Genomic DNA, 50680 nt, shown 5'->3' on the forward strand with positions numbered 1-50680 from the left:
TTCAACAAACGCTTTGATGTTCTCTATGGATGGAGAAAGGTTAATAAGCAACGTTAAAACGTATTCAACAAACGCTTTGATGTTCTCTATGGATGAAAGAACGTTAATAAACAACGTTTTTGTTTGTAGTGAGGACTAAAGTCCTTACTACGAACTTAAATATGCTAGTTGCTTGACATTTTCACCGTCTCTTTAGAGCGGTGAGAATGTCAACTTCTGAAAAATCTGCCATGCTGAAATTACCTTTCCTTGCATGAGTGCAGCAACTCCATTCAAAGCTTGAATCTCTTTGACATTGGGGTTTTTAACCAAACTCGGTTGTAGAGATTTTTCAGCTGCGCTAGGCTGCCAATTATATAGTTGGACAAATGCTAAATATGCCCAAGCATAAGGATTTTCTGAGTCTAGCTGAGTGACTTTTTCTAAAGCTGCTGTTGCACCATTGACTCTTTTTTGCAACACATTTGCTAAAGCCAAAGCATAAGCCGAATCGCGGTTTTGCGAAACATGCTGCAATCGATATTGCAAACTCAATCGCGCCTGTTCCAAATAATCTTGGATGGGATCGTATTGATTGATACGTCCAATTTCCGCAAATAATTGCTCCAATGCTTTTGTACCTTGTGGTAAGGTTGCTGCTAATCTCTGCAATTGTGTAATTAAATCCAGTTCGGGTGCTGTTGCAGGAGCGGCTTGTTGATCGATTTTTAGAGTCACTTTTGGCACAGGTATTGGGTAAGTTTCGCCAGTAATTCGATTGAGGTAAGTAGCCTCTAAAGTATAGTCTCCCGGTGCAATTTCAGCAGGTGGTAACATTGCTGTCCTTTCTGTGACTTGGAACGTACCTTGGGCTTTGTTTGCACCTGCGTATAAATTTCCCATACCAATACCGTGATCATGTGTCCATAATCTTTCTCCTCCTGGAGAAGTTTGGGAAGTGAGGTTTTTCCAAGTAAGTAATACTATTCCATTTTGCAGTTCTTCCCAAGCACCATTCCACTGATAACTTACAGGTACTGGGATTCCTGGCGGTGCTGTTTGTGGTACTGTGACTTGTAACAAAGCAATCTTCGCTTGTGGTTGGTTTGGGGAAATTGCTTTGACTTCTATTGTTGGTGTTTTTTGATGATAAAGATTTATAGTACCGCCATCTGCAACCCAAGATTTCTGAAGTTGGAAATTGCCATCTTGCTCTATAGTTTTAACCATGAGAGCTTGGGCTTTGGGAACTGAGCCTTGTTTGCCAGTTTTGGTAAGGAACCATCCAAGCGATCGCACATCCTGTTTAACAAATTTCTTTTTGGTTCCTACCTGTCGTCCATAAACTTGGGAATTTGCCAGTCTCCCATAGTAATTTAAATTATATTGGTTGATTTTTTTGGTTGATGGCAAGACTCCTAATGTGGAACGTAAATATGGTTCTGTGGTAATAATCTGGGCAATGATCTGGCGATGAGGTAACTCCTGTTTCATATTAGGGTAATGCTGGGCATCAGGACTCAAAGCTAATTTCAGCCAATCACCAACAAAACCACCAATTGGAAACAAATTAAACAGCATTAAAAGCACAGCTAAACCAAAAGTACCCCAACGAATACGCCGTCCCCACAGACTGCGAAAGCGAGTTAATCCGTATGCTAAAAATACTGAGAATACGGGTAAATAAGGTAATACGTATCGTGGGTCTTTATTTGGGTTCAAAGATGAAAGTAAGTAAGCACCTATGAAAAAGATTGCTAGCCATTTAAGTGAGGGTAAAGGGGATGTCTTGCTACGCAGATGATCTGACGCAGGGAATTTTGTGCTATCCCTGTCTTCTACTGAGCGTCCCCAATACAGTAGCAATGCAAATATCGGTATAACTAATAACGGTAAGGAAACATGTTCTGGCAATTGTTGCCAATAATAAGTCCAAGCTTGCAGTGTATTCAGGGGTGCATCACCTTCAGCGATCGCAGAATCTATCGTTGCTCGTTTGCCAGATGTAATAATCAGTAACCAATTGGTACGATACCAGGGACTAAACACTAATACTGACAAACATAAAGCCCCAACTAATTGCACCAACTGTTTCCAACACCGTTGACGAAAAGCCCCAAATGCTATCCATACTATTGGTGTCAGCAGAAAAAATAGCGCTGTCTGCTTCACCATCAGTGCTAAACCCAAGGATAATCCAAAAATTGCTGCCAATAGAAGAGGGTGGGGAGATGGGGAGTGATGTAGAGACGCGCCATGGCGCGTCTGGGAGTGTGGGGAGGTGGGGAGGATAATTTTTGACTTTTGAGGATTGACTTTTGAGGATTGACTTTTGAGGATTGACTCTTCAAATTTGAGTTTCCAAAGGGTGAGACAAAAAAAACTGAGAGTGACGACAGCTGCGAGGGGATAATCGAGGAGAAAATCTAAGCGTAAGATATAAAGAGCAGGTATGACTTGACAAATTGCAGCAGCCCACAAACCTACAACTTCGCTAAATAATATTGCACCTAATCCATAGACTGAGCCTAACAAAATAGCACTGAAAAACAGCATCATCAATGCAGCTTGATCTGGTCCAGTGCCAAAAATATTTTGGACAATAGCCCCAATAATGTAAGTTAAGGGAGGGATTTTAGACGATAGCATCCAAAAATTTTGCCACCACTGGCTATCCCACCATTGGGGATGCTGCAATGCTTGCCAATAAATCAAAGTACCAGTTAAATAATCTGCTTGATCCCAAGCTGGAACAGAATTGTCTAAACCAAACCAGATGCGATCGCACGCTGCACCCAATAGCCAAATAATACCGAGTATCAGTAAGTATTTAAACTGTTTGCGCTGATATTTTGCATGACTCATGAATCAGGAACATCTCAATGGTTATTTCACCTTGGTGTCTTAGTGTTTCAAAAGTTAATTTATTAAGCACCAAGACACCAAGATACAACACGATGGTTATCGATATAATTTAACCAATCGATTTTTCCATGACCACTCTGTGTAGTGCTGCTTCTTGTTGTTGAAAGAATAACCAAGAAATGGGAAAAAAAGTCATGTAGCGATTAAAAATTTCCAGATCGACTAACTCTAATGCTCGGTGTTGGTTTTCACTCAACCTTTGATACCATGCTCGTAAAGTTGGTTTGTAATCGTGAACTGAGTCATGGGTAATTTTAAAGCCGACTTTCTTAGCAGTTTCAATATGAACAGAGTGCATGACCAAAAGAGAACCTGGGAAAAATAACTGTACCATTACCATCGAAGCGGGATATGGTTCACGTTCAAGGGAAAAGAACTGATGTACTGCGAGTCCTCCAGGAACTAGAGCGTCGTATATTTTTTTGTAAACTTTCTCTATTTCTTCAGGTCTGACATGCTCTAGAGATCCAATTGAGAGAATACGATCATAAGATGCTTGCTGAAAAGGAGCAGTAATAAAGTTAGTTAAACAGACGTTTAAACCTAATTGTGTTTGAGCATAGGCTAATTGCTCTCTGGATAAAGTAAAGCCAGTTAACTCACCAGAGTGTCCTGCATCCTGAAGATATCTCAGCATAGCACCCCAGCCGCATCCTAAATCCAAGATCCTCTCGCTTCCATGCAAGTTCAACAGTCTCATGAGATACGCAGCTTTGTTTGCTTGCGCTTCTTCCAAGGTTTGGCGATCGCTTAAAAAGTCGGCGCAGCTGTAAAATCTGTATTTATGATCGAGAAATAAAGCATAGAAATCATTTGATATATCGTAGTGAGCTGCAATTCCGCTTGAATGCTCACATTTAAGCATAAAATCCAGATATGCTTTTCTTATTGGCTCTGGAGGATAAGCTTTCGCCAACCACTCAATTAAAGATGATTTTGGCTGAGTCCAAAATTTCCAGTTCTCTGTTGCTTCTAAAGGAACTGGCGAATGAATTCTGTAGTTCGCGATCGCATAAAGTAAACCACGAGCAATGAGATCTGAGGTGAACTGAGATAATCTCTGCGACTCAATCATTATTTATTGTGGGTTCACAAACTCCAAATAACCATGACTCAGTTCTTTTACTGCTAACTCATAAAACTGCTGCCCATGTTCTGGTGTTGCTAAGGCTGGATTTGATCCCATCCTACCATCTGGGTAATGTTGACGAAAATCTTTTGCACCATAAATTCTGTGTCCTTTCCCAACTTCTGAACAAAGGGGTGCTTGCTTAATCGCTTCTGGATAAACAAATTGAGTTACAGCTACTTCACTTGGCGTTGCATGGGAACCTTCTTGATCCCCGTATAATTCTTTGGCTAGCTTAAATACCGAACTGCACATAAACCAGTTAGCGACTTGACATTGCACATTTTGAGCATTGGGAATGTGCAAATCTTCTAAATGTGCATAAGTTTCTGAAAAAGCTGCTTTGAGGGTAGCGATATTGCCGCCGTGTCCGTTGATAAAGTAGAACTTGGTAAAACCTGCTTTCGCTAAACAAGTGATGTAATCTCGCACAACTAGAATCATTGTGCTGGGACGCAAACTGATTGTACCGGGAAAAGCTGTATGATGCAGTGCCATGCCAACATTGATTGTAGGTGCAACTATGGCTTGGGTTGCTTCGCCGACACCACGAGCGATCGCTTCTGCACTAATCGCATCTGTACCAATTAATCCTGTCGGTCCATGTTGTTCTGTAGAGCCAATCGGGAGAATAATACCCTGAGATTTTTGTAAGTATGCTTCGACTTCTTGCCAAGTACTCAGATGCAATAACATTTTTGATTGTTGGTTGTGGGTTTTTTGTTATTCTAACCACTAAGGGACTTGCTACTAACCCCTAACCACTAACCATTTGTTGAGTGCTTTGTATGCTCGAATGCTTTCAACAGTAGGATTGAATATCTTCTCCACATTGGTCTACTAAATAACACAAAGCCCGAAAACGCAATCCTACAAATTGGTCATAGAGTGGGTTTAACTTACACATGGGCGGAATATGGGCTACCGTGCGACCGAATAAAATAATATCTCGTTCAAAGGGACACTGGGCGGGGATCAATTTAGCGATAAATTTTGCCAATTTCTGATTTTGAATATCAAATGAATCGAGCCATTGACGTAATGGTTGTAGGAAATCAGATTGAGACTTGCTCAATTGATGTTTAATTTCTGATTGATTTTTTTCTGCATTGTGATTAACAAAAACTGAGAAAACAATATTTTTAGTGCTAGTTCCAAGCATAATAATTACCCTTCCATTTCATGGATGATTTATTGCTTTATCTATTTATATTGACGCTTAATCAGTCGTTAATAACTGTTCAGCTAAATACAAAATAACAAAAAAAACCTTAAGAGTTTTATTTTGCTGTTATTGATTTTTAATCGCGGATATATCTATTACCTATATCGAATGTAATTTAATTACTAACTATCCAACATTATCTAGAGATGTAAGTTTATGGAAAAAGTCTGAATTTTACTCCTTCTTTGGCTAGATTACACTAGGCAGATCCTTTTGCCAATACTGAATTTTAGAGTATTTACTCTCATGCAAAATGTTACTGCGGTTACAAAAGTTTATGACTAACATCCCTAATGGTAGTAATTATATTTATTAATAAGATTAAGTAATTATTAAAAATAAACTAATTTATATAAAATTCTGAACAAATCTTTCTCAGGAAGTGTGTCCACTAAGTAGTGTCTGAAAAAGGTTATGGGCAATCAAAATAGTTTTCCCTGCTGTATCCTGAGTTTTTTATTTACTACCCCCTTCGGGGCGGGTGTAAGGGTGTGGGGTGTAGGGTGTAGGGTGTAGGGGGGAAGAATCTAGTCCCGAAGCCTCTTTTTAAGCCTCGCCCCTTGTGGGCGAAAAAATCTTTGCATTCCGAGGAAGGTTGAAACCCCACACTCTTTGTGGGTGGCTTATTCCCCTACACCCCACACCCTACACCCCACACCCACACCCCACACCCTTACACCCTGTTCATTCCTACACCCCTATACCCGGCTTGGTTATTACAATCTCTGCGCGTCTGGTGCGTCAGAGCCTCAGTTTCAATAAAATGAGAAATGAAATATAAATTCATTTGTTGGCTGCGTAAATATCTAATTCACACAGGATGAATACACAAGGACTAAATGAAGAGAAGAGAAAATTATGACTTCACAAACTTTACAGCAAATAGATCAGGGTAAAGCAGAAGCCTTTGCTCAAGGAATGTTGGGTATTCTCAATAGTGGCGCGATCGCCTTAATGGTTTCCATCGGTCATCGTACTGGACTGTTCGACACCTTAGCAAAGTTACCAGCATCTACACCTGAGCAAATAGCAGACAGTGCTGGATTGAATGAAAGATATGTACGTGAATGGTTAGGATCAATGGTGACAGGTGGTATTGTTGAATATGATCAGCGCGATCGCACTTACTACTTGCCTCCAGAACACAGCTTGTTCTTAACACGCTCTGCTGAGATGAATATTGCAGCAACGGTTCAATTTATTCCAATCTTAGCAATAGTTGAAGACCAGATCATTGAATGTTTTTACAAGGGCGGAGGAGTTCCCTATTCAGCTTATAAGCGCTTCCATCAAGTAATGGCAGAAGAAAGCGATCAAACAGTGGTAGGGGCTTTGCTTGATCATATTCTTCCCCTTGTCCCAGGTTTAATGGAAGCATTGCAAGCAGGAATTGATGTACTAGATGTTGGTTGCGGAAGTGGTCATGCTATGAATATGCTGGCACAAACATTTCCCCAAAGCCGATTTACAGGCTATGACTTTTCCAATGAAGCGATCGCCACAGCTAGAAATGAAGCCCAAAAACTTGATTTAAACAACGTTCAGTTTCAGGTTAAAGACGCCGCAACCATAGACGAAATTGACCGATACGATCTAATTACAACCTTTGATGCTATCCATGATCAGGCAAAACCTGATGTTGTGTTAAGTGCGATCGCTCAAGCATTGCGTCCTGATGGTACATACCTCATGCAGGATATTCGTGCTTCTAGTTATGTTGAGGGCAATCTTGAGCATCCTGCTGGTCCTTTTCTTTATACTATCTCTTGTATGCATTGTATGACAGTTTCCCTAGCCATGAATGGGGCTGGACTCGGTGCTGTTTGGGGTGAAGAAAAAGCCCTAGAAATGTTAGAGGAAGCAGGCTTTAAAAATGTTGAAGTCAAACGCCTCGATCATGATTTACAAAATAACTACTACATCGTCAAAAAAACTAGTTTGTAGCTGTAGTGAGGTATTACAGGAATTATGTGTAAACTATGTGCGCTAAGTTTGCGTTATCAACAACCTAGTTCTGGTAACTCGCAACTACCTAATCTCAAGCAATTTTCTTCTCTGATTGCTAACAAACAACCCACACCTCGACCAAATAAGACATCTGAGAAAGTTAAAAATTAGTACTCGATTTCTCTGATGTTGAGCTTTTACTCCAGTTCTAGACATAAAATATCAACCATACAATAACCCCGCTCAGTTACAAGCGGGGTTTTGTAAAGTTATTTTGCTAAATTTTTAATCTATTTTAGTCTTAAAACAAACTCATCAACGTAATCACACTGGCACTGGTCAACATGACTAATGCTCCCATAACCAAAGACTGATTCAGTTGATTTGGAGTTTTTGAATCGTTCATTTTGTATGATCCCTGATTTTTTAAGGATTCTATTAACGATATCAAAATGAGTATATTTATCCATCAAAACATGGTAAAACTTAAAATAGCGTTACTTATCTTAGTAAAACCAAAGGTGAATACTAACTCCTAAGTCATTAGTCATTATTTAATTATTTGTCATCTTCCAACCCTAAAACCCAGGCAAAATAATTACCTGATATCCGACCAATATACGTGTCTTTTTTATTGTAAAATAATTCTTAAGAAAGCTACGGAACTGTTTGACTAAAAAATAACCATGACCATTTCCACAGTATCTAGGAACCAAATCGCCGATTTAGACTTGGAACAATTGAATCAGAAGTATGAGAACGCTCATCCAAGCGAAATCTTGGCATGGTCTGTTGAGAATGTTCCCACAAAACTGGTACAAACGAGTGCTTTTAATGTTGATGACATGCTGATCACGGATATTCTGTACCGTGAACTCAAGCATCCAGTACCTGTGATATTTCTCGATACCCTGTTTCATTTTCCCGAATCTTTGGAATTGGTCGAAAAAGCCAAACAAGTTTACGATCTGAATCTGAAACTTTACAAAATCCCTGATGTAGATACCCGCGAAGCTTTTACAGCCAAATATGGTGATGAACTCTGGGATAAAGATATTGCTAAATTCCACCACCTCACGAAAATAGAACCTTTGCAACGAGGTCTAGCAGAACTAGATACTGTTGCTTGGATTACCGGACGCCGCCGTGACCAGGCTGCAACCCGTGCTAACATGCCCATATTTGAAATTGACGGCAATGGCCGGATGAAAATTAATCCTCTAGCGAATTGGACACGCGAAAAAACTTGGGGTTACGTCGCAGAACATGGGGTAATTTATAATCCTCTCCATGACAAAGGTTATCCCAGTATTGGCGATGAACCAATCACAACCCCAGTCGCAGACGGTGAAGACGAACGCGCTGGACGCTGGCGTGGTTTTGGGAAGACTGAGTGTGGAATTCATATTTAATTATTTGTCATTTGTCATTAGTTCTTAGTCATTTGTAATTAGAGTATTAAACAAAGGACCCTTACGGGTTCGCCAGTCGCTCATGGGGGAGACCCCCAAGACCGCGCTGGCTCACAAATGACTAATGACCAAGGATAAATATGATTAAAATCCTCCATCTTTCAGATATCCACATGGGAAGCGGTTTCTCCCACGGACGTATTAATCCTGAGACAGGTTTAAATACGCGATTAGAGGATTTTGTCAAGACTCTATCTCATTGTATTGACCAAGCTCTCACGGAACCTGTGGATTTGGTCATTTTTGGTGGTGATGCTTTTCCTGATGCGACACCACCACCTTATGTCCAGGAAGCTTTTGCTGGTCAGTTTCGCCGTCTTGTAGATGCTCACATTCCCACAGTATTGTTAGTGGGGAACCATGACCAACATTCCCAAGGTCAGGGCGGAGCAAGTTTGTGTATTTACCGCACTTTAGGTGTCCCAGGAATTGTAGTAGGTGATACTTTGCGTACTCACCATATCCACACCCGTAATGGTCTTATCCAAGTTATTACCCTACCTTGGTTGACCCGTTCTACGTTGATGACTCGCCAAGAAACTGAAGGTTTATCTTTAAGCGAAGTACATCAACTACTTGTTGAACGTTTGCAAGTTGTTTTAGAAGCAGAAATTCGTCGTCTTGATCCCAATGTACCAACAATTCTTTTGGGTCACTTGATGGCTGATAATGCTAGTTTTGGGGCTGAACGTTTTTTGGCAGTTGGTAAAGGTTTTACAATTCCCTTATCAATGTTGGTGCGACCCTGTTTTGATTATGTAGCTTTAGGACATGTCCATCGTCACCAGAGCTTGAATAAATCCAATAACCCACCAGTGATTTATCCAGGAAGTATTGAACGGGTGGACTTTAGTGAAGAGAAGGAAGAAAAAGGCTATGTAATGGTCGAGTTGGAACGCTTTAGCGCTAAATGGGAATTTAACCCTTTACCTGCGCGGGTTTTCCACACAATTGAGGTGGATGTCTCAAAAGCAGAAGATCCACAAGCCGCTATTATGAAAGCGATCGCCAAGTATAATATTGACGATGCAGTGATCAGACTAATTTACAAACTTCGTTCTGAACAATTGGATATAATTGATAACGCTGCACTCCACAAACTATTAACTCCAGCTCATACCTACACCATTCAACCAGAATTAGTCAGTCAATTAGCTAGACCTCGCGTCCCCGAATTAAGCGCTAGTAATAGTATTGATCCTATAGAAGCACTCAGAACATACCTAAACAACCGCGAAGATTTAAAAGATATAGCAACATCGATGCTGGAAGCAGCTCATAAATTGCTAGCTGTGGATGAAGACTGGGTAGAACCCATTTCTGGAGAGGAAAACAGCAATCAAATTAATCAGGTGACATTAGATAATGCAGACAATACAGAGCATCAGTTACGGTTAATTTAACTAGTTCATCGGTTGTCATAATTAATGCGTCTTTAGGCTTGATTTCGTCGTTGATCTAGGTGCTGTTGATGCAATTGTGGAAAATTTTCTAAGTCCTCTATCGTTTGAGGGGCTGGAAAAATTACAGCATCATCAGATGTGAACCGATCCAAATATATTTGAAAGGCTTCCTCGTCTTCTCTATGTTCAAGGATATATTTACGTAATTCACCACGGGTCATTGACATAAAATCAGGTTTACTCATACATACCTCCATTTCCCGTTTGAGTAATTTCTATTTTTGACTAATCCGTCACCCTTGGGGATACTCAACTACAAACATTTCTCTACACAAAGACCAAAATGTGGTGTTAGTCTGAGGTATTAAAATCTACACACCCTTAGTCTTCTGTGTAACTCTTGATTCTATGTCTAAGTTTGTCTGTGCAACTTTAATCGCAACCGCTCTACTTTTACCGTCAGCCAATAATTACAAACCTGCTTTTGCTGGTACTTGTGCTTCCAAGTGTGGCCCTCGTCCGATTCAATTTTCACCTGGTCAACGCATCCAAGTTAAAGTTATAAATCGTACGCCAAGGGTGTTGATTATACAGAAGCCCTCTAGTACTAATCCCATTCCTTTACAACCAGGACAAGAACTACAGATTAATCAGGGAGATGGTACAGAGCCAAATGTATCTTTATTATTTTGGGATGACACTGGTTTACCATTAAAGGCAAATATTTCAAAGTTAAATTTTGCGACATTGGGAGTAGAACTGCGTCCAAATTGGTATGCTCCTGGCGATCGCGCCATTTATATTCTTGATGATGGACGAGTTGACGTGTTGTGAAGCTGGAGTGTATGAGATATTAGTGATGACTCCTAATTGCAATTGTGCTAGACCAATTCCCAACTACAGCAACAAAAACCCGTCGGCGTTTACCTAATCAACGTTGGCAAATTTACCCGCAGAAAATAGAATTAGCACAGAACCTGGCAAAGGCGACTAATTTACCGTCTTTGCTCAATCAGCTGCTAATTAATCGCGGTATTGAAACCCTTGAAGAAGCACAAGCTTTTTTAAATTCTGAGTCAATAAATCTACCTTCGCCTTTACAAGAATTTCCAGATCTTGCAGTTAGTTTAGAGTTGTTGCAAACTTGTATTACCTGTAAAGAGAAAATAGCCATCTGTGGGGATTATGATGCCGATGGAATGACTAGCACCGCTTTACTATTACGTAGTTTACGCTGGTTAGGTGCCGAGGTAAATTACGCCATTCCTAGTCGGATGCATGAAGGCTATGGCATCAATAAACGAATTGTAGAAGAATTTTACAATGAAGGTGTTAAACTAATTCTAACAGTTGATAATGGGATCTCTGCGTTTGAACCCATTGCTAGAGCCAAAGAACTTAATCTACAAGTAATAGTCACCGATCACCACGACATTCCGCAACAATTACCCCCAGCCAACGCTATTCTCAACCCAAAGTTACTACCAGAATCTTCGATTTATCGTGGTGTAGCTGGTGTGGGTGTTGCCTATATTTTAGCAATTTCTTTAGCTCAACAGCTAGGACAAGCTAATAGTGGCATTATCAGACCAATGCTGGAACTGTTTACCCTGGGAACCATTGCTGATCTCGCTCCCTTAACTGGAGTAAATCGCCGTTGGGTAAAACGTGGTTTGCTGCAATTACCTAAATCGCAACTAGCAGGAATACAAGCGTTGATTCAGGTGTCGGGAGTTGGGGGTCGGGGATTGGGGATTGGGGAAAGGGGACACGGGGGACACGGGGGACAAGGAGGACAAGATAAGGGACAAGGGGAAATTACCAATTCTCAATTCCCGAATCCAAAATCCATAGACGCGATCGCGGCTTCTCCAAGAGTAGTCCAAAATCCAAAATCGCTAAAGCCTGAAGATATTGGGTTTCGGCTTGGACCACGGATTAATGCTATTGGTAGGATTGGTGATCCCCAAATTATGATTGAGTTACTCACTACAGATGATATGGGGATTGCTTTAGAAAAAGCGATGCAGTGTGAGCAAATCAATCAGCATCGTCAACAGATGTGTGAACAAATTGAACAAGAAGCGATCGCAATTGTAGAGACGTCACATGTAACGTCTCTACAGGAAGATCGGGTTTTGGTTGTTGTGCAACCCAACTGGCATCATGGTGTAATTGGTATTGTCGCCTCTCGCTTGGTAGAACGCTATGGTGTTCCTGTGTTCATTGGTACTTACGAAGATGACAAGCAAATTCGCGGTTCTGCACGGGGAATCCCAGAGTTTCATGTTTTTGAAGCTTTAGAATATTGCCAAGACTTACTAGGTAAATTTGGAGGACACAAAGCCGCAGGTGGATTTTCTTTACCTGCTGAAAATTTAGTAGCACTGCGATCGCGTTTGGTGGAATTCGCTAACCAATGTCTAGAAATTCAGCACCTGAAACCACTCCTCAAAATTGATGCTGAAGCTAACCTCAACCAAATTAACCAAGAACTCTATCAACAACTACACGCTTTAGAACCCTGTGGTATCGATAACCCCAATCCAGTATTTTGGACTGCTAACGTGCAAGTCATTGAACAGCAAACCGTTGGTAAAGGTCATATTAAGCTAACAGTTGCCCAAACCATTGACCAACAACAATTTAAAATTAAAGCGATCGCTTGGCGCTGGCGCGATTATTTTCCCCTACCGCAACGAATAGATATTGCTTATAAACTGCGAGAAAATCATTTTAATGGCAACACCAGTATTGAGTTAGAACTAGTCGGTGCAAGAGTTTCTAGTCATTCGTATGCGCCGTTTACTTCTGACACCACTTTATCAAAAGCTGCTTTTGAGTACAATCACCGTCAGTATACCTGTGGGATTTATCAAAATGGTTCTTTACCAGAATTAAGAATTAAAAATCCCAATGGTAAAGTTTTAGCTATTGAACAGGGAAAAACAGTCGGTTTGCTAGGTAATAATCGTCAAGATGCCAAAGAAGTTGACATCTCACAACTACACTATGATGCCATTATTCAAGCAGCACTCAGGGCTTTAGGGACTTGTGACATACTCCCACACTGACTGCAAGCAGTACAGTGTGGGCTTCTCAACCAATCCGGCTATATATACTGCGCGCGGAGGCGTTGAGCTTTGTTTTAAGTCCACGGAATGCCCTAGGATGTAGGGGTATCTACAAGATTCCCCCAGGTGGCTTCTTGAAGCGTAGAAGTGGGGGATCTGGATGTCTCGATTTTCACAAATCAGATAGGATTGCTATACATTGCTATAGTTATATTTAAGATTTATAAGATAAGTTTTATGCCAGATAATTTAATGTACCAGCAAGATCATTTTGTTGTTTTAGAAACAAATCAAGAGGAACAATTTCTGACTGCATCAGAATTATTAGAAAAACTAACAGACGTTCTCCAGCAACTCAATCCTCAAGATTTACCACCAGATCTGCGTTCTTTGGATTCTATTGAACAAAAAGCTAAATATTTGCTTGACACAAGTTGTGAACTAAATGTTGGTCTTGGACAATATTTACAATGGTATGCAGTTCGCTTGGAAAAATGAATTTTACTCAAAAGTCAATGATTAATTGTCAAAATTCTTGACAATTGATCATTGACAATTGACTATTCTTTATCTGCAATCAGCGTTAGTTCAATAATGTCTTCTGCTGGTTGTGTGATTTTTACATCTACTCCAGGACCAAAGTAATTGACCATTTTCTCTTGTTTTTGCTGCCACGCATCAATTGGGATGACTGACGAATCAAATTCTAATATCAAGGTATAATTTCCGTTGATTTCTTCTTCTCGTAAACCAGTGATCGCTGGTAGTTCTTGATCTGAAGAAGTCAAACCTAAGTAGGATAAAGCACGGTCAAAATGAACATCTTGACCGTAGCAATAACGAGTTAGATCTTGGCGAATTTTATTTTGAGTCAGAGTTGCTTGCTGCTGGCGTAACGCCAAAACAGTTGGCGTAGTAGCTTGACTGAAGGGTACGGGTTTGAGTTCATTAGCTTTCAGGGCCAATCCTCCCAACAACAACGGAATCCCGTAAAAAAATCCCACGAGATTGAGAGTCGCATTATCGTTAGCATAGGCGATGAAGCCGATGATGGTTAAGATACCACCGATGGTTAAACCCAGTGTTCCCAAAGAAACTTGGCGTAACATGACTTAATTTTTAATATTTTTTCTTAGCACTAGTTTTATTATCATCTGCGATCGCCAACAGATTAGGGAAAAGGATAGTTAAAAGTATCTGTTTTTTTGAGTTAACTTTGAATTTGAACATATTCCTAAACAGAAGCAAAAAATTATGGATGCACAAACCATTAAAGAACGAATCGCCCAAATTCAAAGCAAGCGCGAGTATCTAATGAGTTTACTGGAGCAACCAAACTTGGGAACTTTAAAAATAGACGTGAATCAAGCTTTGGAAGAAATGGATGAGTTAATCGATGAATATAGACGCACCTTTCCAGATACAGAATTTTAATTAAGCTCGATCCCTTGGACAATAGTCTTACAACAAGGGTATGAAAAATCGACCACCGATGCACACTGATGGTTCATTGGTTTGCTGCTTAGTAAATACCTGTTCCCTGATCCCTTAAAACAAAAACAACGATATCGGTAGTAACCAATTATTCCAGTTCTACCGATTTATTTTCCATTGCTTCCAAGTTTTTCAACTCCCAAATGAGGAATTTCAGTAATTTCAACAATTTTGTCTGTATCCTTTATCCAGCAATCGTACCATTAATGCTCCCTTGCCCTAGTTGCCTAACTAAGGAAACTAGTTCGGTAGTAGGTACATCTTTTTTACAAACAGCGTCTAAACAAGCTCTTGCTTTTCCTTCAACAAGTTTAGAGTCATCCACTGATGAGTAGGCAATAATCTGAGTATTAGGAGCAATAGCTTTAATTTCACTAGACGCACTCCAGCCATCCATAACTGGCATTTGCAAGTCCAGAATAATTACATCAGGCTTGTGCCGCTTAACCATTTCTATGGCTTCTTGACCGTTACTAGCTAAACCTACAACTTGAATATTCTCTTGAGTAGACAATATTAACTGTAAAGTTAAGCGAGTCAGTTCATGGTCATCAACCACTAGAACGCGCAAGGTAGAAGACTCACAAGACAACATTAACATCCAAGGAAACTATAAAGTTAATGCACAACAACCTTTATAGTTTATGAGAATCACTACAAAAACTAACTCTATCCTATGGTTGAATAAATTCAATTTTTTCCAAGATGAGATATGAATATTTATTAATATTAATTTTTACCAACAAAGTTGTGTAACTACTTGTCAGGATAAACATAACTCTTTGTTGAATTCATTAAGTTTGAGGCGATCGCTTGTGTATTTAAAGCCATAGACATGAGAGTTTTTTGCGAACTAGCTTCTGGACAATCTTCACCAGGACGCCTTTGAATGTATCTGCCATCTGCTTGTAACTCCCAGGCTTGGCGATTATCTGCTAACATAATGCCTAAAATTTCCTGCAAATCTTTAGCAATATCTGGATCTAAAATGGGGGTAATTACTTCTACTCTTCGATCCAAGTTCCGGGGCATCCAATCGGCACTGCCAATATAGATTTCCTCTTGACCATTATTATAGAAATAAAAAATCCGGGAGTGTTCTAAAAACCGACCGACAATACTAATAACGCGAATGTTTTGGCTAATGTCTTTGAGTCCAGGACGTAAACAGCAAATACCCCGCACAATTAAGTCGATTTGCACACCGAGGCGGGAAGCTTTGTAAAGTTCAGAGATGATTTGTGGATCAACAAGGGAGTTCATTTTGGCAACAATGCGCCCAGAAAATCCTTTTTGAACATTTTCAATTTCTCTTTGGATCAATCCAGTAAAGCGATCGCGTAAATTTACAGGTGCAACTAACAATTGACGATAAGACTTTTGCCGTGAGTATCCTGTCAAGAAATTGAATACATCTGTCACATCTGCTCCCAACTCTTCTTGACAAGTAAACAATCCCAAGTCTGTATATAAGCGTGCTGTTTTGGGGTTATAATTACCAGTGCCAATATGAACGTAGCGACGGATACGGTCTTGCTCACGCCGCACAACCATGACAATTTTAGAGTGGGTTTTCAAACCTACTAAACCGTAAACTACGTGAACTCCAACGCTTTCTAAACGTTTTGCCCAGTAAATATTATTCTCTTCATCAAACCGCGCTTTCAGTTCTACCAATACAGATACTTGCTTGCCATTTTCCGCAGCAGCAATTAAGGCATTCACGATTGGTGAATCACCAGAGGTACGATAAAGAGTCATCTTAATTGCTAAAACATTCGGATCATGGGCAGCACTGGTAATAAAGCGTACCACTGACGTCGAAAAAGATTGATAGGGATGGTGTATAAGTAAATCTCGTTCTCGAATCACAGCAAAAAAATCTTTGCCTTCTTCTATTTCTAAGGCTTCGGAGGCGAGATTTATTTCCCGAATACGTTGCAGACGAGGAGGTACAACAGACTGCCAAGGAGGATCTTTTAGTTCTACTGGGACACTCAAAGACATAAAATACATTAAGTCGCTTAGTCCCAAAAGACCATCTACGTCATAGACATCACTTTCGGTTAATTCCAAATCTTGCAACAATCGATTGCGGATGAATTCAGGAGTTTGGGATTGAATTTCTAATCGAACAGGATTACCACCGACTCGCCTTTTTCGCAATTCTTGCTCTATAAAAAGTAGCAAATCGTCGGCTTCATCTTCTTCTAGTCCCAAATCAGCATCACGAGTAATGCGGAAGGGATGATATTCTTGAATGTTCATCCCTGGAAATAGGGATTCTAAATTATGAGCGATCGCCTGTTCTAAGGGTACACCAGTCCACAGAGCAGGTTTGCCATGACGTTGAATTCCTAACTCTGACGGTAAAGGTAAAAATCGTGGTAAAACTTTCGGGACTTTAACTCTGGCAAAAAATTCTTCTTCAGTTTCGGGATTTTTAACTACAACTGCTAAATTTAAACTGAGATTAGAAATGTAGGGAAAAGGATGGCTAGGGTCAACAGCTAAGGGAGTGATAACGGGAAATATTTGTTCTTCAAAGTAGTTGTCTAAATATTTACGCTGTTTTTCTGTCAAATCTATATAATCCAAAATATGGATGTCGTGATTTGCTAATACTGGTCGTAGTACTTCCTCAAAATGTTGATGTTGTTGAGCTACTAGAGGACGCAGGGAAAAACTAATATCATCTAACTGTTGTTGTGGTGTGCGACCATCAAAACTTAATTGGCTAACTTTTGCTTCTACTTGTTGCTTTAAAACTGCAACGCGCACCATAAAGAACTCATCTAAGTTGGAACTGAAGATAGCCAAAAACTTGAGACGTTCTAAAAGGGGCGTACGTGAGTCTAGAGCTTCATGCAACACTCTACTGTTGAACTCTATCCAACTTAGTTCACGATTTAAGTAATATTGTGTATCGTTAAAATTAATTTGTTGATTGCTGGTCTTTTTAGATTTTGGCATGATCACCTAACCACAGGCAAGTGTAGCCTATACAAGTAAAATTGAAATCGACTCATCCAGTATCACAACTTGAGAAATTATCCTGACAAGCTTTTACTTTGATGAGCGGATAAGTCAATCTTGACATTTCTTGGGGCTAAAAGCCACAGAGATTATTAGTTAAGTTAATCTACTTAGCTAAAGTCAAACTACAGTGTTATCTATCACGTGACTGGGTTTTTTAGTGGTTGATGAAGTAGACTCCATGATGTACGTACATCAGGGTGAATAAAAACATAACTCTTCTTACACTTCTATACCCCAACACGGTTGGTGTTAAGGCTGTAAATCATTTCATGAAGGCAGAAGGCAGGAGGCAGAAGGCAGAAGGGAACCCACGTCTAAAAACGTGGGATTGAAACAAGGATGCCGTATTTCATCGCGCTACGCATCTCGAAATACATTTTCTTCCTTAGTGGGCTTTATACCCACAACTAAAGTTCTAATTGATACTTCTTGCCTTCTGCCTTCTGCCCTCGACCCTCTGCCTTTCTTTGTAAATTAAGCATTGTTCCCAAGCATGGAAATTGAGTGTAGTGCATCTCAAAGATTTCTCGTTGGTGTGTCCTGATATACAAAGTGGTGACCTGCTTAAAGCAATCGAGACGGCGATTCCAGCAACGACCAGGGGCAAACTAAACTGTTTAGTTTGCCCCTGGTCGCAGCTTCCGTAACACTACCCCTATTTGGATCGACCTGAAAGTAAAACGGTATCAGTGCCCAACTTCTACATTTTCGAGAATGCCGAGTGCGTCAGGGATAAGTACGGCTGTAGAGTAGTAAGCACTCACTAAGTAGGAAATGATCCCCTTGTCATTGATACCCATAAGCCGTACAGACAAACTCGGTTGGTATTCATCAGGGATACCTGTTTTGTGTAGACCTACCACCCCTTGGTCTTCTTGTCCGACACGGAATACCAAAATAGAGCTAGTACCCTCCCTGGTGATCGGAATTTTGTTACAAGGAAAAATCGGATAGTTGCGCCATGCAGGTACAATCTTTCCGTTGACCTCCGTGCTTGGGGAATAAACTCCACGACGGTTACACTCCCGACCAAAAGCAGCGATCGCACGAGGGTGAGCTAAGAAAAAACGAGATTTGCGCCGCCGAGAGAGCAATTCGTCGAGGTCATCTGGAGTCGGTGGACCGGTGCGGGTAAAGATGCGTTGCTTGAGATCGGCATTGTGCAACAACCCGAAATCAGGATTATTAAGCATTTCATATTCTTGCCGTTCCCGCAACGCTTCAATAGTCAGCCGTAATTGTTCCTCCGTCTGGTTCATCGGTTCGTTGTAGAGGTCAGCAACTCGTGTATTCACCCGTAAAATGGTTTGAGCGACGCTTAACTCATACTCCCGTGGACTCACGTCGTAATCAACAAATGTCCTGGGTAACTCAGTTTCCTGACTGTGACCTGCGGTTATGGCGATCGGCGCTTGATTATACTTATCCTTTGGTTTTCTCAAAATAGCTCTAAAGCGATCAATCTGAGTTTGCAACGCTTCAGACTGATTCATTAACTCCCGAAACGCCTGTATTGGCAAAGACAAAACTATGCACCGCGTAACGGCTCTGAGGCTAACATCCCAAGTATCCTGAGACAGAACTATAGCTTGATCGCCAAAATGAGCGCCATCAGATAAGATAAAGACATCCTGTAAAGCTTCCGCCTCATACTTTCCTGCCTTCAACTTATTAACTTTACCATGAGCAATTAATAACACCTGGTCAGCTGGTTGACCTTGCTGTACAATCACCTCACCAGGAGCAAATTCTTGTTGCACAAACCTGTCTGCCAAGGCGTTGAGTACCTCAATATCCTCAAATCCACGCAGTAAAGGTAGTTCGCAAAGTGTTTGGGGAATGACCCGCACCTGGGTTCCTGTATTGATAAAGCTGACTCGTCCATCGCCGACATTATAAGTCAAGCGACGGTTAACCCGATAGGTCCCACCCGTGACTTCTACCCAAGGCAACATCTGTAACAACCACCTGGGGGTAATGCCCTGCATCTGGGGCAGAGTTTTCGTGATTTCGGCTAAATTCCGCGCCCCTTCCGTGCTTAAGCTCATCTGGGATTGCCTGTTTTCTTGGTCTAAATCTGGCCTAATCGAAACACCTGTCATAAAGTTAACGTTCTATGTGACTAAATTTACAAAATAAGGGAACAGGCAACAGGAATTTCTGGTATAAAAAACTTCAGTCGTGGATCGAAAACCCACTTAAAAAAAAGATGTTTTACTCTCCGAGAAGCCGCTACGCGTCTACCAGACGCGCAGCGCTTTGAAAACGGTGTCCTTTTTTTCAATCCCACGGCTTAAGCCGTGGGATTAAGAGTTCCCTGTTCCTTTTTGACGATCAACTCTACTTAAAGACCAATTTCGACATCTTCAAGGATGCCTAGTGCGTCAGGAACGAGGACAGCGAGGGAGTAGTAAACACTAACCAGGTAGGAAATAACGGCCTTTTCGTTAATACTCATGAAGCGCACAGATAAACTAGGCTGATATTCATCTGGAATGGCAGTTTTATGAAGACCAATGACACCCTGGTTGGCAGCTCCCACACGCATTAACATAATGGAGCTAGTACGCTGTGCTGTAACGGGAATCTTATTGCAAGGATAGATGGGAATACCACGCCAAGATGGAATTGCACTATTACCCATAGGGATAGGATCGGGATAGAGTCCAAGGCGGCTGCATTCCCGACCAAAAGCAGCAATAGCGCGGGGATGAGCCAAGAAAAAGCTCGGTTCTTTCCAAACGATGGAGAGCAATTCATCGAGATCATCGGGAGTTGGCGGACCACTGCGCGTAAAGATGCGTTGTTTGAGATCGGCATTATGTAACAGTCCAAAGTCACGATTGTTAATCATTTCGTGTTCTTGGCGTTCCCGTAATTCTTCGATGGTCAGCCGTAATTGTTCCTCCGTCTGATTCATGGGTTCGTTGTAGAGGTCAGCAACCCGTGTATTCATTTGCAGAATGGTTTGAGCGACGCTTAACTCATATTCTCGTGGATTGGTTTCATAATCTGCAAAAGTCCCAGGTAATATTGCCTCTGGCAGGTGGCCTGAGGTAATATCGATGGAGGCTTCTCCATATTGGTTTTGGGGTTGGCGCAATTTTTCCCTGAATCGATCCACTTGCGTTTGTAAGGCCTCAGACTGGTTAACCAGGTTTTGAAAGGCTGCTTGAGGCAATGACAAGATGGTGCAACGGGTAATGGCAACGAGGGTGACATCCCAAGTATCCTGGGATTCGACTAAAGCGTAGTCGCCAAAATGGTCGCCATCGGCTAATACAGCTAAAACAACTTGATCGTCATACTTGCCTGGGCCAATTTTATTTACCTTACCATGAGCAATCAGCAATACTTGCTCGGCGTCTTGACCTGCTTGGATGATCACATCTCCCGGAGCATATTCTCGTTGGACAAATTGACCAGCCAAGGCGTTTAAGACTCCGACATCTTCAAATCCCTGCAACAAGGGTAACTCAGTGAGTTCTTGAGGAATGACCTGTATTTGAGCTCCTGTATTGGTAAAGCTGACCCGTCCATCTCCAACCATATAGGTTAAGCGACGGTTGACCCGATAGCTACCACCCACCGTTTCTATCCAAGGCAGCAGTTTTAACAGCCACCGCGAGCTGATGCCTTGCATCTGGGGTTGGGTTTTGGTGGTCGTTGCTAGCTTACGTGCAGCTTCTGTACTCAAGCTCATTTGCTGCTGTAAACCCTCAATTTCTGAATTGGGTAGATTCGCAAAAGTGGTCATAAAATATCCTTACTGATTAACAACAAAAAACTGATCTGATTAACTGGATTACAAACTCAACCTTCCTGGACTGGATAACAACTCGACCCACGTAGCTGAGGTGTCCAGCCCAGTGGGTTTGCCAAACCCAACACTTGAACTATTACGAAATTGAAATTCGTTATCGGGATCGCCGACCATATACCACCCACCTCAGTACGCTGCACATCTAGTGCCTTGGATTCAGGTCAAAATCGTCGTATAGAATCGACAGTTCAGTTAGACCTGGTAGCGTGCACTCTTGCTGTGCCATTCGCGGCTGCCGCCCATCCACGCGTGCAGACCCGCCAGATACCGCCAAAGCTCCATCGAGGGGACTTTGGACATAATCTGCCGCTGCGCGGTCTCGAATTCGCGCACCAAGTCATTGTGGATCTTCGCAGTGCGATCAGTCCCCTCCTGCAATGAGCAGCCACTTTCGCCGGCGATAATGGCGGGCAGTCCGCCGTCACCGATACCTGGCTGAGTCTCCTTAGCCATCGAGTAAAGGTCATTGAGAATAATGGTTGCAGTACCGGCAATCATGGTGGCTCGGCGGACTGCGGGAATGGAGTAGATCTCGCCCGGCACTTCGTAGCCGCCGATGATATCGATTAGCGTCAGGCACGGTCCGAAGCTGTTGGCTTGGCGAACGGCTAAGTATTCCCACACAGGAGGCAGACCGCCTGTCATCCGCCAGGCCGCCTCCCAATTCATCGGAATAAACATGGTGACGGTGCCGAGGCGGACTCGATCGACCTGCTCAGGCGTACCATACTCGGCAACGCGGTTGATATAGGCAGTGAGGCCGACGCGAACCGGGTCGGACTTCATTGCTGCCTGGAATTGAGCGTCGTACTCCGGGTCAAGAATATAAACTGGGTCGAGCGCCGATTGGGTGAGGGCGAGGCGACGGGCGATAATGGTGGGGTCAGAGCCGGTACGTTCGTCATCGCAGTAATGGTCGTCCACAGCAAACTCAGCAGCCATGCACTGCGCAGCCAGCAGGAGCCGGTCGGGGTCATTCGTGTCGGGATGAATGAGCATGGCGTAGCGGCCGTAGTTACAAGCTCGAACGTAGTCGAGCTGTCCAGCGTAGATCCCAATCTGCTCGACCCAGGCCACCAGCCTTTCGTTGACATCGTTCGCCAGATCCTCGTCAATGCGAATTGGATCTGGGCAGTACAGCGAGGGGATGGTAACCCCTGCTGGAGATTCAAACGGTGGCTGGCAGACGGATGTGTTTGGACCGAGAAAGGTGGTGAGCGTGATCGGCGCGGTTACAGATCCCCCAAAGAGGGGTGTTTGAGGCGGCGTCGGGGGGCAGGTCACGGCATCGGGTGTCGAATCCGCTGCGGCTTGCCCACGATTGCTCTTGAGCGCTTCAACGAGCCGGACGGCTGAAGTGCCTAGTCCCGTAGGATTTATGGTGAATTTATGCACTTGGCTCCTCGCTTGCATAGAAATATGATTCACGCAGCCCAGCTAACAGCCGAAACGGCGATCGCGCACGCTGTAGGCTTGGACGGCTTGCAGGAGATTGGCCCTGGTGAAGTCGGGCCAATGGCAGTCGCAGAAATACAACTCAGAGAGCGCCCCCTGCCACAGCAGAAACCCTGAAGTTCGGTACTCTCCGGATGTACGAATGATCAGATCCGGATCGGGCTGGCCTCCAGTTGACAGGCGCGCGGTCAAAAGTTCCTCCGTGATCTCGGTCTCGCCGGAAGCAACAACATCAGCAATCACGGATTGGATCGCCTCCAGGAGATCCTCTCGTCCGCCGTAGGCGATCGCGAGATTGACCAGCATCCCTGAGACGTCGCGTGTCTTTTCCGCAGCGGCTCGCAACACCGTCGCCAGCCTGTCCGGTAAGAGTTCCAGCGAGCCGATGTGGTTTAGCTTGAAGCGCTTGCCATCGACCAAGCGCCGCACCACATTCTCGTCAATCTCGTACAGAGCTTGCAGCTCCGTACTAGGACGGCTTCTGATATTGTCCGTGGACAGCATCCACAGCGTCACGATTCGGATTCCCAAATCCTCACACCAAGACAAAACCTCGGGAATCTTATCGAAACCGATGCGATGTCCTTCACTGACGTCTGCAAGTTTTTGAGCGCGTGCCCAGCGACGGTTCCCGTCAAGGATGATCGCAACATGACGGGGCACCTCTCCATGATCACTATGCTCCGGAGGTCTGTTTTGGTCAAATATGGAGATCGTAGCGTCCATAGCACCCTCGTATTGTGAATATTCGCCGCATCGCAAATTTAATCAGCGAGTAAGCGAAAGTACGCGCAGACCAAGGCATATAAAATTCTGGCAGTTTAGAGGGTTGCACGATCTGCGCTGGTTGTCTTTTGCATCTGAATCGGTCACTGGTGGTGGTCAAGGAGTATCCTTGCCATCCCGACCACATCTGTGGAGTAGTTTTATCCCATATGAGAGGATATTTTGTCAATAACATGAGTGAAAATCTTGAGTAATTTAGCTATCAAGAATGACATTTTAAACCAAGAGATTTCAGTGTAATCTCTTAGAAAAATTGCTCTATTAGATTTTGTGAATATCTAATCTTTTTTGCCATTAACTCTTGCAATTCCGTGCTTATTTAATAAAAAATAGCCCAGAATATCTTTACACGTATTTTTGGCTTTTGATAAATATCGTACAGCTTCTTGTTGAAATTAAATAGCTGTATTTATTCACTCTACATTTCTTAAAACTTTTGCAATAGAATTCAAAGTGTCTTTGAGGACACGCATTGGTTGAGTGGGGGCGATCGCAGGCGCTCATCCCAAATCCCATAATCATAATCTTCCGATCCCTCTGCCCCGCCCAAAATTCCCATTTCATAAGCCCAAGCTTTAGAATGTACCCGTGCCGCTTCCAGGTTTGGGTTCAGCCGTGCCAGCCAAGGTACATAACAACTGGGCAACTCAAAAGGTTGCTTGCTTAAAGTCATTGTCCATTTAAACTTATCAATTTGACGCTTTTTGTCTTGATTGAAGTCGTATTAATTTGACATTTGCGGTTAATCATTGATGCAGTGAAGTTACTCCTTGTAATCAAAAAACTTACAATTTACTCTTGCAAACATGTCGTAAGGTTGTTTAAGATAATCTGCTTTCTTTGTGAGTACTTAAATAAAATAAGTGGCTTTTTAGTGAACTTTCATTCTCCAATAATCTTAATGAATATATGCTGATTGACTATCAATTGCTGCTTCTAAAGAACTAGGTTCACAAAGAGCAGCAACTCGAACCCACTAGGAAAGTTTGTCATATATCTTCAGCTAAGTATTATTGTTGCTCTATCTCCAAAAATAGCCATAAACAGTTGTCTCTAAGATAATCTCAGCTTTATCAATAAAATGCAATAAGAGTTAAGACTGTAGTTATTATTAACTGAACAGTTAAGACAGTTAAGAGAATAATTAAGTAGATAGTTAAGATAGTTAAGACAGTTAAGAGAATAATTAAGTAGATAGTTAAGATAGTTAAGACAGTTAAGAGAATAATTAAGTAGATAGTTAAGTGAATAATTCAAATATTTAAAAAATAATAAGTAATATATAGCAATCCTAAATGAGATCCAAATAAATCTGTTCCCTGCCTCCACGAGTAGTTTGTAAATCAAATAGGATTGCTATACCCCAATACGGTTCAGTTAAAGCTGAAAGCGTTATTGATGGCGATCGCATTTATTTCTGGATGAAAAGTACCCCGATTTTGATAACCCGCAACTTGGGTTATTAGCAATAACCAGACTAGTTCTATCCTTGTAAGTACCTAAACAGAATTAATTACACATCTTGTTTCTAAGAGTGCCTATTGCCTATTGCCTGTCTCCACGAATGAATTTAATTTTGTGCGACTACTTAATGCGTACTGGTGTGGAAAATCAGGGTGTGATTGGTCTACATCAAACAGGTAAGTAGTCAGACGGAATTAATTACAAAAAATTAGACTTGAAACGCTTACCTAGCCGAGAACTCATCTGTAAGTATTTTTGTCCGGTTACTTATCCCCGACGAATATCAACCCAGCTTGTCCGTTCGATTCATGGATATCAGCGAAAAGGCGATCATTTCCTACCTCGTCACCGCCTACTACTCCGCAGCTGTCCTTGTCCCCGACGCACTTGGTATCCTTGAAGAGGTTGAAATCGGGCGCTGATCCGGTTATTTTTCTCTCTGTTTATTTTTACCTTGGCTTGACCACAAATACAGAACAATGGGCTTCTTCTACTACTTGACTACTAACCGAACCCTGAACAATTCGGTTCATACCAGTTAATCCACGACTACCAATCACAATTAAATCAGCTTTGTAAATATTGGCAAGGCGGATTATTTCTTCTGCTGGATCGCCACTGACTAATTCTATTTCACTAGCAACTGGCAACTGCGTTTGGTAGGATTGTAATAATTTTTCGACTTGTAAAGAAGAAAGAACTTGGGAATCTGAGTGAGGGCGATCAGCAGCTAGTTCCATTTCTGAGTCAGGGGGAGGAAAAACATGGCAAAGGATTACTTTGCTGTCTTTTGGTAGTACTAAATCGTTTAAAGCCTCAATGACTCGCTCTGCAATGCCTGAAGAGTCTAGAGCAACCACAATAGTCTTTAGCACGGCTTGTATCTCCAAAAGCGCAAACTCCTGAAATTAAAATTGATGATTTTCAAGATTATACTAAGGTTAATTTAGGCTTAAAGTTTAAGTTTGATGCCATAATTTGGTTTTTGTCAAAAGTCTGAAGAAAAATTAATAATTTCTGTTTGTTGTTTGTTTGGCAAACAATCAACTATTAACAAATATGATTTATTCTTCTTTTTGAACTCGCCGTCTGACTGAATTAACATGAGAGGGTAAGCCTTCAGCTGCTGCTAATGCATCAATTACACCTGCGACTTTTTCCAAGGCAGTTTGTGAGTACTGGATAATACTTGAATGTTTCAGGAAGGTTTCGACTCCTAGTGGCGAAGCGTAGCGAGCTGATCCAGAGGTAGGTAAGGTATGGTTAGGTCCAGCAATGTAATCTCCTACAGCTTCCGGTGTAGAGTAACCCAAGAAAATAGCACCAGCATGACGAATCCATGTTAGCACTGCCCAAGGATCTTCAACTTCTAGTTCTAGGTGTTCGGGAGCAAATTCGTTAGAAAGTTCAGCTGCTGCTTGTAGGGATTCTACAATTACAATTAAGCCGTAGTGGGCAAGTGCTTTTTCTGTGAGGGTGCGTCGGGGGTGATCTATTAGTTGTCTTTCTACAGCAACTTGCACGTTCTTAGCTAAAGCTGGATCTGTCGTCAACAAGATTGCTGCTGCCATTGGATCATGTTCAGCTTGTGCTAGCATATCTGCTGCAACATGAACAGCATTTGCAGTTTCATCGGCAATAATTAGCACTTCGCTCGGTCCTGCCAAACAATCAATCCCGACTGTTCCATAGACTAGTTTTTTTGCCAAGGTTACATAAATATTACCTGGTCCGGTGATCACATCAACTTTAGGAATTGTTTTTGTGCCATAGGCTAAAGCAGCGATCGCTTGCGCTCCCCCGACGCGATAAATTTCTTGTAACCCAACTTCGTGGGCAGCTATCAAAACTGATGGGTAAATTGTTTTACTTGCTCCTGGTGGAGTTACCATAATTATACGGGGTACTCCCGCTATCTGCGCTGGAATTGCATTCATTAATACCGTACTTGGGTATGCTGTACGACCACCAGGCACGTATATTCCCGCTCTGTCTACAGGTGTATACCGTTTACCGAGAACTACTTCGTCATCTTCAAAGTTTACCCAACTTTTTGGAACTCGTTGGCGGTGAAACGCTTCGATTTGGCGACAGGCCAATCTAATTGCTTCCACCAGTTCTTTCGAGACTTGTTGATAAGCAGCATCTATTTCTGATCCTGTAACTCGTAGTTCTTCTGGTCTGAGAATTTGATGGTCAAATTCTTCTGTGTAATGCAATACAGCTTTATCACCTTGGCGCTTCACCGCTTGCAACACTTCCCGTACTGTTGCTTCTTTATGAAGCACCTGTTCGTCATTGGTGCGATCGCAGATCCGTTGTAATTCTGATCTGACGTCTGCCTGCTGAGTAATGATTCGCAGCATGGAGTAAGGACAATGCCAACTTTAAAATATTCTCACTTGAGAATGAGCTTTGCTTCTTGCCCCACGGGGGAAGGGTAGCTAACACTAACTCTCTTTTCTAGCTTAACCTGGATTTTTTTGATACTTCCAAGCTTTGTAGCATAAAATTCTTTACAAAGGCTACTAAATTATGGTTATTCTGGTTCATTTTCGGCTAGTTGAGCATTACTCAGATATTTTGGCTAGTTGCTCTCAATGGCAAGCAAGCCAATTATTACTTAGCTTATTATTCGTCATATCCCAAACTTAGGAATATGGTTGGTTTTCATATTTAATCGGCTTTTGATTGCATAGGTAGGCTCTGAGTATACTTTTTGCCTATCTTTCTAATTTAGTAGCTAAAACTACTTTATAGACACAAATACCTGGATGTCTATATTTCGAGCTTTAGAGTTTAGCTGTTCACACTTGATTACCTCTATCAATACATACATTTGAAAACACATTAAATTTCAGGCTATTGCAACCACTTGATAACGAGTGGTGAATGAGATAACTAATTTATCGAGTACCTAATTTTAACGTATTTATAGCGGTGAAAACAAAATATAAAGAGGCTTTCATAAATACTGTCTGTCAAGTCAAAATTTATGTTTTCATAAGGATCAGATAAATTTTCAGCAAGTGTTTGCAAATTTCTTGAACCAAAAATTTCTCAAGTACATATACTTAATTTATCTTCCTACAAATTATTATGGGATTTCTGTGACTAATTTAACAAATAGATTTTTATCAATACACATACAGGCTAACAAAAAGTGAGGATGTAGTGAATTTGGCTACATCCCCACCTATATTGCATGACTATGCTAGTTTATTCGTCGTCGTCTTCATCCTCAAAATCATCTTCGTCGTAGTCATCCTCGTCGTCTTCTGTTAGATCGTTGATTTCACCAGGAATCAAATCATCATCATCCAAAATTGACTTTGGTCTGCTACCATAAGTAGCCTCTCCCATGCCTAGAGACGGAGAGTCTAGGTTGTAGGTACGGGCTGTGCGATCGTCCAGCACCATATCTAATGGATCTTCAACTTCATCCAAGACACTATTGCTAAACGAATCAGCATAGTCCTCTACTATACCAGGTTCTTCATAGGCATTAAAGCCTGTACCAGCAGGAATCAATCGTCCGATAATTACGTTCTCTTTCAAACCACGTAACCAGTCAGATTTACCTTCAATCGCAGCTTCGGTTAATACCCGTGTAGTTTCTTGGAAGGATGCAGCAGAAATAAAGCTATCAGTATTCAAAGATGCTTTGGTAATACCCAATAGTACGGGTGTATATTGCGCCCTTGCACCACCAGTAATTGCCATAGCTTCGTTTACCTGCTCGATTTGACGCAGTTCGACCAATTCACCAGGTAGCATTGTGGTGTCACCACCATCATCGACCCGGACTTTTGCAGTCATTTGTCTGACAATGACTTCAATGTGTTTGTCGGCAATATCAATACCTTGAGACTGATATACTAATTGCACTTCATTCACAAGGAAAGTTTGTACTTTCTGCAAAGCATGGCTGGCGCAGGCATAAATTCCATCTTCAGAACCAAGGTTAAAGAAGACTTCTAAGATTTCATGGGGATTAGCGGGCCCATCTGTGAGTGTTTGTCCCGCACTAATAGTTTGCCCATCGGTGACTACTAAGTTTTGTCCTGGCCCGATGGGATAATCTGTGACTACGCCGTTGGGTTCGATGACTTTAACAGCGATCGCTTCATCACCATCGCCATAGATGACCTTGACTTCTCCCGCTCTCTTGGCCAAAATACACGCTTCTTTGGGCTTACGAGCTTCGAGGAGTTCTTCAATTCTGGGTAAACCTTGGATGATGTCTCCTGTCTTGGCGCGTTCAAACACTAGCAATACTAAGTTATCACCACGCTGTACCAAATCCCCATCTTCTATTTGTAAGATCGCACCAGCACTAACGCGATAAGGACGACCAAGGCGAATGGTAACAGAGTAGTTTTGAGTTGTAATAGCTGATTCGTCAGACGTAGTTTCCCCTGTACTTTCTACTTTTTTCACTGCTACAACTTGCCCAGATTCTTCAGCAAAGACTCCTGGGGCGATTTCTGTACCTTCTACGAGCAAGTCACCCGGCTTAAATTTCGGTTGGACAGCAGTACTCATCCTCACCATATCGTGTTGTTTACGCAACACTAAGCAACGACGAACAGCTTCCGTACCTTTTTTGACGCCCCGCACGATACCGCCTTCTTTACACAAAATTTGGGTACGTGCTACTACTGCGCCAGGAGAAATGGTTTGTCCGTCTTCGACCTCAAGGGTTGTATTCGTACTACCTTGAGTAGCATCAGCAGTAATATCTCGACGAACTGTTAAAGATTCCAAAATCACCAACTGCAAACGCTGAATTTCAGAATCATCGGTATCAGCAACCAATTCAATATCTGCTGCTAAGGGGGAGGCTGTATGGTCTTGTTCGTCTTCTTGCTCAATTTCCAACACTAGTTGGGTTCGTAGCAGTTCTACGCCTTCAACACATTTAACACGTTCAGAATCTTTGTAGGGTAAACGTTGTACCGCACGCAACTCAATCGAACGAGCTGTTTGCTGACTTACGGATGTGGTAGATGGCACATCGGGATAGTTTGGTACGGCATACTCAACAACTGAACGAATCAATAAAGCTGGACCTTCTGGTGTTTCCACGTACTGAATGTAGCGTAGTTCGTTAAAGGTTTGCCCCAGTAATTCTTCACCAGGTTGGATAAAAGTATTATCTTTGCTCATGACTGCTTCTGGATCATCGACCATCAGCAGTTCTCCGGGCTTAATCACCACTTCCCGCAGAATGTCATTTTTCTGGGTAACTTCGATGACACCATTGTTTTGACAGAAGATATCTTTAACTACCTCAGTACCAGCTTCAACATACTGACCGTCTTCGACCAACAACAAGGAAATGTCTTTGTTAACTTCGTGGGTTTCTTCGGGAATCCACAATAAGCTTCCTCCCTGTACTACTTCATAACCTTGCTTGGCTTTACCTTTTTTCTGGACTTCTACACCAGCGTATCTGAGCATTCCACCAGTGGTCGTACGATAGCGATCATCAATTAACTCAGCAACTACCTGACCGTTTTGAACTTTGGTACCTGGGGTGGCTCTGAGGTTAAATACTTGGTTGTTGCCAGTACTAACTAAGTAGTTATTTTTACCTTGAGAGCTTTGGACAGTAACTGTAGCTTGATCTAAAACTACAGAGGCTGTAATAATCTCAATTTCTCGTGTAGATTTACCTGGGGTTGCTTCTGGTATACGCACTACACCGCCATGCTGAGTAGTAAGCTTGGTTTCTGCCAAAACACCATTGGTAGTAACAGTATCGTTTTCTTTGACCACCAATTCGGCACCAGGTGGTAAGTTGTAAACTTCCCCTGACAAAATCCAGATTAAACCACCCCGTGCGGCTGTAGTTGTGGTGTTACCTTGACGGTCTGTTTTTTGTTCTGCGACAACATCGGCAAACTTAACCTCTCCTGCTAAGTCAGAAGCTACGTCTTTGACAGCTTTTTCTGTATTAGCACGAGTTGTGCGTCCGCCAAGCGCTACTTCTGCGATTAACTGACCTTGCTTGACTTTTTGTCCATCTACAACGTACAGTGTTGAACCTTGAGTGACGTCAATTTCCTTGGTGGTTGAGTTACCAGCATCCAAAGTTAACGTACCGTTGGCTTCTACATACAAAGCATCTTCACCGTGGCGGGTACGATAGGGTCTTGTCCGCAGGCGGCGAGGGAAACGAACTGTACCATCAATTACAGCACGTTCTTGTTTAGCAACTTCCCCGGTGAACACACCGCCTGTGTGGAAAGTACGCATCGTTAACTGCGTACCTGGTTCACCGATACTTTGGGCAGCAATAATACCAACAGCTTCACCCAAATCCACCATTTTGGCATGGGCTAAACTCCAGCCGTAGCAATGTTGGCAGACCGATCGCGCGGCTTCGCAAGTCAGGGGCGATCGCACAACTACTTCAGTAACGCCTGATTTTTCAATTATTCTTGCTAGGTCATCAGAAATGGGCGTATTTCGGGGTGCAATCATTTCACCTGTAGTTGGGTGTACCACATCTTCGCCCACAACTCGTCCCATCAGGCGAGTTTCCAGCCTAATCATGACTTTACTACCTTCAGTCATGGCTCGGATGGGGATTCCTCTGGTAGTGCCACAATCAAATTCGCGGATAATCACATCCTGGGAAACGTCCACCAGACGCCGGGTGAGATAACCGGAGTCTGCTGTGCGGAGGGCTGTATCTACCAAGCCTTTGCGCGCACCATAAGAAGAAATAATATATTCAGTTACGGTAAGTCCTTCCCGGAAGTTGGTTTTGATTGGCAAGTCGATAATTTCCCCTTGTGGATCTGCCATCAGTCCCCGCATTCCCACCAATTGTCTTACCTGGGAAATATTACCCCTTGCTCCAGAGAATGCCATCATGTACACGGAGTTGAGGGGGTTGGTCTGTTTGAAGTAGGTAACAACTTCGTCTTTGAGGGCTTCGGAAGTTCCGTTCCAGGTATCAATTACTTTTTGAAAACGCTCTACTTCCGTAATTTCCCCACGTTGGTAACGTTCTTCAGTGGCGCGAATTTCTGCTTCTGCGGCTTCAAGGAGCGATCGCTTGGAAGGAGGCACCATCAAGTCTTCTACACTTATTGAAACACCAGCTTTGGTAGCGTAACGGAAGCCTAATTCTTTTAATTTATCCGCCATCACAGCCGTCCGGGCTGTACCATAGTGTGTAAACGACCAAGAAATTAAGTTTCGCAGTTGACCTTTGTCAACGACGCGATTGCGGAAAATCATTTTGTCGTTAGTCATTTGTCAAGAGTCCTTAGTCAATAGTCCAGAGTCAAAAGTCTAGAGTCAAAAGTCAATGGTCAAGAGTCTAGAGTGATGGCTAATGACAATTGACTTCTGACAATTGACAATTGACTAACTTGCGATCGCTTCCTGAATTGCTTTATTGTAAATTACACGACCTGGAGTTGTGTAAATATACTGAGAAATAACTTTACCTTGAGCGTCTTCTCTAACTCGACGGTATTTATACAACTTAGTCACGCTACCATCATCATTTTTGGTCACTTTTTGTGGCTCATGATCGGGTTGTCCTGACTCAACTTCGCCGTCATAACGGACATAGACGTAGGCGTGCAGGTCTACTTGCTCCTGATCGAAAGCCATAATCACATCTTCTAAAGAAGCAAAATATCGTCCTGCACCTTTGGTGGCGTTGGGATTTTCTGCGGTTAAGTAATAGGAACCTAATACCATATCTTGGCTAGGTGTAATGATCGGCTTACCTGTGGCCGGAGACAAAATGTTGTTAGAAGCCAACATCAATAATCGTGCTTCTGCTTGTGATTCCAGAGATAACGGTACATGTACCGCCATTTGGTCTCCGTCAAAGTCAGCGTTAAAAGCCGGACACACTAACGGGTGTAGCTGGATGGCTCTTCCTTCTACCAAAATTGGTTCAAAAGCCTGAATACCCAAGCGGTGTAGTGTCGGAGCGCGGTTGAGCAAAACGGGGTGTCCTTCAATTACTTCTTCCAAGACATCCCAAACACTGGGGTCAGATCGGGAAATAAGTTTTTTCGCAGCTTTAATATTGTTTACCATGCCACTACGAATCAAGCGGTGGATCACAAACGGCTGGAATAGCTCAATTGCCATTTCTCGTGGTAAACCACATTGGTGGATATTCAACTTCGGCCCCACTACAATTACAGAACGCCCGGAGTAATCTACCCGTTTACCCAGCAAGTTTTGCCGGAAACGCCCTTGTTTACCCTCAATAATGTCTGACAAAGATTTTAAGGGACGGTTGTTTGCTCCAACTACCGTCCGTCCCCGCCGACCATTATCAATCAATGCGTCTACCGCTTCTTGCAGCATCCGCTTCTCGTTGCGAACGATAATCTCTGGAGCTAATATCTCTTGTAAGCGTGCTAGACGGTTATTGCGATTAATTACCCGACGATACAAATCATTCAAGTCGCTGGTTGCAAAGCGTCCACCATCAAGTTGCACCATCGGGCGTAAATCTGGCGGGATTACGGGAATGACAGCCATTACCATCCACTCTGGTTTCGAGCCAGTGGCGATAAAGTTATCAATTACGCGCAAACGCTTAATTAGCTTCGCCCGTTTTTGACCTTTGGCAGTGGTAATTTCTTCGCGCAGAGTTTCAGCTTCTTGTTCAAGGTTTATATCAGCAAGTAGACGCAGTAATGCTTCTGCACCAATGCCCACCTCTACACCTTGTAAAGTAGAATCTTCGCTGTAAATTTGATCTTCAATTTCTAGCCACTGGTCTTCACTAAGTAATTGTTTATAACTTAGGGTTTCAGCATTACCAGGGCTAAGAACTACATAGGAATTGAAATAAACAATTTGCTCAACATCCCGCAGAGGCATATCCAAGAGGATGGAGATATAACTAGGAATACCTTTGAGATACCAAACGTGAGCTACAGGCGCAGCAAGTTTAATGTAACCCATGCGGTGGCGACGTACTCGCGATTCGGTAACTTCCACACCACAACGTTCACAAACAATCCCGCGATGCCGTACTCTTTTATACTTCCCACAATGACATTCCCAATCTTTTGCTGGGCCAAAGATGCGCTCGCAGAACAAGCCATCCATCTCTGGTTTGAGAGTCCGGTAGTTAATTGTCTCTGGTTTAGTGACCTCACCAACGACTTGACCATTTGGTAGTGTTCTTTCACCCCACTGACGAATACGTTCGGGCGATGCCAAGCCAATTTTAACGTAGTCAAACTGATTAGTTTGGGCGTTTCTCATTTGTTTAATGCTGCGTTTAAGTTATGACTTCACAAGCAGCACGGGCATAATTAGCCGTGCTAGTGGGAGGAGTATTTAGTTTTAGTCAATAGTCAAGATCCAAGAGTCAATAGTCATTGGTTATTTGTTTTGACAATGGACTATTGACAATGGACTATTGACTATTCCTCTTCTTCGATCGACTCGCGGCTGAGGGATTCGTAGGTTGGGCGTGGAGGTGTACGACGAGCGTTATTGTCTGCCATCAAATCAACTTCTACGTCTACAGTACTGCCATCTGTTTGGGTTTCTACCTTATGGACGGCAATATCCAAACCTAGAGATTGCAATTCTCGCATTAACACCTTGAAAGACTCTGGTGTTCCTGGTCGAGGAATAGCTTTACCCTTGACGATCGCATTGAGTGCTTCATTGCGCCCTTGCATATCGTCTGATTTGACTGTCAGCAATTCCTGCAAAGTGTAAGCAGCACCAAAGGCTTCCAACGCCCACACTTCCATTTCTCCAAATCGCTGACCACCTTGCTGGGCTTTACCACCCAAAGGCTGTTGAGTCACCAAGGAGTATGGGCCAGTAGAACGAGCATGGATCTTATCATCTACTAGGTGTACTAGCTTCAGCATGTAAGCCACACCCACAGTTACTGGTCTGTCAAAGGGTTCGCCAGTACGACCGTCATAGACCAGGATTTTACCTGGATCATCTGGGTTAAATACCCAGTTTCTGCCAGTTTCATCCCGTGCTTCTTGCAATTTGCCATGAACAATTGTCCGGGATGCTTCTTGGCCGTACATTTCATCGAAGGGGGTAATCTTAAATCGCATTCCCATGATGTGACCAGCCCAACCCAACAGACACTCAAATACTTGTCCGACATTCATCCGGCTAGGTACACCCAAGGGGTTGAGGACGATATCGACTGGTGAGCCATCAGGCAAATACGGCATGTCTTCCATTGGCAAAATCTTGGAGATAATCCCCTTATTACCGTGGCGTCCTGCCATTTTGTCGCCGACTTGGATTTTCCGCTTCTGGGCTACATACACCCGTACCACCATGTTGGCTCCGGGCGGTAGTTCGTCACCTTGTTCGCGGGTGAAGATCCGTACGTCTACGACGCGTCCTTTTTCACCGTTGGGTACACGTAAGGAATTATCCCGTACATCCCGCGCTTTTTCACCGAAGATGGCTCGCAGTAGTTTTTCTTCGGGTGGTTGATCAGATTCACCTTTGGGAGTAACTTTACCAACTAGAATATCTCCGGCTTCTACCCATGCACCAATGCGGATAATTCCTTGTTCATCTAAATTCCGCAGGGCGTCTTCACCGACGTTAGGGATTTCTCTGGTGATTTCTTCTGGTCCAAGTTTTGTTTGTCTGGCCTCAATTTCATATTTTTCAATGTGAATTGAGGTGTAGATATCATCTTGTACCAATCTTTCGGAAATCAAAATCGCGTCTTCGTAGTTATAGCCTTCCCAAGGCATATAAGCGACAACGATATTTTGTCCCAGGGCCAATTCTCCGCCTTCGGTTGAGGAACCATCTGCTAGCACCTGACCAGCAACAACTCGTTCATTCATGCGGACGAGGGGTTTTTGATTGAGGCAAGTATCTTGGTTGGAACGCTGGTACTTAGATATGATGTATTCAATTTCCGCAGGGGGTTTGGCACTTTCCTCTCCTGGGCGTAGTCGTGGACGTACACGAATTTTAGTCGCATCTACATAGGTGACGTCGCCGTCGGTGCGGGAGACAATCACCATCCCAGAGTCTCTAGCTCCCTGAGCTTCTAAGCCTGTACCTACCAAAGGACGTTCTGGCTTGAGCAGAGGTACTGCTTGCCGTTGCATGTTCGATCCCATCAAAGCGCGGTTAGCGTCGTCATGCTCCAAGAAGGGAATCATGCTCGTAGCTACCGACACAATTTGTACAGGAGAGACTGCGATATAGTCTACTTGTTCCGGCGTTGTGGTGGAGAATTCCTGACGGTAGCGTACAGGTACTTCAGGACCGATCAGATGACCATTTTCATCAACTGGTGCATCTCCAGCCGCCACCCGGAAGTCGTCTTCTTCATCGGCGGTCATGTAAGTTGGTTGGATATCGTGCCTGACGTACCCATTTTCTACGGGACGGAAGGGCGTTTCTAAAAAGCCGTATAGGTTTACCCGTGCATGGGTTGCCAAGGAACCAATCAAACCAGCATTGGGGCCTTCTGGTGTTTCAATTGGGCAAATACGTCCGTAGTGCGATGGGTGAATATCCCGGACAGCAAAGCCTGCGCGTTCGCGAGTCAAACCACCAGGTCCAAGGGCAGACAGACGGCGTTTGTGGGTCAATTCTGCCAAGGGGTTGGTTTGATCCATGAACTGCGACAATTGGCTGGAGCCAAAAAATTCTTTAATTGCTGCTACCAAAGGTTTGGGGTTAACCAAGGAAGCAGGGGTGAGAACTTCGGCATCGGATACAGTCATACGCTCACGAATAATCCGTTCTAAACGGTTTAAACCAACTCTGACTTGGTTTTGCAGTAATTCGCCTACACTTCTGACTCGGCGATTTCCGAGGTGATCAATGTCGTCTATACTACCAATGTCGTATTCCAGGTTAATTAGATAATCCACCGCAGCCAAGATATCTGGGGGGGTGAGTACCCGCATTGTTTCTGGTACTTGCAGACGCAGTTTTTTGTTAAGTTTATAGCGTCCGACCCGTCCTAAGTCATAACGCTTAGGATCAAAGAAGCGAGAGTCAAGGAGTTGTTGTCCACCTAAGACTGTCGGTGGTTCACCTGGGCGCAGTTTGCGATACAGTTCCATCAGGGCTTCTTCTTCGGAGAATTGTCCTTCTTTTTCGATGGTTTTTTGGAAATATTCAGGGTGGCGCAGGGCGTCAAAGATTTCGTTATCTGACAATCCCAATGCTTTTAATAGCACTTGGGCCGACAATTTGCGGGTTTTGTCGATGCGTACCCACACTAAGTCGTTACGGTCTGTTTCAAATTTCAGCCAAGCTCCTCGGTTAGGAATTAAACTAGCTGAATAAGTACGCCGTCCGTTTTTGTCAATTTCTGATTTGTAGTAAACTCCTGGCGATCGCACGATCTGGTTGACAATCACTCGCTCTGCACCGTTAATAATAAACGTGCCGCGATCTGTCATCAGAGGCAGGTCTCCAATGAATACTTCTTGTTCTTTTATTTCCCCCGTTTCTTTATTGATCAAACGTGTGGGTACATACATTTGTACCGCGTAAGTGCTATCCCGCCGCTTGGCTTCGTCAACGTCGTACTTTGGTTCCTTCAGTTTGTAATTCTGACCTAAAAAGTGCAGTTCAAGTTTGCCAGTGTAGTCAGTAATAGGACTAAAGGAGTTAAGTTCTTCGATTAGCCCTTCTTCTAAAAACCAACGAAAACTAGAACGCTGGATTTCAATTAAGTCGGGCAACAAAAAGGCGGGTTCCATTATTGTGTCGTTAGTCATGCCTCTACCTTTGTCAACCTGGTTAAACTTGTCTTGTTCTGTGTGTGTGAGAACTTTTCCTTAACACCACCTGCTATATGCAAGTGCAGGCAAACGGAGCAATTAAACCTGGAAAGAGCAATTTTGGCAAGAGGGTATTCGCTCCCTTTGCTGAATTTTCAAAAACAGAAGATGCTTCAGTTTCGCCTTAGTGTGTTTTGCTCTGTTCACTTCTCCTCCGAAAACCGCGTTCTTCATTGACGCAGTTCTTTTGACAGTTGCCTTTCATAGACTATGGTGTCTTTAACCCAAAGCGATGATATCCTAGTACTGAGCAAATAATTTTCTCAGCTTGCGGCTTGTCTATGTAGCTTGAGGTTTGCGGATAATACTCACAAAAAAATTTCGTTTATAAATTTGTATAACTTTAATGATTGAGCCAAAATCTAGCTCTACCTGAGTGGAAAGTGGGTAGTTATAGATTTTTAGCATCATGTGTGGAGCTTAGGAGGATGATCAAGTGAATAGTTGTACAACAAAAGCACAGAAGTCAGTAATTTGCCTCCTTAAACATTATGGCGCAAGTAAATATTTTTTGGAGGGTACAATAATATCATATTTTTGTCACCTCAAATTTTCTTTTCTAGAAATAGTCATAAAAAATATACGTAATACATTATTTTATAGCGTCAAACCGAATAATTTACAGGCATTTTGGGTAGTAAGAGCTGCGATCGCATCAGTGGTTTCTCCTCGCAGACGGGCTACTTGTTCAGCCACGTAGCGAACATAGGCGGGTTCGTTACGTTTTTCACCCCGTTTTGGCACTGGTGCGAGAAAAGGACAATCTGTTTCAATCAACAGGCGATCGCTTTTCACCATCGCAGCAGATTCTTGAATTTGTTTAGCATTTTTAAAGGTGACAGTACCGCTAAAGCTAATATAAAAGCCCAAATCTAGAAACCATTGAGTTTCTTCCGGCGTTCCACCCCAGCAGTGCATTACACCTCGTACACTCTCACCTTTGAGATTTTTCCATTTTTGCAGTACCTTCCTGACTTCTGCCGTAGCATTACGGCAGTGGATAATCACTGGTAAATTGAGTTCAGCTGCTAAATTCAGCTGTGCTTCAAATACCAAGTATTGCTGTTCGTAGTTGTCAGCTTTGTAAAAATCCAGCCCCATTTCCCCAATTGCTACAACTTTAGTATCTGATAGAGCCAGAGATTTGATCTCATCTGCTGTTTGATTATTCCATTTGTCTGCATCTAAAGGATGTAAACCTACAGCAAAGCTAAGTTCGGGAAACTGATGAGCTAAAGCCGCAATACTACTAAATTCCGTTGGCTCGACACAGGAGTGGACTAAATGCACTACACCCGCTTCTTGCCATCGCGATCGTACTGTTTCTAAATCTGACTGGAAAACATCAAAGTTGATGTGAACGTGTGTATCTATTAGCTGCATTGTTAGTTTTTTTGTTTTTTGTCCTTTGTAACGACAAAGGACAAATGACCAATGACCAATGACTAGGATGCAGTTACTGCTGGTTGGGTGTGGGCTTTTAATCTTTGAGCTAGCCTAGATTTTTTTCTAGCTCCATTGTTGGGATGGAGGACACCTCGCTTCACTGCTTTATCGATTTTGCTGTAAGCTTCCGACATCCGAGTTTGGACTTCTTGCTGTGATTCCGGGGTTGGGTTTGCTGCATAGGTTTCTACCGCAGCAAAGTATTTCTTCATCAGCGTCTTAACAGCTGATTTATAAGCTTTATTCCTTAAACGATTGCGCTCTGCGATTTTGGCGCGCTTGAGAGCAGACTTTGTATTCGCCACAGTCAGTTCCAGAAAGACTATAAATATGTACACACACTACTAGACTTACTAATATAGCATCCAAAACGCCAATGTTAAGATTTCTGAGAAAAAAGTCAGGTTTTTGTATTTGAGTCTACATTCTTGGGGAGCGGGGACAGGGGATTCTCCAGAGGAGACGCTACGCCTAGACGCGCAAGCGGCTTCTCACAGAGTACGGGGATAGGAATTGAGTGTTAGTTATTTTTCCTTGTCTCCCTTGTCCCCGATTACCTGTCCTCGATCCCTTTGTTCATAATTTTTCATCATCAAAAGCTATCTTTATCTGCTAACAGTAGTCACTCAGTAGGTCAAAATAATTTCTAAGAATATGGCTTTGAAAATAATCAAAAATTTTGATGGCAGTTTTAATCTTGAACCACACGCAAAAAAGAATCTGTATAAATTATTGAATAGTGAAGCATTTTTAAATCAAATTTGCCAAAACTTACAGTGTGAACAAGTAGAATTTACAGAATTGCTTTTTCAGCCAGTCCCTTACAGTACAACTACTCCTAAAGGAATGCCACCAGAATTTGAACAATATCATGAGTCGGACGAGTATGTCATTATTAATGTTCCACCTAACTTCATGTTCACAGCCAAAATATTTCAACCTAGTCGCCTTTGTGCTGTTTATAAGAAATTAGGAATCAGGAACTAGGAACTGAGCAGTACAAAAAATATCGCTCACCAACCACAATTGTAATGTAAGGACGCAAAGCTTTGCATCTCTACTAGCCACTAGTTACTGACTACTGTTTATTATGACTACAGACACAAACATTCCTTCTTTAGCAAACTTAGAATACATCCCTTATATTGACGAAACTGGTCAATTACCTGAATATCTACAAGGTAAAATCGGAGTCTATGCTATTTTTGACCAGCAACAAGTGCTGCAATTTGTAGGATATTCTCGTGATGTTTATCTTAGCCTCAGACAGCACATAGTCCGCCAGCCACAACAATGTTATTGGGTGAAAGTACAAACGATTGAACGCCCCAGCCGCGCCGTATTAGAAAATATCGAAAAGGCTTGGATAGAAGAAAATGGCTCTGTACCTGCTGGTAACGGGGATGATAAAGACAAATGGACACAGCCAATAGATGCTAAAGCATTAATCACGGCTGAAGAACAGGCAAATTATGAAAATTCTATTGATGAAATCACGCAAATCAAAATTATTAAAAATGTAGCGCGGCGAGTCGAGGCTGAGATTTTAAAAGTTTTAGAAGAACGGGGTTTGCAAACGCAGATACGATTTAATCCCAAGTTGAAGGAAGAGGGATTATTGGATTTGAAATAAATCTACTTATAAGGTCAAACGATTCCTGGGATTATGTATCAAAAGGCAGGATACCAGTTTGCCAGACAACTTGAGAAAATTTACACATCGCGTTAGTCTTCTTTAATTGTGACTGCACACTGTCAACTCAGGCGATGACAAATCAACCCTCCCCGCAAATTCCCTCCTGTACTTGGAATCGTCCCATTGGTTTAGGCTGGGATCAACCTTACACTGTTCGCTACGCTAGTAATATTGATGATGGGCCTTGGCACGGAATGCCTTTAGGTGGCTTTGGTGCAGGTTGTATCGGTCGTTCTTCGCGAGGAGATTTTAATTTGTGGCACATTGACGGCGGCGAACATGTGTTTCAAGCGATCGCCCCTTGTCAATTTAGCGTGTTTGAATCTGATGGTACTAATTCCCAAGCCTATGCTTTATGTACACAGCCACCAGAGGATGGTAGCTTGGCTACATGGCAGTGGTATCCAACAATTAAAAATGAAAAATCAAAAATTACTGGAACCTATCATGCCCTTTATCCTCGCAGTTGGTTCGTTTATGAAAACGTATATAAAGCTCAGTTAACCTGTGAACAATTTTCTCCGATCTGGGCAAATAATTATCAAGAAACCAGCTACCCTGTAGCAGTGTTTGTCTGGACTGCACACAATCCGACTAACGCACCTATTACTTTAAGTATTATGCTCACTTGGCAAAATATGGTAGGCTGGTTTACCAATGCTTTGAAATCCCCCCAAGTACGGATGCGGGATGATGGTAGTCCAGTTTACGAGTATCAGCCGCGTTGGGGCGAAAGTAAAGATAATTTTAATCAAGTAGTTGAAAATACTGAATATATTGGTTGTGTGATGGGTCGTGTTGGTATTAACGAACCTATCCAAGAGGGAGAAGGGCAGTGGTGCATTGCTACCCGTAAACATCCCAAACTCGAAACTTTTTACCATAGTCGTTGGCAGCCTACAGGCAGTGGTGAGGATGTATGGCAAAGCTTTGCTCAAGATGGATCGTTACCAAATTATCTAGACAATTCCTCAGCTGTTGAGGATGAACAGATTGCAGCTGCTCTTGCGATACGCTTCACTTTGCTACCAGGAGAAACAGTGGAGATTCCTTTGGTTGTCAGTTGGGATTTTCCGGTAACAGAATTTGCTGCTGGCATCAATTATAACCGCAGATATACAGACTTTTTTGGTAATAACGGTCAGAATGCGTGGGCGATCGCATCAACAGCACTACAACAATACCAAGCTTGGCAAGCGCAGATCCAAGTATGGCAACAACCCATTCTTGAGCGTACAGATTTGCCAGACTGGTTTAAGATGGCTTTATTTAATGAGCTTTATGACCTGACTGCTGGTGGTACTCTCTGGAGTGCAGCAACTGAGTATGATCCCATTGGTCAGTTTGCCGTGCTGGAGTGCCTAGACTACCGTTGGTATGAAAGTTTAGATGTGCGGCTTTATGGCTCTTTTGCTCTGTTGATGCTGTTCCCAGAATTGGAAAAGGCGGTAATACGTGCTTTTGCACGAGCTATTCCCATGAACGATACTAATACTCGTGTAATTGGTTACTATTATACTATCGGTGCAGAAAGTCCTTTTGCTGTCCGTAAAGTTTCAGGAGCAACACCTCATGATTTAGGCGCACCGAATGAACACGTTTGGGAGAAGACAAATTATACTAGCTACCAAGATTGCAACTTGTGGAAGGATTTAGGTTGCGACTTTGTTTTACAAGTATACCGCGATTTTCTATTCACTGGTGCTGACGATATCAAATTTTTAACAGATTGCTGGAATGCCATTGTAGAAACCCTCAACTATCTAAAAACTTTAGACATAGATCAAGACGGAATTCCGGAAAATTCTGGTGCGCCTGATCAAACTTTTGATGACTGGCGACTACAAGGAGTTAGTGCTTATTGCGGTGGATTATGGTTGGCGGCGTTAGAAGCTGCGATCGCAATTTGTGATGTTTTGATAACAACCCGCAGAGAGCTAGACAACACCCAGGAGATAGAAAAGCAAAAATCGATTTACGAAACTTGGTTACAACAATCTCGCCCCATTTATGAAGAAAAACTCTGGAATGGCCAATATTATCGACTAGATAGCGAAAGTGGTTCGGATGTGGTAATGGCGGATCAATTGTGTGGACAGTTCTACGCTCGTTTGTTGGGATTGCCTGATATCGTACAACGCGATCGCGCTTTGTCTGCATTGCGAACTGTCTACAACGCTTGTTTTGTGAAGTTTCAGAATGGTCAGTTTGGTGCTGCTAATGGTCTTCGTCCTGATGGTTCACCAGAAAACCCCAAAGCTACCCATCCCTTGGAAGTCTGGACAGGGATCAACTTTGGTTTAGCGGCTTTTATGGTGCAGATGAATATGAAAGACGAAGCTATGAAGTTGACAGAAGCTGTAGTTCGGCAAGTTTATGAAAATGGATTACAATTTCGCACACCAGAAGCGATCACTGCTGTCGGTACTTTCCGCGCTAGTACCTATCTACGCGCGATGGCTATTTGGGGAATTTATTTAGAGACGGGATTAATTGCGTCTGTACAATTGTCGGATTAATAGCGTCTCTATTGTCATTGGTTATTTGTCAATAAGCAAGAGTTAAACCTCAACGCTCTAACCTCAAGGCTTAATAGACCTCTTGCAAAAATATTTTTACCCCACCCTAACCCTAAGCGTAAACGGGGAGGGAACTAAATCTTCCCCCCGTGAACGGGGGGATTGAGGGGGGTTCATTCGACTTTTGCAAGAGGTCTAATGTTCCAACTTTAAGGCTTAATGTTCCAACCTCAAGGCTTAATGTTCCAACTTTAAGGCTTAATGTTCCAACTTTAAGGCTTAATGTTCCAACCTCAAGGCTTGATGTTCCAACCTTAAGGCTTAATGTTCCAACTTTAAGGCTTAATGTTCCAACCTCAAGGCTTGATGTTCCAACCTTAAGGCTTAATGTTCAAATTTCAAAGCGATTTCTTCTCTGTTGTCTTCTTTGTCTCCTGTGTCCCCAATCTCTGACCCCTGATCTCCTGATTCCCATCTTTAATTTAATCATTAAGATAAAAAATCCGGTTTTCATCTTAATTGCTTGTAATGGACTAATATGAATTCTCCAAATAAATGCAACAAACCTATGGATGCATGACTATTTGCTCAGACGACTATTTATTGCATTCTCCCGGAGAAATGGTAATACAATAGTTTCTCTGCATATTGTCACAGATCCAAGACATTAAGCCCTAAAGATAAAGTCAAAGGGGCGATTCATGCTGATAATTCAGATCGTTCTGAATTTTGTTAACTCAGAGCCAGAGTTGGTTGTTTACAGCATTTAATTTTGAACTGTAGCCTTTGCAACAATGAAGACCGCGATGAGCAAATTTGTGTTACATCGGTAAAACTTTGGTAAATTGCCAAAATATCTTGACTAAATTTATCAAAATTCTATAACAATACCTAAAAAGAGGTGCTTAATAACTAACAAAAAACTAAATAATGTTTTGTTAGTGACAAGTTTTTGACAAACTATCGTTCTTAAAAAACAAAGGAAAGTGATTAAGTGATGAAAAATACAAAAAATCGAGCTTGGCGAAGGCTCAAACTGTCGTTATGAAAGCCAAGCCACTGAGATTGACTGCCTCAACGGTAATTCTATCAGCTTACCCAAGCATCAGAGATTAAATCATGAACTCGTATTCGTCGTTACGGGGTCAGGGAGAGTCTATTGATACTAAGGAACAGCACTTTCCCAATCCAAAGGATACTATCCTCAAGCTTTTAAGGATAGCTACAGAAGATACAACCCTCGCATCCGACTTTGCTCAAGTTTGGGTTTTGCGCGAGTTTCAATTAGGGGATGATTTGGCTAGTTATGCGATCGCTAGACAAACAGAAAATAATCATGATTTTCTTTTCTTAGTTTGCCAAGGTCGAGTCCGGTTACTAGGATTTGATCCAAAGTTGGAACGAGAGGTATCTACTCAGTTGCTACTAGCACAGCAAACCTTTGGAGTAGACTACTTATTCCATTGTCAGCCTTTAGCTTATCGAGCAGTTGCAGCTAGTGATGGTTTGCTGGCATCTATACACATAGATGATCTCAAAGAGTGGTTACAACAACTACCTAATTTGAAAAGCTATTTGCAAAAAATAACTTGCGATCGCCAAACTTTAATTTTTTTCAAAATTGCCACAGAATTACGTTCGCATACTAGCCATTCTTTGCGACAGCTTTTACCATACTTGGAACAAACCAAGGTCAGTGCTGGCTCAACCCTTGTGCAAGCAACCCCCCCATCTAAGGGACGCTTTTGGTTGATGTGTGGAAAAATTGTTAGTCCCACGCCAGAAAATCAGCCACCACAAGTAGGAGAAGGCTGGGGATACCCCGATCTCACAATCCCAGGCTGGATTGCCAAAACGGATTTGCTATTATATCACCTACCTCAACAAATTGCACAAGGGGATTGGGGACAAGGGATCGGGGACAAGGGATCGGGGACAAGGGATCGGAGACACGGGGGACACGGGGACGCGGAGATACATAGACACCGGGATACACAGACACCGGGATACACAGACACAGACGCGGATAAACGACGGGAACAGGAAGATGATGCGACTAGTGTTTCTGTTGCTGTGTCTTCTGAAAATACCTATGCAGAGATGAATTTTCAGCAACCGAGAAGCCAGCATTGGTCAGTAAGTAAGCTGTGGCGTCGCTATCCTTTTATCCAACAGCATAGTTCCTCTGATTGTGGTGCGGCGTGTCTGGCGATGATTAGCCTCTACTGGGGTAAGCGTTTTAGCCTGAATAGATTGCGAAACCTAGCGCAGACAGACCGTCTGGGTGCTTCTCTTTCGGCTTTGGCAGATGCAGCAGAAACCCTGGGTTATGATGCTTTACCAGTTAGGGCTTCTTTGAGTAAATTAGAATTGCAGCCTAACCCTTGGATTGCTCATTGGCAAGGGATTCACTACGTGGTTGTTTGGCGAATCAAAGGCGATCGCGTATTGATTTGTGATCCAGCAATTGGTAAGCGATCGCTTCTGCGCGAAGAGTTTGAAACTAACTGGACAGGATACGCCTTAGTTTTATTTCCAACTAAACACTTAAACGCTCAAAAGAACAAAAAAGTTTCCTTGGGAGAATTTTGGCACGCTTTTTGTCATCATCGGGAATTACTTGGGCAAATTGTTCTAGCTTCAGTGCTGTTAACAGTGTTTAGTCTGGCTGCACCCCTGATTACTCAGGTTGTACTTGACCAAGTTCTACCATATAAAAGTTCTCTCACCCTGAATATATTCACCTTCGGGTTTCTATTTTTTGGCATCTGGCGGATTATCGTCCAAGCAGTGCGTCAATATCTGCTGGACTATTTTTCCAACCGTATGGATTTGACGCTACTGGGGAGTTTTATCAGTTATACCCTGCGTTTACCATTGCAGTTTTTTGCATCCCGTCAGCCAGGAGACATTATTACTCGGATTCAAGAAAATCGCAAAATTCAAGTATTTTTCACCAAAAAAGCGGTTAGCACTACCCTAGATGCGCTGATGGTGATTGTTTTCCTGGGATTAATGGCGTATTACAACTTAAGCCTGACTCTGATTGTCTTGATTATGATTCTACCGATTGTGATTGTGACTGCTGCAACTAGTCCACTTCTCAAAAATGCTTCACGAGAACTCTATCAAAAATCGGCATTGCAATATTCCACAATCAGAGAAATTATTACTGGTGTAGCTACTGTTAAAATAACTGCTGCTGAACGTCCAATGCGTTGGCGTTGGGAGGAAAGTTTTACCAACACCGTCCAAACAAGATTTCGGGGTCAAAAACTGGCTAATAATTTACAGTTAGCAACTAGTTTGATTAATCATCTGGGAATCACATTTTTACTATGGTATGGGGCAACCCTGGTCATAAGCAACCAGATGTCAATTGGTCAATTTGTTGCTTTTAATATGCTAATTGGTAGTACGATCAACCCTGTTTTAGCACTGGTGAAATTGTGGGATGAGTTGCAAGAGGTATTGATTTGTGCTGAACGTTTAGATGATGTCCTAACTACCCAACCAGAAGAACATACCCAAAAACCGCAAATAGTGTTACCTCAAGTTCGGGGTGATATACAGTTTGAAGGAGTTTGTTTTCGTCACAATACCAATGCAGAACAGGACACCTTGCACAATATTTCCTTTCACATCAAAGCAGGGCAAATTGTAGGGGTTGTTGGTACTCATGGTGCTGGTAAAAGTACCTTAGTTAATTTACTGGCTGGTTTATATCGTCCCAGTAGCGGACGTATTTTAATTGATGGTTACAATATTGCTGATGTTTCTCCCCAATCGTTACGTAGTCAATTAGGGGTAGTACCGCAAGATATTTTTCTTTTTGCTGGCAGCATTTTAGAAAATATCACAATGTTTAATTCAGAGATTTCACCGGAAGAAGCGATCGCCGTCGCGAAAGTATTAGAAGCACATAGCTTTATCCAAGCACTACCTCTAGGTTACAACACCCGTGTCGGTGAGGGAGGAATGATGCTGACTTGTGAACAACGCCAAAAAATTGCGATCGCCCGCGCCTTAGTCAAAAATCCACGTATTCTAATTCTAGATGAAGCTACTAGTTGTTTAGATAACGCCTTTGAACACCAATTTCAACAAAATCTTGCTCGCTTCCATCACTCCAGCAACATTCCTATTCATCAAACACGTACCATTTTCTTGATTGCCAATAATCTTTCGACTATTCGCCATGCTGATCATATTCTGGTTTTAGACCGAGGTATCCTTATCGAACAGGGAAATCATCAAGAATTAATGACAACTCAGGGTCTTGATTACCACTTAGCTCAACAACAATTGCATTTGTGATCGCACTTATATCAATCAGTTGTAGTGCATAAAGGATGCAAATCATTTTTGAAGATACTTAGGAATATAAATTGTGACTCATTTTATTTGCAGTCGCAGCATTTCATAACTTCCTACAAGCGTTAACCGCTACTTTTGCTCTGCCAAAAAACTTCTTGTGACGATTTTACCGGATTACGCAAGTATTATTTTAAGTCCTTCAAAAATCATACCATAAAACTGTAAAATCCACAACTATTCATCAGAGCATTGCGTTTATTTTCAAGCAAAATTAACAACAGTTTCACCGTAAATTTGCAATAAAATGCTAATCTGGAAGTCTGGCTAGATAAGCTTTTAGCTGGAAATGCAAACAATATTATCTAGCAATAAAAGTAAAAAGCATTATCAATTTTACTGTCACGTAAACATGGATGACATCACACATGCGTATTTATATTTATCGATAACTTATCAATAAAGTACATAATGAATTTCCCGATAATTGAAAAAAAATACAAGCAACAAATTAATAGTAGGTGAGGGGCGAAACCCCTACTGTATTTAACACTAGTGGACAAAATCTGATTTGTATAATAATTATTTAAATAGGAAAGCAAATTAACTACATTGAACAAAAAAATGAAAAATCGGCAGATGACATTCATGGAAAAAAATAGTATAAGTACGAATGTTGCCCTTGAACATCAAGAATAAATATTTTTTCATTGCTCTTGTAGAAAAACGGCAGTATTACTTAAAAAACTTCTAATTTTTGGTGTAAATCACTACATAAAAAAGCCAGGGGAAAGTAATTAAATTAGGAGTAAGCCAAATATTTAAGAGGGCAAAACTGCATCTACCAAGAGCCAAACGGAGACTTATTTCATACCCGTCAACAAAGATGACCCAAGGTAAATTTTTGCCTCAGTCATTGCCTTATCAAACCTAAAACTCATACATAGTCAGGTTTCCGATTTTAGGTCAGCTCATGGACAGAATCATCAGGTTAAATGCAGTCGAAGCCTCAAGCCAATCAGGAAGTTTAGAAATTCACTTACAGGACGTGCATCCCTGTTACGCTTTAACTCCTGAAATAGCATCAATCTATGGGGGTAGTGTCGCTTCAGTAGAAGCGGTTTTATCAAAACTACCTACAAATATCCAAACCGCAAGAACCAAAACTTTCCAGACAGGAATTACAAATACAAGTAATTACTCTAGATCTTTGCAAAAAGTATTAGAACAGCAGCCTTCTATTGTTCCTCACCTGATTTTGTTAGGCGGTCTAGCTTTTTTTGCAACTGTATTCACTTGGGCTTGTACTGGAAAGATACAACAAGTCACCCAAGTTCAAGGAAAATTTGCATCATCACAACAGCTTGCTAAACTTCAACCACCGCGAAAATCTCTTTATGAACCTGTAGATGGGGTTGTGTCCTCCTTAAATAACCGTAGTACTGGTGAGGAAGTTAAACCCAAGCAAATCATCGCTGAAATTACTCCAACCGATGCATCTCCAGTTTTATTGACTATACAACCCTCCCAAAAAACAGCCTTTGTTGAAAAAGGAGATCTAGTAGAAATCAAGCTCAATGTTGACTCTCAACGTCTAGAACTTGAAAAGGCTGGTCAAAGGGATAGAAATGACAATATCCTCTCAGGAAGGGTTGTATCAGTCTCCAGCGATGGCCAAACAGATAAGAAATCAAGTTGGGTTCATCGCTTGGAAATAGCCTTGGATGGCAATAATTCAACCATCAAATTCACGGATGGACAAGTAGTTACAGCCAAAATCATTCACAATCGCCGTGTTGCTGAGATGTTCCTTAGACCAATTAAGGAATTGCATAACAGCGAAAACGATTTCTAAATTTTGATTGGGTCACTCTTCACTACAACAACTAACAGACTTATTTACTTTATCTAGGACAACAGCACCATGAACCAAAACATATCTAGCGCTACTAGCAACTTCGAGAAAACTCTTAACCCAGAACAATTTGATCAGTTAGTTGAAGCGATTCTTGCAGGTAAGTATTCTTGGGCTTGTGTTTTAATACTACGGTTTGCTGGCTACAATCCTTTGCATTATATTCCTTACCGCACCTACAACCGATTGATCAAAGAAAACTCACAACTCAAAAGAGTTAACCAACAGCGCAACGACAATCTCAAAATCGCTAAACTACCCTCTGAGAAAAAATCTGATAGCAATCCCTCACAAAGCTGCTTAAGCAAAATTAAGGATCTTGCCTATCTGGAGGTAGTTGGTAAGCAAAAAAGAGAAATTCGTGGTGGTCATCAAGATCAGTGGCTAGCAACTCAAGTTCACGAATATCAATCAATTCAAGCGGAAATCAGACCAGAGAATACTCAAGATTTATCATTCCAATACTGTGAAGCTAACTAAACTATCTCTTGAGTCGAGAAATTCAGAAATACACCTGGTTGAGTTTTGTATCAGCTGCCATGCTAGTTAAAAAGCTATGCTATGGCAGGCTGAATCAGTTATCAGTGAACAGATTTAAAGTTATCTGGTGCTATTAGATTTATTTAGGTAGAAAATACTAATTTGTACTTTTTTCAATCCCCTAATTTTAGTTATGGGGATTCACTGATAACATTTAGGATTGCGATACTAACCAAACAAGGCAAAAGTCACTCATTCAAAAGGCACTTCCTAAGAAAAAGTGCTG

General features: G+C 42.3%; 34 protein-coding genes and 1 pseudogene. 15 read left to right on the forward strand and 20 right to left on the reverse strand.

Translation table 11 applies throughout. From position 1 onward, the window contains the following. Positions 1 to 192: 192 nt before the first annotated feature. The 4 genes from AC5JMK_RS18540 to AC5JMK_RS18555 all read right to left on the reverse strand — a co-directional run bounded on the left by AC5JMK_RS18540 (position 193) and on the right by AC5JMK_RS18555 (position 5195). Positions 193 to 2844 (reverse strand): phospholipid carrier-dependent glycosyltransferase, encoded by a 2652-nt coding sequence (locus AC5JMK_RS18540; protein ID WP_495910765.1) that lies wholly within the window; start codon positions 2842 to 2844, stop codon positions 193 to 195. A 109-nt stretch (positions 2845 to 2953) separates the two neighbouring features. Continuing rightward, positions 2954 to 3979 carry an SAM-dependent methyltransferase gene (locus tag AC5JMK_RS18545; RefSeq protein ID WP_495910766.1) on the reverse strand — a complete coding sequence of 342 codons (1026 nt, stop codon included), beginning with the start codon at positions 3977 to 3979 and terminating at the stop codon, positions 2954 to 2956. A 3-nt stretch (positions 3980 to 3982) separates the two neighbouring features. Further along, positions 3983 to 4729, reverse strand: coding sequence for a creatininase family protein (locus tag AC5JMK_RS18550; RefSeq protein ID WP_495910767.1), 747 nt, complete (start codon positions 4727 to 4729; stop codon positions 3983 to 3985). A gap of 106 nt (positions 4730 to 4835) precedes the next feature. Further along, on the reverse strand, positions 4836 to 5195 hold the full coding sequence (locus AC5JMK_RS18555) for a Mo-dependent nitrogenase C-terminal domain-containing protein (RefSeq protein ID WP_096676490.1): 360 nt from the start codon (positions 5193 to 5195) through the stop codon (positions 4836 to 4838). 921 nt (positions 5196 to 6116) lie between these two features. Here AC5JMK_RS18555 and AC5JMK_RS18560 point away from each other — a divergent pair. The 4 genes from AC5JMK_RS18560 (at position 6117) to sbcD (ending at position 10080) form a co-directional block, all read left to right on the forward strand. Then, a complete protein-coding gene (locus tag AC5JMK_RS18560) occupies positions 6117 to 7202 on the forward strand; it encodes a methyltransferase domain-containing protein (RefSeq protein WP_495910768.1) in 1086 nt (361 codons plus the stop codon). Positions 7203 to 7226: 24 nt separating this feature from the next. After that, the gene (locus tag AC5JMK_RS18565) at positions 7227 to 7376 is read left to right on the forward strand and encodes a hypothetical protein (RefSeq protein ID WP_495910769.1); all 150 of its coding nucleotides are present in this window, start codon (positions 7227 to 7229) and stop codon (positions 7374 to 7376) included. Positions 7377 to 7891: 515 nt separating this feature from the next. Beyond that, on the forward strand, positions 7892 to 8617 hold the full coding sequence (cysH, locus tag AC5JMK_RS18570; RefSeq protein ID WP_096676489.1) for a phosphoadenosine phosphosulfate reductase: 726 nt from the start codon (positions 7892 to 7894) through the stop codon (positions 8615 to 8617). Between the two features lie 140 nt (positions 8618 to 8757). Then, positions 8758 to 10080 (forward strand): exonuclease subunit SbcD, encoded by a 1323-nt coding sequence (gene sbcD / locus AC5JMK_RS18575; protein WP_495910770.1) that lies wholly within the window; start codon positions 8758 to 8760, stop codon positions 10078 to 10080. Positions 10081 to 10112: 32 nt separating this feature from the next. On the opposite strand, the gene AC5JMK_RS18580 is transcribed toward sbcD, so the two are convergent. After that, a complete protein-coding gene (locus tag AC5JMK_RS18580) occupies positions 10113 to 10325 on the reverse strand; it encodes a DUF6887 family protein (RefSeq protein WP_495910771.1) in 213 nt (70 codons plus the stop codon). 163 nt (positions 10326 to 10488) lie between these two features. On the opposite strand from AC5JMK_RS18580, the gene AC5JMK_RS18585 reads away from it, so the two are divergent. The 3 genes from AC5JMK_RS18585 to AC5JMK_RS18595 all read left to right on the forward strand — a co-directional run bounded on the left by AC5JMK_RS18585 (position 10489) and on the right by AC5JMK_RS18595 (position 13652). After that, positions 10489 to 10914, forward strand: coding sequence for a hypothetical protein (locus AC5JMK_RS18585; protein ID WP_096676485.1), 426 nt, complete (start codon positions 10489 to 10491; stop codon positions 10912 to 10914). Positions 10915 to 10958: 44 nt separating this feature from the next. Then, a complete protein-coding gene (locus tag AC5JMK_RS18590; protein WP_495910772.1) occupies positions 10959 to 13154 on the forward strand; it encodes a single-stranded-DNA-specific exonuclease RecJ in 2196 nt (731 codons plus the stop codon). 237 nt (positions 13155 to 13391) lie between these two features. Next, positions 13392 to 13652 (forward strand): CRR7 family NDH-1 assembly protein, encoded by a 261-nt coding sequence (locus AC5JMK_RS18595; RefSeq protein WP_096676483.1) that lies wholly within the window; start codon positions 13392 to 13394, stop codon positions 13650 to 13652. 62 nt (positions 13653 to 13714) lie between these two features. Here AC5JMK_RS18595 and AC5JMK_RS18600 read toward each other — a convergent pair whose 3' ends face one another. Beyond that, the gene (locus AC5JMK_RS18600; protein WP_096676482.1) at positions 13715 to 14263 is read right to left on the reverse strand and encodes a DUF2854 domain-containing protein; all 549 of its coding nucleotides are present in this window, start codon (positions 14261 to 14263) and stop codon (positions 13715 to 13717) included. A 145-nt stretch (positions 14264 to 14408) separates the two neighbouring features. Here AC5JMK_RS18600 and AC5JMK_RS18605 point away from each other — a divergent pair, with 145 nt between their 5' ends. Next, on the forward strand, positions 14409 to 14588 hold the full coding sequence (locus tag AC5JMK_RS18605; protein WP_096676481.1) for a hypothetical protein: 180 nt from the start codon (positions 14409 to 14411) through the stop codon (positions 14586 to 14588). Between the two features lie 244 nt (positions 14589 to 14832). Here the strand turns inward: AC5JMK_RS18605 and AC5JMK_RS18610 are convergent, their stop codons facing one another. From AC5JMK_RS18610 to AC5JMK_RS18640, 7 genes are all read right to left on the reverse strand, one after another. Beyond that, the gene (locus AC5JMK_RS18610) at positions 14833 to 15249 is read right to left on the reverse strand and encodes a response regulator (protein ID WP_495910773.1); all 417 of its coding nucleotides are present in this window, start codon (positions 15247 to 15249) and stop codon (positions 14833 to 14835) included. Between the two features lie 155 nt (positions 15250 to 15404). Next, the gene (ppk1, locus tag AC5JMK_RS18615) at positions 15405 to 17621 is read right to left on the reverse strand and encodes a polyphosphate kinase 1 (RefSeq protein ID WP_096676479.1); all 2217 of its coding nucleotides are present in this window, start codon (positions 17619 to 17621) and stop codon (positions 15405 to 15407) included. Between the two features lie 752 nt (positions 17622 to 18373). Further along, the gene (locus AC5JMK_RS18620; RefSeq protein ID WP_495910774.1) at positions 18374 to 19735 is read right to left on the reverse strand and encodes a family 2B encapsulin nanocompartment shell protein; all 1362 of its coding nucleotides are present in this window, start codon (positions 19733 to 19735) and stop codon (positions 18374 to 18376) included. A 296-nt stretch (positions 19736 to 20031) separates the two neighbouring features. Beyond that, positions 20032 to 21444, reverse strand: a complete 1413-nt coding sequence (locus AC5JMK_RS18625; protein ID WP_096676476.1) for a family 2B encapsulin nanocompartment shell protein — start codon at positions 21442 to 21444, stop codon at positions 20032 to 20034. Between the two features lie 258 nt (positions 21445 to 21702). Beyond that, positions 21703 to 22905, reverse strand: coding sequence for a family 2 encapsulin nanocompartment cargo protein terpene cyclase (locus AC5JMK_RS18630; protein ID WP_495910775.1), 1203 nt, complete (start codon positions 22903 to 22905; stop codon positions 21703 to 21705). A gap of 42 nt (positions 22906 to 22947) precedes the next feature. Continuing rightward, positions 22948 to 23691: a polyprenyl diphosphate synthase gene (gene uppS / locus AC5JMK_RS18635; protein WP_495910776.1), complete on the reverse strand. Its 744-nt coding sequence runs from the start codon at positions 23689 to 23691 to the stop codon at positions 22948 to 22950. A gap of 508 nt (positions 23692 to 24199) precedes the next feature. Further along, positions 24200 to 24424, reverse strand: coding sequence for a hypothetical protein (locus AC5JMK_RS18640; RefSeq protein ID WP_096676474.1), 225 nt, complete (start codon positions 24422 to 24424; stop codon positions 24200 to 24202). Between the two features lie 1060 nt (positions 24425 to 25484). Between AC5JMK_RS18640 and AC5JMK_RS18645 the strand changes: the two are divergent. Then, a pseudogene (locus AC5JMK_RS18645) lies at positions 25485 to 25637 on the forward strand (Crp/Fnr family transcriptional regulator); the annotation flags it as partial. Between the two features lie 27 nt (positions 25638 to 25664). Here AC5JMK_RS18645 and AC5JMK_RS18650 read toward each other — a convergent pair. The 7 genes from AC5JMK_RS18650 to rpsT form a co-directional block, all read right to left on the reverse strand. Further along, positions 25665 to 26090 carry a universal stress protein gene (locus AC5JMK_RS18650; protein WP_096676473.1) on the reverse strand — a complete coding sequence of 142 codons (426 nt, stop codon included), beginning with the start codon at positions 26088 to 26090 and terminating at the stop codon, positions 25665 to 25667. 189 nt (positions 26091 to 26279) lie between these two features. After that, positions 26280 to 27581, reverse strand: a complete 1302-nt coding sequence (gene hisD, locus AC5JMK_RS18655; protein WP_096676472.1) for a histidinol dehydrogenase — start codon at positions 27579 to 27581, stop codon at positions 26280 to 26282. A gap of 853 nt (positions 27582 to 28434) precedes the next feature. Beyond that, the gene (locus AC5JMK_RS18660) at positions 28435 to 32484 is read right to left on the reverse strand and encodes a DNA-directed RNA polymerase subunit beta'' (protein ID WP_096676471.1); all 4050 of its coding nucleotides are present in this window, start codon (positions 32482 to 32484) and stop codon (positions 28435 to 28437) included. 114 nt (positions 32485 to 32598) lie between these two features. Continuing rightward, a complete protein-coding gene (locus AC5JMK_RS18665) occupies positions 32599 to 34476 on the reverse strand; it encodes a DNA-directed RNA polymerase subunit gamma (protein ID WP_096676470.1) in 1878 nt (625 codons plus the stop codon). 161 nt (positions 34477 to 34637) lie between these two features. Further along, the gene (rpoB, locus tag AC5JMK_RS18670; protein ID WP_495910777.1) at positions 34638 to 37961 is read right to left on the reverse strand and encodes a DNA-directed RNA polymerase subunit beta; all 3324 of its coding nucleotides are present in this window, start codon (positions 37959 to 37961) and stop codon (positions 34638 to 34640) included. 660 nt (positions 37962 to 38621) lie between these two features. After that, positions 38622 to 39407 (reverse strand): TatD family hydrolase, encoded by a 786-nt coding sequence (locus AC5JMK_RS18675; RefSeq protein ID WP_096676468.1) that lies wholly within the window; start codon positions 39405 to 39407, stop codon positions 38622 to 38624. Between the two features lie 62 nt (positions 39408 to 39469). Next, complete coding sequence (gene rpsT, locus AC5JMK_RS18680) at positions 39470 to 39775, reverse strand: 30S ribosomal protein S20 (protein ID WP_096676467.1); 306 nt, start codon at positions 39773 to 39775, stop codon at positions 39470 to 39472. Positions 39776 to 40124: 349 nt separating this feature from the next. On the opposite strand from rpsT, the gene AC5JMK_RS18685 reads away from it, so the two are divergent. From AC5JMK_RS18685 to AC5JMK_RS18710, 6 genes are all read left to right on the forward strand, one after another. Continuing rightward, complete coding sequence (locus AC5JMK_RS18685) at positions 40125 to 40457, forward strand: hypothetical protein (protein ID WP_495910778.1); 333 nt, start codon at positions 40125 to 40127, stop codon at positions 40455 to 40457. Positions 40458 to 40560: 103 nt separating this feature from the next. Beyond that, positions 40561 to 41103 (forward strand): GIY-YIG nuclease family protein, encoded by a 543-nt coding sequence (locus tag AC5JMK_RS18690; protein WP_096676465.1) that lies wholly within the window; start codon positions 40561 to 40563, stop codon positions 41101 to 41103. A 134-nt stretch (positions 41104 to 41237) separates the two neighbouring features. Beyond that, complete coding sequence (locus tag AC5JMK_RS18695; protein ID WP_495910779.1) at positions 41238 to 43685, forward strand: GH116 family glycosyl hydrolase; 2448 nt, start codon at positions 41238 to 41240, stop codon at positions 43683 to 43685. A gap of 1119 nt (positions 43686 to 44804) precedes the next feature. Further along, complete coding sequence (locus AC5JMK_RS18700) at positions 44805 to 48002, forward strand: cysteine peptidase family C39 domain-containing protein (RefSeq protein WP_495910780.1); 3198 nt, start codon at positions 44805 to 44807, stop codon at positions 48000 to 48002. 970 nt (positions 48003 to 48972) lie between these two features. After that, positions 48973 to 49854, forward strand: a complete 882-nt coding sequence (locus tag AC5JMK_RS18705; RefSeq protein WP_096676463.1) for an HlyD family secretion protein — start codon at positions 48973 to 48975, stop codon at positions 49852 to 49854. 69 nt (positions 49855 to 49923) lie between these two features. After that, positions 49924 to 50394 (forward strand): HetP family heterocyst commitment protein, encoded by a 471-nt coding sequence (locus tag AC5JMK_RS18710; RefSeq protein ID WP_096676462.1) that lies wholly within the window; start codon positions 49924 to 49926, stop codon positions 50392 to 50394. Positions 50395 to 50680: the final 286 nt, after the last annotated feature.

The sequence above is a fragment of the Pelatocladus sp. genome, assembly GCF_059505505.1.

Coding starts and splice junctions, on each gene's coding strand:
- AC5JMK_RS18620 (WP_495910774.1), bottom strand. CDS start 19,735: ATGAGCTTAAGCACGGAAGGGGCGCGGAATTTAGCCGAAATCACGAAA.
- AC5JMK_RS18640 (WP_096676474.1), bottom strand. CDS start 24,424: ATGACTTTAAGCAAGCAACCTTTTGAGTTGCCCAGTTGTTATGTACCT.
- AC5JMK_RS18700 (WP_495910780.1), top strand. CDS start 44,805: ATGAACTCGTATTCGTCGTTACGGGGTCAGGGAGAGTCTATTGATACT.
- AC5JMK_RS18560 (WP_495910768.1), top strand. CDS start 6,117: ATGACTTCACAAACTTTACAGCAAATAGATCAGGGTAAAGCAGAAGCC.
- AC5JMK_RS18580 (WP_495910771.1), bottom strand. CDS start 10,325: ATGAGTAAACCTGATTTTATGTCAATGACCCGTGGTGAATTACGTAAA.
- uppS (WP_495910776.1), bottom strand. CDS start 23,691: ATGGACGCTACGATCTCCATATTTGACCAAAACAGACCTCCGGAGCAT.
- AC5JMK_RS18595 (WP_096676483.1), top strand. CDS start 13,392: ATGCCAGATAATTTAATGTACCAGCAAGATCATTTTGTTGTTTTAGAA.
- AC5JMK_RS18685 (WP_495910778.1), top strand. CDS start 40,125: ATGGCTTTGAAAATAATCAAAAATTTTGATGGCAGTTTTAATCTTGAA.
- hisD (WP_096676472.1), bottom strand. CDS start 27,581: ATGCTGCGAATCATTACTCAGCAGGCAGACGTCAGATCAGAATTACAA.
- AC5JMK_RS18665 (WP_096676470.1), bottom strand. CDS start 34,476: ATGAGAAACGCCCAAACTAATCAGTTTGACTACGTTAAAATTGGCTTG.
- AC5JMK_RS18600 (WP_096676482.1), bottom strand. CDS start 14,263: ATGTTACGCCAAGTTTCTTTGGGAACACTGGGTTTAACCATCGGTGGT.
- AC5JMK_RS18660 (WP_096676471.1), bottom strand. CDS start 32,484: ATGACTAACGACAAAATGATTTTCCGCAATCGCGTCGTTGACAAAGGT.
- AC5JMK_RS18625 (WP_096676476.1), bottom strand. CDS start 21,444: ATGACCACTTTTGCGAATCTACCCAATTCAGAAATTGAGGGTTTACAG.
- sbcD (WP_495910770.1), top strand. CDS start 8,758: ATGATTAAAATCCTCCATCTTTCAGATATCCACATGGGAAGCGGTTTC.
- AC5JMK_RS18610 (WP_495910773.1), bottom strand. CDS start 15,249: ATGTTAATGTTGTCTTGTGAGTCTTCTACCTTGCGCGTTCTAGTGGTT.
- cysH (WP_096676489.1), top strand. CDS start 7,892: ATGACCATTTCCACAGTATCTAGGAACCAAATCGCCGATTTAGACTTG.
- AC5JMK_RS18555 (WP_096676490.1), bottom strand. CDS start 5,195: ATGCTTGGAACTAGCACTAAAAATATTGTTTTCTCAGTTTTTGTTAAT.
- AC5JMK_RS18585 (WP_096676485.1), top strand. CDS start 10,489: ATGTCTAAGTTTGTCTGTGCAACTTTAATCGCAACCGCTCTACTTTTA.
- AC5JMK_RS18705 (WP_096676463.1), top strand. CDS start 48,973: ATGGACAGAATCATCAGGTTAAATGCAGTCGAAGCCTCAAGCCAATCA.
- rpoB (WP_495910777.1), bottom strand. CDS start 37,961: ATGACTAACGACACAATAATGGAACCCGCCTTTTTGTTGCCCGACTTA.
- AC5JMK_RS18710 (WP_096676462.1), top strand. CDS start 49,924: ATGAACCAAAACATATCTAGCGCTACTAGCAACTTCGAGAAAACTCTT.
- AC5JMK_RS18675 (WP_096676468.1), bottom strand. CDS start 39,407: ATGCAGCTAATAGATACACACGTTCACATCAACTTTGATGTTTTCCAG.
- AC5JMK_RS18695 (WP_495910779.1), top strand. CDS start 41,238: ATGACAAATCAACCCTCCCCGCAAATTCCCTCCTGTACTTGGAATCGT.
- AC5JMK_RS18540 (WP_495910765.1), bottom strand. CDS start 2,844: ATGAGTCATGCAAAATATCAGCGCAAACAGTTTAAATACTTACTGATA.
- AC5JMK_RS18690 (WP_096676465.1), top strand. CDS start 40,561: ATGACTACAGACACAAACATTCCTTCTTTAGCAAACTTAGAATACATC.
- AC5JMK_RS18550 (WP_495910767.1), bottom strand. CDS start 4,729: ATGTTATTGCATCTGAGTACTTGGCAAGAAGTCGAAGCATACTTACAA.
- ppk1 (WP_096676479.1), bottom strand. CDS start 17,621: ATGCCAAAATCTAAAAAGACCAGCAATCAACAAATTAATTTTAACGAT.
- AC5JMK_RS18565 (WP_495910769.1), top strand. CDS start 7,227: ATGTGTAAACTATGTGCGCTAAGTTTGCGTTATCAACAACCTAGTTCT.
- AC5JMK_RS18545 (WP_495910766.1), bottom strand. CDS start 3,979: ATGATTGAGTCGCAGAGATTATCTCAGTTCACCTCAGATCTCATTGCT.
- AC5JMK_RS18605 (WP_096676481.1), top strand. CDS start 14,409: ATGGATGCACAAACCATTAAAGAACGAATCGCCCAAATTCAAAGCAAG.